The sequence below is a fragment of the Stenotrophomonas sp. YJH_SMC_57 genome (assembly GCF_059369755.1).
Window position 1 is genome coordinate 57,043 of sequence record NZ_JCAFSZ010000012.1, and the last position, 57,547, is coordinate 114,589.

The 57,547-nt window shown below is 67.0% G+C and carries 47 protein-coding genes (2 of these 47 running past the window's edge); 17 read left to right on the forward strand and 30 right to left on the reverse strand.

The features are described 5' to 3' along the window. The 5 genes from AC5P7U_RS16605 to AC5P7U_RS16625 form a co-directional block, all read left to right on the forward strand. Positions 1–88: the 3' portion of an NAD-dependent succinate-semialdehyde dehydrogenase gene (locus AC5P7U_RS16605; RefSeq protein WP_197564621.1), read on the forward strand. The gene continues 1,298 nt to the left of window position 1, outside the view; the window shows 88 of its 1,386 coding nt (coding positions 1,299–1,386); its start codon lies off the left edge, out of view; the stop codon is at positions 86–88. 63 nt (positions 89–151) lie between these two features. Further along, complete coding sequence (locus tag AC5P7U_RS16610; RefSeq protein ID WP_006441363.1) at positions 152–1,792, forward strand: acetolactate synthase large subunit; 1,641 nt, start codon at positions 152–154, stop codon at positions 1,790–1,792. A 286-nt stretch (positions 1,793–2,078) separates the two neighbouring features. Beyond that, a complete protein-coding gene (gene lysS / locus AC5P7U_RS16615; protein WP_197564620.1) occupies positions 2,079–3,590 on the forward strand; it encodes a lysine--tRNA ligase in 1,512 nt (503 codons plus the stop codon). A gap of 205 nt (positions 3,591–3,795) precedes the next feature. Further along, a complete protein-coding gene (gene rpfG, locus AC5P7U_RS16620; RefSeq protein WP_008267350.1) occupies positions 3,796–4,935 on the forward strand; it encodes a cyclic di-GMP phosphodiesterase response regulator RpfG in 1,140 nt (379 codons plus the stop codon). A gap of 1 nt (position 4,936) precedes the next feature. Further along, positions 4,937–7,660 carry a response regulator gene (locus AC5P7U_RS16625; protein ID WP_495221276.1) on the forward strand — a complete coding sequence of 908 codons (2,724 nt, stop codon included), beginning with the start codon at positions 4,937–4,939 and terminating at the stop codon, positions 7,658–7,660. 12 nt (positions 7,661–7,672) lie between these two features. Here the strand turns inward: AC5P7U_RS16625 and rpfF are convergent, their stop codons facing one another. The 5 genes from rpfF to betI all read right to left on the reverse strand — a co-directional run bounded on the left by rpfF (position 7,673) and on the right by betI (position 14,604). After that, positions 7,673–8,542 (reverse strand): diffusible signal factor synthase RpfF, encoded by an 870-nt coding sequence (gene rpfF / locus AC5P7U_RS16630; RefSeq protein WP_008265715.1) that lies wholly within the window; start codon positions 8,540–8,542, stop codon positions 7,673–7,675. 199 nt (positions 8,543–8,741) lie between these two features. Continuing rightward, a complete protein-coding gene (locus AC5P7U_RS16635; RefSeq protein ID WP_006441566.1) occupies positions 8,742–10,418 on the reverse strand; it encodes a long-chain fatty acid--CoA ligase in 1,677 nt (558 codons plus the stop codon). A 300-nt stretch (positions 10,419–10,718) separates the two neighbouring features. Next, positions 10,719–12,401 carry a choline dehydrogenase gene (gene betA / locus AC5P7U_RS16640; protein ID WP_197564619.1) on the reverse strand — a complete coding sequence of 561 codons (1,683 nt, stop codon included), beginning with the start codon at positions 12,399–12,401 and terminating at the stop codon, positions 10,719–10,721. A gap of 101 nt (positions 12,402–12,502) precedes the next feature. Beyond that, complete coding sequence (gene betB / locus AC5P7U_RS16645) at positions 12,503–13,975, reverse strand: betaine-aldehyde dehydrogenase (RefSeq protein ID WP_197564618.1); 1,473 nt, start codon at positions 13,973–13,975, stop codon at positions 12,503–12,505. Positions 13,976–14,013: 38 nt separating this feature from the next. Next, positions 14,014–14,604 carry a transcriptional regulator BetI gene (betI, locus tag AC5P7U_RS16650; RefSeq protein ID WP_049455864.1) on the reverse strand — a complete coding sequence of 197 codons (591 nt, stop codon included), beginning with the start codon at positions 14,602–14,604 and terminating at the stop codon, positions 14,014–14,016. 170 nt (positions 14,605–14,774) lie between these two features. On the opposite strand from betI, the gene AC5P7U_RS16655 reads away from it, so the two are divergent. Further along, positions 14,775–16,325, forward strand: a complete 1,551-nt coding sequence (locus AC5P7U_RS16655) for a BCCT family transporter (protein ID WP_006441902.1) — start codon at positions 14,775–14,777, stop codon at positions 16,323–16,325. 267 nt (positions 16,326–16,592) lie between these two features. Beyond that, positions 16,593–17,036 (forward strand): hypothetical protein, encoded by a 444-nt coding sequence (locus AC5P7U_RS16660; protein WP_414555042.1) that lies wholly within the window; start codon positions 16,593–16,595, stop codon positions 17,034–17,036. A 126-nt stretch (positions 17,037–17,162) separates the two neighbouring features. Here AC5P7U_RS16660 and acnA read toward each other — a convergent pair whose 3' ends face one another. Both acnA and AC5P7U_RS16670 read right to left on the reverse strand, forming a co-directional pair. Beyond that, positions 17,163–19,916 (reverse strand): aconitate hydratase AcnA, encoded by a 2,754-nt coding sequence (gene acnA, locus AC5P7U_RS16665; protein ID WP_197565021.1) that lies wholly within the window; start codon positions 19,914–19,916, stop codon positions 17,163–17,165. A 171-nt stretch (positions 19,917–20,087) separates the two neighbouring features. Beyond that, a complete protein-coding gene (locus AC5P7U_RS16670) occupies positions 20,088–20,990 on the reverse strand; it encodes a LysR family transcriptional regulator (protein WP_049455867.1) in 903 nt (300 codons plus the stop codon). A 109-nt stretch (positions 20,991–21,099) separates the two neighbouring features. On the opposite strand from AC5P7U_RS16670, the gene AC5P7U_RS16675 reads away from it, so the two are divergent. From AC5P7U_RS16675 to AC5P7U_RS16715, 9 genes are all read left to right on the forward strand, one after another. After that, positions 21,100–22,221, forward strand: coding sequence for a 4-oxalomesaconate tautomerase (locus tag AC5P7U_RS16675; protein WP_197565022.1), 1,122 nt, complete (start codon positions 21,100–21,102; stop codon positions 22,219–22,221). A gap of 76 nt (positions 22,222–22,297) precedes the next feature. Next, entirely contained in the window at positions 22,298–23,359 is a 1,062-nt protein-coding gene (locus tag AC5P7U_RS16680; RefSeq protein WP_006442367.1) for an ABC transporter substrate-binding protein, read from the forward strand. 14 nt (positions 23,360–23,373) lie between these two features. Continuing rightward, the gene (locus tag AC5P7U_RS16685; protein WP_006442369.1) at positions 23,374–24,207 is read left to right on the forward strand and encodes an ABC transporter ATP-binding protein; all 834 of its coding nucleotides are present in this window, start codon (positions 23,374–23,376) and stop codon (positions 24,205–24,207) included. Next, the gene (locus AC5P7U_RS16690; RefSeq protein ID WP_006442371.1) at positions 24,191–24,967 is read left to right on the forward strand and encodes an ABC transporter permease; all 777 of its coding nucleotides are present in this window, start codon (positions 24,191–24,193) and stop codon (positions 24,965–24,967) included. Before AC5P7U_RS16685 ends, AC5P7U_RS16690 begins: the two co-directional genes overlap by 17 nt. A gap of 134 nt (positions 24,968–25,101) precedes the next feature. Next, positions 25,102–26,526, forward strand: a complete 1,425-nt coding sequence (locus AC5P7U_RS16695) for an OprO/OprP family phosphate-selective porin (RefSeq protein WP_006442492.1) — start codon at positions 25,102–25,104, stop codon at positions 26,524–26,526. Between the two features lie 65 nt (positions 26,527–26,591). Beyond that, a complete protein-coding gene (locus AC5P7U_RS16700) occupies positions 26,592–26,816 on the forward strand; it encodes an AbrB/MazE/SpoVT family DNA-binding domain-containing protein (protein ID WP_006442494.1) in 225 nt (74 codons plus the stop codon). 6 nt (positions 26,817–26,822) lie between these two features. Further along, positions 26,823–27,221: a type II toxin-antitoxin system VapC family toxin gene (locus AC5P7U_RS16705; protein ID WP_049458027.1), complete on the forward strand. Its 399-nt coding sequence runs from the start codon at positions 26,823–26,825 to the stop codon at positions 27,219–27,221. 40 nt (positions 27,222–27,261) lie between these two features. Further along, on the forward strand, positions 27,262–29,853 hold the full coding sequence (acnB, locus tag AC5P7U_RS16710; RefSeq protein WP_414555043.1) for a bifunctional aconitate hydratase 2/2-methylisocitrate dehydratase: 2,592 nt from the start codon (positions 27,262–27,264) through the stop codon (positions 29,851–29,853). Between the two features lie 179 nt (positions 29,854–30,032). Further along, positions 30,033–30,395 (forward strand): energy transducer TonB, encoded by a 363-nt coding sequence (locus tag AC5P7U_RS16715; protein WP_414555044.1) that lies wholly within the window; start codon positions 30,033–30,035, stop codon positions 30,393–30,395. Between the two features lie 70 nt (positions 30,396–30,465). On the opposite strand, the gene AC5P7U_RS16720 is transcribed toward AC5P7U_RS16715, so the two are convergent. The 6 genes from AC5P7U_RS16720 to AC5P7U_RS16745 form a co-directional block, all read right to left on the reverse strand. Next, a complete protein-coding gene (locus AC5P7U_RS16720) occupies positions 30,466–32,463 on the reverse strand; it encodes a hypothetical protein (protein WP_495221278.1) in 1,998 nt (665 codons plus the stop codon). An 83-nt stretch (positions 32,464–32,546) separates the two neighbouring features. Next, a complete protein-coding gene (locus AC5P7U_RS16725) occupies positions 32,547–33,620 on the reverse strand; it encodes a protein-glutamate methylesterase/protein-glutamine glutaminase (RefSeq protein ID WP_008268640.1) in 1,074 nt (357 codons plus the stop codon). Beyond that, positions 33,617–34,213, reverse strand: coding sequence for a chemoreceptor glutamine deamidase CheD (gene cheD, locus AC5P7U_RS16730; RefSeq protein WP_008264676.1), 597 nt, complete (start codon positions 34,211–34,213; stop codon positions 33,617–33,619). Before cheD ends, AC5P7U_RS16725 begins: the two co-directional genes overlap by 4 nt. After that, positions 34,210–35,079 carry a CheR family methyltransferase gene (locus AC5P7U_RS16735; RefSeq protein WP_495221280.1) on the reverse strand — a complete coding sequence of 290 codons (870 nt, stop codon included), beginning with the start codon at positions 35,077–35,079 and terminating at the stop codon, positions 34,210–34,212. The genes cheD and AC5P7U_RS16735 overlap by 4 nt, the downstream gene beginning before the upstream one ends. Positions 35,080–35,116: 37 nt before the next feature. Further along, entirely contained in the window at positions 35,117–37,390 is a 2,274-nt protein-coding gene (locus tag AC5P7U_RS16740) for a methyl-accepting chemotaxis protein (RefSeq protein WP_312562170.1), read from the reverse strand. A gap of 127 nt (positions 37,391–37,517) precedes the next feature. Continuing rightward, positions 37,518–38,852 (reverse strand): aminotransferase-like domain-containing protein, encoded by a 1,335-nt coding sequence (locus AC5P7U_RS16745; RefSeq protein ID WP_006471884.1) that lies wholly within the window; start codon positions 38,850–38,852, stop codon positions 37,518–37,520. A gap of 88 nt (positions 38,853–38,940) precedes the next feature. Between AC5P7U_RS16745 and AC5P7U_RS16750 the strand changes: the two genes are divergently transcribed. Further along, the gene (locus AC5P7U_RS16750; RefSeq protein WP_197563901.1) at positions 38,941–39,972 is read left to right on the forward strand and encodes a hypothetical protein; all 1,032 of its coding nucleotides are present in this window, start codon (positions 38,941–38,943) and stop codon (positions 39,970–39,972) included. Between the two features lie 53 nt (positions 39,973–40,025). Here AC5P7U_RS16750 and AC5P7U_RS16755 read toward each other — a convergent pair whose 3' ends face one another. From AC5P7U_RS16755 to AC5P7U_RS16835, 17 genes are all read right to left on the reverse strand, one after another. Continuing rightward, positions 40,026–42,401 (reverse strand): methyl-accepting chemotaxis protein, encoded by a 2,376-nt coding sequence (locus AC5P7U_RS16755; RefSeq protein WP_197563900.1) that lies wholly within the window; start codon positions 42,399–42,401, stop codon positions 40,026–40,028. Positions 42,402–42,502: 101 nt separating this feature from the next. Then, a complete protein-coding gene (locus tag AC5P7U_RS16760; RefSeq protein WP_006442858.1) occupies positions 42,503–42,886 on the reverse strand; it encodes a hypothetical protein in 384 nt (127 codons plus the stop codon). A 136-nt stretch (positions 42,887–43,022) separates the two neighbouring features. Then, positions 43,023–43,514 (reverse strand): chemotaxis protein CheW, encoded by a 492-nt coding sequence (locus AC5P7U_RS16765; protein WP_006442860.1) that lies wholly within the window; start codon positions 43,512–43,514, stop codon positions 43,023–43,025. Between the two features lie 138 nt (positions 43,515–43,652). Further along, a complete protein-coding gene (locus AC5P7U_RS16770; RefSeq protein ID WP_006442864.1) occupies positions 43,653–44,426 on the reverse strand; it encodes a flagellar brake protein in 774 nt (257 codons plus the stop codon). A gap of 203 nt (positions 44,427–44,629) precedes the next feature. Further along, entirely contained in the window at positions 44,630–46,879 is a 2,250-nt protein-coding gene (locus AC5P7U_RS16775; RefSeq protein WP_414555046.1) for a methyl-accepting chemotaxis protein, read from the reverse strand. A gap of 339 nt (positions 46,880–47,218) precedes the next feature. After that, positions 47,219–49,216, reverse strand: coding sequence for a chemotaxis protein CheA (locus AC5P7U_RS16780; protein WP_308308315.1), 1,998 nt, complete (start codon positions 49,214–49,216; stop codon positions 47,219–47,221). A gap of 45 nt (positions 49,217–49,261) precedes the next feature. Beyond that, complete coding sequence (locus AC5P7U_RS16785; protein ID WP_005409521.1) at positions 49,262–49,627, reverse strand: response regulator; 366 nt, start codon at positions 49,625–49,627, stop codon at positions 49,262–49,264. After that, positions 49,624–49,932 (reverse strand): STAS domain-containing protein, encoded by a 309-nt coding sequence (locus AC5P7U_RS16790; protein ID WP_006442868.1) that lies wholly within the window; start codon positions 49,930–49,932, stop codon positions 49,624–49,626. Before AC5P7U_RS16790 ends, AC5P7U_RS16785 begins: the two co-directional genes overlap by 4 nt. Before the next feature lie 81 nt (positions 49,933–50,013). Next, a complete protein-coding gene (locus AC5P7U_RS16795) occupies positions 50,014–51,234 on the reverse strand; it encodes a chemotaxis protein CheW (RefSeq protein ID WP_414555047.1) in 1,221 nt (406 codons plus the stop codon). Further along, positions 51,231–52,013 carry a ParA family protein gene (locus AC5P7U_RS16800; RefSeq protein ID WP_071229213.1) on the reverse strand — a complete coding sequence of 261 codons (783 nt, stop codon included), beginning with the start codon at positions 52,011–52,013 and terminating at the stop codon, positions 51,231–51,233. The genes AC5P7U_RS16795 and AC5P7U_RS16800 overlap by 4 nt, the downstream gene beginning before the upstream one ends. Before the next feature lie 4 nt (positions 52,014–52,017). Continuing rightward, positions 52,018–53,034: a flagellar motor protein MotD gene (gene motD / locus AC5P7U_RS16805; protein ID WP_053512011.1), complete on the reverse strand. Its 1,017-nt coding sequence runs from the start codon at positions 53,032–53,034 to the stop codon at positions 52,018–52,020. A gap of 1 nt (position 53,035) precedes the next feature. Further along, positions 53,036–53,776, reverse strand: a complete 741-nt coding sequence (locus tag AC5P7U_RS16810; RefSeq protein ID WP_006442919.1) for a flagellar motor protein — start codon at positions 53,774–53,776, stop codon at positions 53,036–53,038. A 101-nt stretch (positions 53,777–53,877) separates the two neighbouring features. Continuing rightward, entirely contained in the window at positions 53,878–55,704 is a 1,827-nt protein-coding gene (locus AC5P7U_RS16815; protein WP_133934584.1) for a chemotaxis protein CheA, read from the reverse strand. Between the two features lie 2 nt (positions 55,705–55,706). Then, positions 55,707–56,312, reverse strand: a complete 606-nt coding sequence (locus AC5P7U_RS16820; protein WP_006442968.1) for a protein phosphatase CheZ — start codon at positions 56,310–56,312, stop codon at positions 55,707–55,709. Next, on the reverse strand, positions 56,312–56,704 hold the full coding sequence (gene cheY / locus AC5P7U_RS16825) for a chemotaxis response regulator CheY (RefSeq protein ID WP_006365466.1): 393 nt from the start codon (positions 56,702–56,704) through the stop codon (positions 56,312–56,314). Before cheY ends, AC5P7U_RS16820 begins: the two co-directional genes overlap by 1 nt. A gap of 57 nt (positions 56,705–56,761) precedes the next feature. Next, positions 56,762–57,505 carry an RNA polymerase sigma factor FliA gene (locus AC5P7U_RS16830; protein WP_006442969.1) on the reverse strand — a complete coding sequence of 248 codons (744 nt, stop codon included), beginning with the start codon at positions 57,503–57,505 and terminating at the stop codon, positions 56,762–56,764. Beyond that, positions 57,502–57,547: the 3' portion of a MinD/ParA family ATP-binding protein gene (locus tag AC5P7U_RS16835; RefSeq protein WP_008267550.1), read on the reverse strand. The gene runs 842 nt beyond the window's last position; 46 of the gene's 888 nt are visible here — the last part of the coding sequence; the start codon falls outside the window, past its right edge — the gene reads right to left on this strand; it ends in the stop codon at positions 57,502–57,504. The genes AC5P7U_RS16830 and AC5P7U_RS16835 overlap by 4 nt, the downstream gene beginning before the upstream one ends.

Here is a 57,547-nt window from a genome sequence, read left to right on the forward strand (position 1 = left end):
GAAGAAGAGCGGTTTCGGCCGCGAGCTCTCGCACTTCGGTATCCGTGAATTCGTCAACGCGCAGACGGTGTGGTTCGACAAGCCTTGACGCGCGGCTCTCATCCTTCCTGCAACGATCCACCATCAGTCCAGCGAAAAGGACGGCATTCCAATGTCCAAGGGTTCAGACCTGCTCGTCGCCGCGCTTGAGAACGAAGGCGTCGAGCGTATTTTCGGCATCCCCGGCGAAGAAAACCTCGACGTGGTCGAGTCGCTCCGCCATTCCAGCATCGAGCTGGTCGTCACCCGCCATGAGCAGGCGGCGGTGTTCATGGCGGCCACTTATGGGCGCCTGACCGGCAAGCCCGGCGTGTGCCTGGCCACGCTTGGCCCGGGCGCGCTCAACTTCACCACCGGCGCGGCGTATGCGTTGCTGGGTGCGTGGCCGGTGATCATGATCACCGGGCAGAAGGGCATCGTTGCCAGCAAGCAGGCGCGCTTCCAGATCGTGGATATCGTCAGCACGATGAAGCCGCTGACCAAGCAGGCGCGGCAGATCGTCTCGGCGCGCACCATCCCGACCATCGTCCGCGAGGCGTTCCGGGTGGCCCAGGAAGAGCGGCCGGGTCCGGTGCTGCTGGAACTGCCGGAAGACATCGCGGCCAACGAGGTCGAGGGCGTGGCATTGATTCCCCCGCACGCGGTGGAGCGCCCCATTGCCAGCCCGGAGGCGCTCGATCGTGCGGCGGAGATCATCCGTAACGCCAGGCGTCCGCTGCTGATGATCGCTTCGGCGGCGTCGCGGCCACAGTCCAGCGAAGCGCTGTCAGCGTTCGTGCTGCGGGCCGGCATTCCGTTCTTCACCACCCAGATGGGCAAGGGGGCGGTGGCCGGTGGCTCGGGCCTGTACATGGGCACCGCGGCGCTGACCGAGCGCGATTACGTGCACATGGCGATCGACCAGGCCGACGTGATCGTGACCATCGGCCACGAGGTCACCGAAAAGCCGCCGTTCGTGATGCGCCCGGGCGGCCCGACCGTGATCCATATCGGTTACTCGCAGGCGGCGGTGGAGCAGGTGTACTTCCCGCAGGTGGAAGTGATCGGTGATATCGGCCGCGCGCTGACCCAGCTGGCCGATCGCATCGAGGGTGCGGTGCCGAACGCCGATGCGCTGCTGCCGCTGCGCGCGACCATCCTGGAGCACATCGCTGACCGTGCCGAAGAGGAAGCGTTCACGCCGCAGCGGCTGGTGCACGACGTGCGCCAGGTGATGCCACCGGACGGCATCGTGGCGCTGGACAACGGCATGTACAAGATCTGGTTCGCCCGCAACTACCGCACCCAGGTGGCCAATACGCTGCTGCTGGACAACGCGCTGGCGACGATGGGCGCGGGCCTGCCGTCGGCGATCATGGCCTCGATCCTGTACCCGCAGCGGCGGGTGCTGGCGGTGTGCGGGGATGGCGGCTTCATGATGAACAGCCAGGAGCTGGAAACGGCGCGCCGGCTGGGCCTGAATCTGGTGGTGCTGATCCTCAACGACGGCGCTTACGGGATGATCCGCTGGAAACAGGCGGTGGATGGTTTCACCGATTACGGCATGACCTTCGGCAACCCGGATTTCGTCAAGTATGCCGAGGCCTATGGCTGCAGGGGTCACGAGGTGACGGCCATCGAGCAGTTCATCCCGACCTTGGAAGCGGCGTTCAATGAGGGCGGGGTGCACCTGGTGTCGGTGCCGATCGACTATTCGGAGAACGAGCGGGTGCTGGTGGACGAACTGCGCCAGGCGTTCCCCGGCAACGGCTGACGCCGGGCCCACGCGGCCAGGTAGGTGTCGACCTTGGTCGACACACGAAGCGCCAACCAAGGTTGGCGGCTACCGAGGCTTGTCGGCGCCAACCAAGGTTGGCGACTACCGAGGCTTGTCGGCGCCAACCAAGGTTGGCGACTGCCTGGGCTTGTCGGCGCCGACCTGGGCTGGCGGCTACCGGGACGGGGCCACCAGGGGCCGGGGGCAGGGCGGTTTTGGTATGCTGTGGAGCCGGCTGTGCCGGGCGCAGCATCCCCCCTCACTACACGATTCCCGCAGATCCATGAGCGAAGCTACCGATACCCCCCCCGTCGACGAAAACAAGTTGATCGCCGAGCGCCGTGAGAAACTCAAAGCGCTGCGTGGGCAGGGCATCGCGTACCCGAACGACTTCCGTCGCGAGGACTTTGCCGGACGACTGCAGGAAGAATTCGCCGATGCCGAACAGTGGACCGCCGAGGCCCTGGAAGGCAACGGCCGCCAGGTGAAGATGGCCGGCCGCCTGATGGCCAAGCGCATCATGGGCAAGGCCAGCTTTGCGCAGATCCAGGACGAGTCCGGCCGCATCCAGCTGTTCCTGCAGGGCACGGTCCTCGGTGATGCCTACACCGCCTTCAAGGGCTGGGACGTGGGTGACATCATCGCCGTCGAAGGCGGCCTGACCCGTACCAAGACTGGCGAGCTGTCGGTCAAGGCCGAATCGATCCGCCTGCTGACCAAGTCGCTGCGCCCGCTGCCGGACAAGTGGCATGGCCTGGCCGACGTCGAGCAGCGCTACCGCCAGCGCTACGTCGACCTGATCGTGACCCCGGAATCGCGCGCGGTCTTCATCAAGCGCTCGAAGATCATCCGCGCCATGCGCGCCTGGCTCGACAACCGCGACTTCCTGGAAGTCGAGACGCCGATGATGCATTACATCCCCGGCGGCGCAGCGGCCAAGCCGTTCACCACCCACCACAACGCGCTGGACCTGGACCTGTACCTGCGCGTGGCGCCCGAGCTGTACCTCAAGCGCCTGACCGTCGGTGGCCTGGAGCGCGTGTACGAGATCAACCGCAACTTCCGCAACGAAGGTGTCAGTACCCGGCACAACCCGGAGTTCACCATGATGGAACTGTACGAGGCCTATGCCACGTACAACGAGATCATGGACCTGACCGAAGGCGTGATCCGTGACGTCGCCGCGACCGTCAACGGTGGCACCGAGGTCGAGTGGGACGGCGCGAAGATCGACCTGGGCCCGGCGTTCCGCCGCTGGCGCATGGACGAGGCCGTGCGTCACCACAACCCGGAGATCTCCGCCGCCGACTGCACCGACCGCGATGCGCTGCTGCGCCATTGCGAGCGCCTGAAGATCAAGGTCAAGCCGTCCTATGGCTGGGGCAAGCTGCTGCTGGAGATCTTCGAAGCCACCGTCGAGCACACCCTGATCCAGCCGACCTTCATCACCGATCATCCGGTGGAGGTCTCGCCGCTGGCCCGCGCCAACGACAACGATCCGGGCTACACCGACCGCTTCGAGCTGTTCGTCAACGGCAAGGAGCTGGCCAACGGCTTCTCGGAATTGAACGATCCGGAAGACCAGGCCCAGCGCTTCCAGGCCCAGGTGGCTGCGAAGGAAGGTGGCGACGACGAGGCGATGCATTACGACGCCGACTACATCCGTGCGCTGGAGTACGGCATGGCCCCGACCGGCGGCCTCGGCATCGGCGTCGATCGCCTGGTGATGCTGCTCACCGGCAGCAGTTCGATTCGTGACGTGCTGCTGTTCCCGTACATGCGTCCGGAGCAGTAAGCCGTTTTTCTGACTCCTGATTGTGCGCGCCGTCGCGAAACGAGACGGCGCGATTGACGCGTCCCGCACTCGGCGTATCGTTAATGCACTACCTTGACGCCTGTTATGGCTTGATCGGCGCCAGGGGGATGGTGCATTGTGAAGCGTCCGCTTCACAATGTGATGACGATCATGAACCGGGACGTATGACACGGGAGTCAGGCCGATGCAGGGTGCGAGCGTTCGCAGCGGCAGAGTATCCTCGCCTGCTGATGATCCAGCATGGTCGAGAAGCCAGGCAGAGTACGCGTTGAACATCGTCATTGTTGACGACCAGACGTCCGCCCGGACGATGCTGCGTCATGTCATCGAGGACATCGCGCCGGAATTGAGCGTGTATGACTTCGGTGACCCGCTGACTGCATTGGCCTGGTGCGAGGCGCATCCGGTCGACCTGCTGCTGCTCGATTACCGCATGCCGGAGATGGACGGGCTGGAGTTCGCCCGTCGTTTCCGTCGCCTGCCCAAGCACCGCGACATTCCGGTCATCCTGATCACCGTGGTTGGCGACGAGCCGATCCGGCAGGCGGCGCTGGAAGCGGGTGTCATCGATTTCCTGGTCAAGCCGATCCGACCGCGCGAACTGCGTGCGCGCTGCTACAACCTGTTGCAGCTGCGCCAGCAGACCGAGAACGTGAAACAGCGTGCGTTGTCGCTGGAACAGCGGCTGCTGGCCAGCATGCACGAGGTCGAGGAACGCGAACGCGAAACCCTGTCGCGATTGGCTCGTGCGATCGAGTTCCGTGATGCCGGCACCAGTGCCTATCTGGAGCGCATGGCACGGGTCGCCGGGTTGATCGCTGAGCAGCTCGGCCTGCCCGAGGATGACGTCAAGCTGATCGAGATGGCGGCACCGCTGCATGACATGGGCAAGATCGCCATTCCCGATGCCGTGCTGCTCAAGCAGGGCAAGCTCAACGACGAGGAGCTGGCGATCATGCGCCGGCACCCGCGGATCGGCCATGAGCTGCTCAGCGGCAGCCAGAACCGCTTCATCCAGGTCGGTGCGTTGATCGCGCTGCGCCATCACGAGCGCTATGACGGCAGCGGTTACCCGGACGGCCTGGTGGGCGAGGCCATTCCGCTGGAGGCGCGGATCGTGGCCGTGGCCGACGTGTTCGATGCGCTGATTTCGCCCCGTCCGTACAAGGAAGCATGGACCATGGAAGCCACACTGGCTTATCTGTATGCCCAGCGTGGCCGGTTGTTCGACCCGCGCTGCGTGGATGCGCTGATGCGCGGCCACCCGCAGCTGATGGATATCTGCGCCCAGCACTCGACGGCATCGACGCGACCGGGTGGGTGACATGCAGGACCTGTTCGCACGCGTGAAGCGCCGGCTGGCGCAGCGTCCGGATTCGGAGCATGGCCAGGCGATCGTGCGGATGGTGCTGATCTCGCTGATCCTGGTCTATGTGCTGCTGTCGGGCGCCCGGCTGCATCGGCTGGAGCAGTATCAGGGCGTATTGGCGACCATACTGACCGGGCTCGGCCTGTCGCTGCTGCTGTTCGCGTGGCTGCTGTGGAAGCCGGGCCGCTCGGACCCGCGACGGGTAGCCGGGATGCTGGCCGACTACGGGTTGATCGCCGTCGGCATGATCCAGATGGGCGAGCCATTGGCCTGGGTGTATGCCGTGGTGATGTGGGTGACGGTCGGCAATGGGTTGCGTTTCGGCCCCCGCTACCTGGCCGCTGCCATCGTGTTGGCAATGGCCAGTTTCGGTGCCACCGTACTGATGACCCCTTACTGGCGGGCCAATCCAGGCCTGGCCCTTTCCCTGTGGCTGGGCCTGCTGGCGGTTCCGTTGTGCTGTTCTTCCCTGCTGCGCCGAAGGATGCGACATCCGACCATGGATACGACCCCCGCCGTCGCTGCCGGCTCGCGTTCGCTGCTGGCCCGCTTCAGGCAGCGCCTGTCCGGGCGCGAGGACAGCGAGCACGCACAGAACCTGATCCGCATCGTCATCACTGCGCTGTTCATCAGCTACCTGGGCTGGCGCTCACTCAGTGGTGGCGGTGAAGCGCTGACCACGACCTGGCTGATCCTGGCCTTCGAGCTGACCATCTCCGCCGGGCTGCTGGCGGCGATTCTGGTGCGTCCGGGCGTGTCGCATGTGCGGCGGGTGATCGGCATGCTGACCGACTACACCTGCATGGCCTGGATCATGACCATCCAGGGCGAGCCAGCGGCACCGTTGTACGCGGTGATGCTGTGGGTGACGATCGGCAACGGCATGCGCTACGGCAGTACCTATCTGCGCGTGGCCACCGCGATGGGCTGCCTGGCGTTCCTGTGCACGGTGATGCTGTCGCCGTACTGGCGGGGCCACGACTATCTGGGCTGGGGCCTGCTGCTGGGCCTGGGCGCGATCCCGCTGTACTTCGACTCGCTGCTGCACGCGCTGACCCGCGCCGTGGCCGAAGCACGCCAGGCCAACGAGGCCAAGAGCCGCTTCCTGGCCAACATGAGCCACGAGTTCCGCACGCCGTTGAATGGCCTGGCCGGCATGACCGAAGTGCTGGCCACCACGCGCCTGGACGATGAGCAGCGCGAATGCCTGAACACCATCCAGGCCTCGACCCGCAGCCTGTTGGCGCTGGTGGAAGAGGTGCTGGACATCTCCGCGATCGAGGCGGGCAAGGTGCGGGTGGAGTGGCACGAATTCGCGCTGGCCGACGTACTGCAGGCGATCAACCTGATCCTGACCCCGCAGACCCGCTCGAAATCGCTGGACTACCGCGTGCAGGTGGACGAGAACGTGCCGCCGCGCCTGCTGGGCGACGCCGGCCATCTGCAGCAGATCCTGCTGAACCTGATGGGCAACGCGGTCAAGTTCACCGACAGCGGCTACGTGCAACTGCACGTGTCCAGCCCTGATGCGCTGGGCAGCGAGCGGGTACGCCTGCGCTTCGAGATCGTCGATACCGGCATCGGTGTGCCGGTGGCCCTGCGCGGTCGCCTGTTCAATGCATTCGAGCAGGGCGATGTCGGCCTGGCCCGGCGCCATGAGGGCACCGGCCTGGGTACGGCCATTGCCAAGGGCCTGGTGGAGTCGATGGGCGGCCAGGTCGGCTACGCCCCGAACAGCCCGCGCGGCAGCGTGTTCTGGGTTGAAATCACGCTGGACGTTGCAGACCCCGTGGCGGCGCCGGTGGCGGCGTCCGAGGTGGCCGAAGCCGGCAACGTCATTGCGTTCTCCAATCCGTTCCTGCGCCATCGGGCACGGGTGCGCAGCCTGCGGGTGCTGGTGGCCGATGACCATGAGGCCAACCGGATGGTGCTGCAGCGCCTGCTCGAGAAGGCCGGCCACAAGGTCACCTGCGTCAATGGTGGCGCCGAAGTGCTCGACGCGCTTGAGCAGGCCAGTTACGACGCGGCGATCGTCGATCTGCACATGCCCGGCATGAGCGGCCTGGACCTGCTCAAGCAGCTGCGGGTGATGCAGGCCAGTGGCATGCCCTATGTGCCGGTGATGGTGCTCAGTGCCGATGTCACCCCCGAGTCGATCCTGCGCTGCGAACAGGCGGGCGCGCGCGCGTTCCTGGCCAAGCCGGTGGTCGCCACCCGGTTGCTGGAAGTACTGGCCGACGTTGCGGCCAATACCCGTGCCGAAACCGGTATCCAGTCGGTGCCCGCGTTGCCGGTCGGCGATGGCGTGCTCGACACCGCCGTGCTGGACGAGCTGGCTGCGCTGGGCATGGGCGATGGCTTCGAGCGCAAGTTCATCGACCAGTGCCTGGCGGACGTCGACGCCAGCATGGGCCAGCTGCAGGCCTGCGGTGAGCGCCAGGCTTGGGAAGACTTCCGCGAGCATGCCCACGCCTTGCGCGGTGTGGCGAGCAACCTGGGACTGGTCCAGGTTGCCGCCTCCAGTGGCGAGATCATGCGCATGGCGGACTGGCAGCTGAAGGGCGAGTGGAACACCCGGCTCGGCAACCTGTCGGCCGCCCTGCGCAACGGCAGGAATGCGCTGGCCGCGCGTAGTGCGGGGGCACCGCACCGCGACGACAGTGAGCGCAGCCCGTCCTGAACCGCCGGGCTGTCAGGCCGGGTCGCCATTGCGCCGGGCCTGCGCCCGCACCAGTCGATCCATCGTACGCAGGGACTTCTCGCCGAGCTGCATGGCGGTGTCGACCCAGATCTCGGTGATCCGCATCATTTCGTGCAGCGGCACCATGGTGGCGATCTCGTTGACTTCGCGCATCGCCGCCCAGGCGTGCGGAATCCGCTTGCTGTCCTTGATCACCTGTTCCACTGCGGCCACGCCTTCGCCGACCGGCACCACGATGTCGACCAGGCCCATCTCCTTGAGCTGGCGGGCCGTGTAGAGATTGCCCTCCAGCATGATCTTCTCGGCCAGGCGCGGGCTGATCCGCTGGCACAGGAAGGAGTAGGCGCCCATGCCGGGGAACAGGTCGAACAGCACCTCCGGCAGGCCCATCAGTACGCCTTCCTCGGCAACGATGGTGTGGCAGCTCAGCGCCGCTTCGAAGCCGCCACCGAGTGCATTGCCCTGGACCAGCGCGATGCTGTGGGCACGGGCGCCGAGACCGGCATGGAAGGCATGCACGCCGCGCACGCAGCGCTGCGCGTAGTCAAGCAGGCGGGCGCGATCCCCTTCGCGGATCAGGCGGCAGAACAGTTCGAGATCGCCGCCCAGGTTGAACACGTCGCTGTCCGAGGCCAGAACGACATGCGGTGACAGAACATGCGAGGCACTGAGGCGATCGCCCAGGTCGCGCTGGTAGTCGACGATGTCATCGACCAGACGTGACGCAAAGCATGGCCGGCCCGGCTGGTTGACCAGGTTGGCGTGCATGTGGATCCAGTAGACATCCCGCTCCGTCTCTTCGGTGATGCGCAGGGTAGGGTGCTGGGCAGGGCGGGTGATGATGGGGCGTACTGCAGACATGGGAGTTCTCCGTGTGACCGTCCGGCCAACCGCAGAGCGGACGGAGAAGAGTGAGGGGGCGAGCTGAACGTGCGGCGGCGATTGATTCTATGCACCTGTCGTGAACCGCTCGCAAGCGCTGGGCCGGCCATGTTCCGGCAATGAAAAGGCCCCGCCGTCGCCAGCGGGGCCCCTGTTCTGCCTGCTTGCCCGCAAACCCTTACTGGGCGGGCGTATCACGAAGCTCGCGACGGAGAATCTTGCCGACGTTGGTCTTCGGCAGCTCTTTTCGGAATTCTACGATTCTGGGGTGCTTGTAACCGGTCAGGTTTGCCCGCGCGTGCTCCTTGACCATTTCGGCGGTCAGGTTCGGGTCCTTCTTCACGATCACGACCTTCACCACTTCGCCGGATTTCTCGTCCGGAACGCCGACTGCGGCCACTTCCAGCACGCCCGGCATCATCGCGATGACGTCCTCGACCTCGTTCGGGTACACGTTGAAGCCGGACACCAGGATCATGTCCTTCTTGCGGTCGACGATGTAGAAGAAGCCGTGCTCGTCCATCTTCGCCATGTCGCCGGTGTGCAGCCAGCCGTCGGCGTCGATGGCCTTTTCGGTTTCATCCGGGCGCTGCCAGTAACCCTTCATCACCTGCGGGCCCTTGATGCACAGCTCACCGACTTCGCCCAGCGGCAGGATGTTGCCGTTGTCGTCCTTGATGCAGGCATCGGTGGACGGGATCGGCAGGCCGATCGAGCCGTTGTACTCGGGCAGGGTGAGCGGGTTGATGCAGGCCGCCGGCGAGGTTTCGGTCAGGCCGTAGGCCTCGACCAGGGTGACGCCGGTGGTCTTCTTCCAGCGCTCGGCCACCGCGCGCTGCACGGCCATGCCGCCGCCCAGGGTGAACTTGACCGAAGAGAAATCGATCTCGTCGAAGCCGGGGGTATTGAGCAGGCCGTTGAACAGCGTGTTGACGCCGGTGATGGCGGTGAAGCGGGTGCCCTTCAGCTCCTTGACGAAGCCCTTCATGTCACGCGGGTTGGTGATCAGGTGGTTGCAGCCACCGAACTTCATGAAGACCAGCCCGTTCGCGGTCAGCGCGAAGATGTGGTACAGCGGCAGGGCGGTGATGATGACTTCCTTGCCCGGCTCGATGCCAGAGGTGGACAGCCACGCCGACGCCTGCTGCATGTTGGCGATCAGGTTGCGGTTGGTCAGCATCGCGCCCTTGGCCACGCCGGTGGTGCCGCCGGTGTACTGCAGGAAAGCGATGTCGTCGTGGTCGATCTCGACCTTCGGAAGCGTGTGGCGGCTGCCCAGCTTGAGCGCCTGTCTGAAGCGGACCGCGCCCTTGACGTGGTAGTTGGGCACCATCTTCTTGATGTACTTCAGCACGAAGTTGACGATCGCACCCTTGGCGCCGAGCAGGTCGCCCAGGCCGGTGGTGATCACGTGCTTGACCGGCGTATCGGCGATGACCTGCTGGACGGTGTCGCCGAAGTTGTCGACCACCACCAGCGCACTGACGCCGGCGTCGACCAGCTGGTGCTTGAGTTCGCGCGCGGTGTACAGCGGGTTGACGTTGACCACGGTGAGGCCGGCACGCAGCACGCCGAAGGTGGCCACCGGGTACTGCAGGCAGTTGGGCATCATCAGGGCGACGCGGTCACCCTTCTTGAGCTTGAGCTCGCCCAGCAGGTAGGCGGCGAACTGGGTGACCAGCGCATCGGTCTCACCATAGGTGATGACCTTGCCGAAGCTGGAGTAGGCGGGACGGTCGCGGAATTTCGCGACGGAGGCGTCGAAGACCGAGGCGACCGAATGGAACTCGTTGACGTCGATTTCGGCGGGAACGCCTTTCGGATAGCTCTGCAGCCAGGGACGATCCAGACTCATATTCCCCCTCCAGGAATCGTGGTGTATTAGGTTCCGGCCCTGAGCGTATCGACAATGGCCGGTCATTGCAGCATACCCCGCCGTAGGGAAAACGCGAAGAGGGGTTCGCGGAGGCTGCAACGGCAGGTGCCGACCCTGGTCGGCACAGGATTCCGAAACGGCGATGGTTGGTGCCGACCCTGGTCGGCACAGGATTCGGAAACGGCAATGGTAGGTGCCGACCTTGGTCGGCACGGGATTCCGAGGGGGGGGGCTTGGATCAGTGCCCACCAAGGTGGGCACCTACCGGCCTGGGGCTCCTCAGCCCTGCTTGCGCACCGGTGCGCCGTTGGCCTTGTAGTACGGCGCGGTGCTGCGGGCGAGCGGGGTGCGGCCGCGGATCACGTCGGCCAGCTTCTCGGCCATCATGATGGTCGGCGCGTTGAGGTTGCCGGTCACCACCTGCGGCATGATCGAGGCATCGACGATGCGCAGGCCTTCCACGCCATGCACGCGGCCCTGGCCATCGACCACCGCCATCGGATCATCGGCGTGGCCCATCTTGTTCGAGCACGACGGGTGGTAGGCGGTTTCGGCGTGCTCGCGCACGAACGCATCGATCTGCGCGTCGGTCTGCAGCGCGCTGCCCGGCGAAATCTCGCGGCCGCTGTACGGTGCCAGCGCCGGCTGCGCGAAGATCTCGCGGGTGATGCGGATCGCCGCGCGGAATTCGCGCCAGTCCTGGTCGTGCGACATGTAGTTGAACAGGATGCTGGGATGTTCGCGTGGGTCCTTCGAGCGCACATGGATGCGGCCGCGGCTGGGCGAGCGCATCGAGCCGACGTGCATCTGGAAGCTGTGCGCCTTGATCGGGTTGGAGCCGTTGTAATTGATCGCCACCGGCAGGAAGTGGTACTGCAGGTTCGGCCAGTCGAACTCGGCGTCGCTGCGGATGAAGCCGCCGGCCTCGAACTGGTTGCTGGCGCCGATGCCGGTACCCAGGAACAGCCATTCGGCGCCGATCGCCGGCTGGTTGTACAGCTTCAGTGCCGGGGCCAGCGACACCGGCTTCTTGCACTCGTACTGCAGGTACATCTCAAGGTGGTCCTGCAGGTTGGCGCCGACGCCCGGCAGGTGGTGCACCAGGTCGATGTCGAGGCTGCGCAGCAGGTCGGCCGGGCCGACGCCCGAACGCTGCAGGATCTGCGGCGAGGCAATGGCGCCGCCGCACAGCAGCACTTCGCGGCGCGCGGTGGCACGCTGCGGCTGGTCGTTGTGCAGCCACTGCACGCCCACCGCACGCTTGCCCGAGAACAGGATGCGGTCGGTCAGTGCGTGGGTGACGATGGTCAGGTTCGGGCGCGGCTTGGCCAGGTCCAGGTAGCCGCGGGCGGTGCTGGAGCGACGGCCCTTCGGGGTCACCGTGCGGTCCATCGGGCCGAAGCCTTCCTGCTGGTAGCCGTTGAGGTCGTCGGTGCGCGGGTAGCCGGCCTGCACGCCGGCTTCGACCATCGCCGCGAACAGCTCGTTGTTGCCGGCCTTCGGCGTGGTCACGCGCAGTGGGCCGTCGCCACCGTGGTAGTCATTGGCGCCGATGTCGCGGGTTTCCGCCTTGCGGAAGTACGGCAGGCAGTCCAGGTAGGTCCAGTCTTCCAGGCCCGGCATGCTGGCCCAGTTGTCGTAGTCCATCGCGTTGCCGCGGATGTAGCACATGCCGTTGATCAGCGACGAGCCACCCAGGCCCTTGCCGCGGCCGCAGTCCATGCGGCGGTTGTTCATGAAGGGCTCGGGATCGGTCTTGTACGCCCAGTTGTAGCGCTTGCCCTGCAGCGGGAAGGCCAGCGCGGCCGGCATCTGGGTACGGAAGTCGAGCCGGTAGTCCGGGCCACCGGCTTCCAGCAGCAGCACGCTGACATCGGCATCTTCGGTGAGGCGGGTGGCCAGCACGTTGCCGGCCGAACCGGCGCCGATGATGATGTAGTCGTACTCGTTATGGGTGCTCATGGGTGTCTCCTGCAGGCCGGGGCGCGCTGCATGCAGGCGTCCCGGCGGAATGTCGGATCGGCACGGTGGCCGGACGATGGGGCGCGCTCAGGGCGCGCCGGTCAGAACACGCTGGCGTAGTCGCCCAGCTCGACCTGCACCGACTTGATGCGGGTGTAGTGGCCGAGGGTGGAGATACCGTTCTCGCGGCCGACGCCGGATTCCTTGTAGCCGCCGACCGGCATTTCGGCCGGCGATTCACCCCAGGTGTTGATCCAGCAGATGCCGGCTTCCAGGCGGTGGATGATGCGGTGGGCGCGACTGACGTCCTTGCTGACCACGCCGGCGGCGAGGCCGAAGGTGGTGTCGTTGGCACGGCGCACCACTTCGTCTTCGTCGTCGTAGGCGAGGATGCTCATCACCGGCCCGAAGATCTCTTCACGGACGATCGTCATGTCATCGCGGCAGTCGGAGAACACGGTCGGCAGCACGTAGGCACCGTTGGCCAGCGCACCTTCGGTGGCACGGCCACCGCCGGTCAGCAGGCGGGCGCCTTCGGCCTTGCCGCTTTCGATGTAGCGCAGCACGTTTTCCATGTGCGGGAAGCTGGTCAGCGGGCCGAAGTTGGTCCCGGCGGCCATCGGGTCGCCGATGCGGATGCGCTTGACGCGCTCGACAACGGCGGCTTCGAACGCGGCCAGCATGCTGCGCGGTACGAACACGCGGGTACCGTTGGTGCAGACCTGGCCGGAGCTGAAGAAGTTGGCCATCACCGCGATGTCGGCGGCGCGGTCGAGGTCGGCGTCATCGCAGATCACCAGCGGCGACTTGCCGCCCAGCTCCATGGTCACTTCCTTCAGCGACGAGGAGGCGGCACTGGCCATCACCTTCTTGCCGGTGGCGACGCCGCCGGTGAAGGAGATCTTCTCGATCACCGGGTGCTCGGTCAGCCACTGGCCGATCTCGCGGCCCGGGCCCTGCACGACGTTGAACACGCCGGCCGGCACGCCGGCTTCGGTGTAGATCTCGGCCAGCCGGATCGCGGTCAGCGGGGTCACTTCGGACGGCTTGAACACCATCGCGTTGCCGGCGGCCAGGGCCGGGGCCGACTTCCACATGGCGATCTGGATCGGGTAGTTCCACGCGCCGATGCCGGCGACCACGCCCAGCGGCTCGCGGCGGGTGTAGAAGAAGCTCGATTCGCGCAGCGGCAGCTGGATGCCTTCGATGGCGGTGGCCAGGCCGGCGTAGTACTCGACCACGTCGGCACCGGTGACGATGTCCACGGTGGTGGTCTCGGCCAGCGCCTTGCCGGTGTCCAGGGTTTCCAGGTGGGCCAGCTCATCATTGCGCTCGCGCAGGATCTCGACCGCACGGCGCAGGACGCGCGAACGCTCCATCGCGGTCATCGCGGCCCACACCTTCTGGCCTTCGGCCGCGCTCTGCACGGCGCGCTCGACGTCGGCCTGGCTGGCGACCTGCACTTCGGCGATCACCTCACCGGTGGCCGGATTCACCGACTTGAAGGTCTTGCCGCTGGTGGCATCGACGCGCTGGCCGTGGATGTACAGCTGTTGGACGGGCAGGGTGGTCATGGGGCGTACTCCTTGGAAGGGGGCGGGTGCTGAAGCGCTTATAGCGCGACAGCCTGCAACTGGAAGTCGATGTAGCCGTAAGCGATGCGCCGGGACTTCTCGGCATTGAACTGGCCGCCGACCAGGCTGCCGCGCAGCCACAGGCCGTCGATCATCGCGGCCAGGCCGCGGGCGGCCAGGCGGGCCTGCGGGTGGGGCAGCAGGCGGTTGAACTGGTGGCACAGGTTGGAGAACAGGCGCTGGTCGTTGGCGCGCTGCAGCCGGGCCAGTTCCGGCTGGTGCATGCTCGCGGCCCAGAAGGTGAGCCAGACGCGCATGGCGGTGCCGTTGATCTGGCTGTCATCGAAGTTGCCATCGACGATGGCGCGCAGCTGGTCGCGCGGGTCATCGCCGACATCGGCGCGGTAGCGCGCAACGGCGTCCTTCAGTTCGCGCAGGATCTGCCGCATTGCAGCATTGAGCAGGCCGTCCTTGTCGCCGAAGTAGTGGGCGACGATGCCGCTGGACAGCCCTGCCTTCTTCGCGATGGTGGCGACGGTTGCATCGGCCATGCCGATCTCGTCGATGGTCTGGAAAGTGGCCCGGATCAGCTGTTCGCGCCGTACCGGTTCCACGCCTTTCTTCGGCATTGTCTCTCCACGGATTGCGACCCGAAGGATCGGGCTGCCCGCCATTATGCTTTTTATTGATTGAACGTTCAATCAATAAACCCTAGGATGCGCTCGCGCCCCACGCCATGGGCCCGGTTTACCGGTCCGGCCCCGCCCATGTGCTCCCTCGGACTTGATGAGACGACCCCATGTCTTCCCTGGCTCATCCCAAGCGTTCGCCCCTGCGCTTGAACCGTTTTGTGTTCTTCAGTTCCTCGGTGTCGATCGGCATCCTCGGGCTGCTCACCGTTCTCTATCCCGAAGGCAGCGAGCACTGGCTGCAATGGGCGCAGGCCGAGGTGTCGGCGGCGTTCGGCTGGTGGTACATGCTGCTGATCGTGCTGTGCCTGGGCTTCGTGCTGTGGCTGGCGTTCTCGCCGTATGGCCGCATCCGCCTGGGCCACAACGAGGAATCGCCGGCCTTCGGCTACGTGCCCTGGGTGTCGATGCTGTTCTCGGCCGGCATCGGCATCGCGCTGCTGTACTACGGCGCCTACGAGCCGCTGGATCACTTCCTCAATCCGCCCGGCCAGCCCGGCGGTACCGTGGCCGCCGGTCGCGAGGCGATGGTGCTGACCTTCCTGCACTGGGGCCTGCACGGCTGGGCGCTGTACGCGCTGGTGGGCGTGGCGCTGGGCTATTTCGCCTACCGCCGTGACCTGCCGCTGGCGCTGCGCTCGGCGCTGTACCCGATCTTCGGTGAGCGCATCCATGGCCGCATCGGCGACATGGTCGATGGTTTCGGCATCCTTGCCACGCTGATCTCGATGGTGACCAACCTCGGCATCGGCGCGCTGGTGGTGCAGTCCGGCCTGGTCTACCTGTTCCACATTCCGGACACGCCGCAGGTGCTGGTGGCGATCGTGCTGGTGATGATGGTGGTGGCCACCATCGGCGTGGTGGCGGGTGTGGAGAAGGGCATCGCCTGGCTGTCCAACCTCAACGTGCGCCTGCTGTGCGGCCTGCTGCTGTTCGTGCTGGTCACCGGCCCGACCCTGCACCTGTTCGACGGCCTGATCCAGAACACCGGCGACTATCTGGGCGCGTTCGTGCGCAAGAGCTTCGACATGTACCTCAACGACCCGAAGGGTCGTGAATGGATGGGCTCGTGGACGCTGTTCTACTGGGCGTGGTGGATCGCCTGGGCACCGTTCGTGGGCCTTTTCGTGGCGCGCATCTCGCGTGGCCGCACCATCCGCGAAGTGATCATGGGCGTGCTGCTGATCCCGCTCGGCTTCACCCTGGCGTGGCTGTCGATCTTCGGCAATACCGCCATCGACCTGGTGCTCAACCACGGCCAGGCGGTGCTGGGCGAGGTGGCCCAGCACGATGCGGCGATGACGCTGTTCAAGCTGCTGGAATACCTGCCTGCCGCGCCTTACGTGGCCGGTGCCGCGGTGGTGATCGGCTTCGTGCTGTTCCTGACCCCGGTCGATTCGGGCACGCTGATGATCGCCAACCTGTGCACCCGTCGCGTCGACGATGGCGTGGAAGATGGCCACGACGCGCCGATCTGGCTGCGCGTGTTCTGGGCGGCCGGCATCACCGTGGCCAGTGTCGGCCTGCTGCTGGCCGGCAACTTCAGTGCGATGCAGACGGCGGTGGTGCTGTGCGGCCTGCCGTTCTCGTTCACCCTGGCGTTCTACATGTGGGGCCTGCTGAAGGCGCTGCGCACCGACCCGGACGCACCGCGCCGGTGACCGGGCATCTGGCACGCATCCCGACGTTGCCGGTGACGCAGTAGCGCCAGGCCATGCCTGGCTGCGAAGAAACCAGAGGGGCCGGATCCGCGAGGACCCGGCCCTTTTTGTCGGATGGCCGACCAGCAGTCGACGCTACCCAGGGTGAAGCGCCAGCTGCTGGACAGCTGGAGGCACCCGGCCGCATGGAATTTCGTAGCACTCTGAAAGACAGGCAGGGCCGTTCGCGGTAATCATCGTTCAACGATCCATTTCCGGAGTTGAGCAATGGTCCGAATCCTGAGCTGTGCGTTGATGGTCTCGCTTTCGATGAGTGCCCATGCGGTGCCGGGCGCGATGGTGCAATTGAATTTCCCGGTGATCGCGCTGGGTGAAACGGCAGAACTGAACCTGCAGCTGGCACCACATCCGGGTGGGCTGGTGACCTATTCGATCCACACCAATGTCCATGCCAGCGAGGAGAGCAGCGGCTACCGGGTGCTGGATGTGCGCTGCCCGCCGGGCTTCCTCTCCAACGTCTACCAGGGAAACGCCGGTGCGGTGTGCTATCGCATCGAGGATACGCCGCATCCCGCCGGTGAGATGTCGGTGACAGTGTTCAACGAGGATGCGCCGGATGGGCATCTTGAGTGGGAGGAAGGCCTGTGGTCGCTGGACACCACGGGCCCCGCAGTGAAAACGTCGTGGCACCTGTTCGGCGTGCGGCCCTGATCTGTGGGGTTGACGCGTGACCTGATGCGAGTGGGACCGTGTGCAGACGAAAAGGGCCGGATCCGTGAGGATCCGGCCCTTTTGCCGGGTCGTCGACCAGCAGCCGACGCTACCGGGAGCGGAGCGTTACTTGCTGGCCAGCTGGCGCAGCACGTACTGCAGCAGGCCACCATGACGGAAGTATTCGACCTCCTTCGGGGTCAGCAGCATCACCGAAACCTCAAAGGTCTTCTTCGTGCCATCAGCCTTGGTGGCGGTGACCGTGGCACGCTTGCTGGCACCGTCCTGCAGGCCGGTGATGTCGATCATTTCCGAGCCGTCCAGGCCCAGGCTCTGCGCGTTCTCGCCATTGCGGAACTGCAGCGGCAGCACGCCCATGCCGACCAGGTTGGAGCGGTGGATGCGCTCGAAGCTCTCGGCGATGACCGCTTTCACCCCCAGCAGCAGGGTGCCCTTGGCGGCCCAGTCGCGCGATGAACCGGTGCCGTATTCCTTGCCGGCCAGCACCACCAGCGGCACCTTGTCGGCCTTGTACTTCATGGCCGCATCGTAGATCGCCAGCTTCTCCGGCTGGCCACCGCCGGCCGGGTAGTACAGGGTGTTGCCACCTTCCTCGCCACCGAACATCAGGTTCTTGATGCGGATGTTGGCGAAGGTGCCGCGGACCATCACGTCATCGTTGCCGCGGCGGCTGCCGTAGCTGTTGAAGTCGGCCGGCTGCACGCCGCGTTCCTGCAGGAAGCGGCCTGCCGGCGAGTCCTTCTTGATGTTGCCGGCCGGGGAGATGTGGTCGGTGGTGATCGAGTCGCCGAACAGGCCCATCACGCGTGCGCCGTGCACGTCGTCGATGCTGCCGGTCTGCATGGTCATGCCATCGAAGTACGGCGGGTTCTTGATGTAGGTGGAGGCATCGCTCCACTCGTACAGGTTGCCGTCCGGCGAGGCGATGGTGTTCCAGCGGGTGTCACCCTTGAACACATCGGCATAGTTCTGCTTGAACATCTCCGGGCCGATGGTGGCGGCGATGACGTCGCCGATTTCCTTGTTGCTCGGCCAGATGTCGCGCAGGAACACCGGCTGGCCATCGCTGCCGGTACCCAGCGGCTGGGTGGTCAGGTCGATGTCGGTGGTGCCGGCGATGGCGTAGGCCACCACCAGCGGCGGGCTGGCCAGGTAGTTCATCTTCACTTCGGGATGCACGCGGCCCTCGAAGTTGCGGTTGCCCGACAGCACCGAGGTGACCACCAGATCGCCGGCGGCGATGCCGGCGCTGACTTCGGTCGGCAGCGGGCCGGAGTTGCCGATGCAGGTGGTGCAGCCGTAGCCGACCACGTAGAAGCCGATCTTCTCCAGCTCCTTCAGCACGCCGGCCTTTTCCAGGTAGTCGGTGACCACGCGCGAGCCTGGGCCGAGCGAGGTCTTCACCCAGGGCTGGCGGTTCAGGCCCTTGGCCGCCGCGTTGCGCGCCAGCAGGCCGGCGCCGATCATCACCGCCGGGTTGGAGGTGTTGGTGCACGAGGTGATGGCGGCGATGACCACTGCGCCGTCCTTCAGCCGTACCTTGCGGTTCTCGATCTCGATGTCGGCGAAGCCCTTGGCCAGCTGCTCGTTGCCGACCGCCGCACCGCCGCCTTCATTGACGAAGGAGGACACATCCTCGCTGCGCTTGTCGCGGTTGGCGGTCATGCCCACCAGCGCTTCGCGGTAGTTCTTCTGCACGTCTTCCAGCAGCACGCGGTCCTGCGGGCGCTTCGGGCCGGCCAGCGACGGCTTCACCGTGCCCATGTCCAGTTCCAGGGTGGTGCTGTACTGGGCATGCGGGCTGCCCGGCTCGTGCCACAGGCCCTGCGCCTTGGCGTAGGCCTCGACCAGGTTGATCTGCTCTTCGCTGCGGCCGGACAGGCGCAGGTAGTTCAGTGATTCGGCGTCGATCGGGAAAATGCCGCAGGTGGCGCCGTATTCCGGGGCCATGTTGCCGATGGTGGCGCGGTCGGCCAGCGGCAGGTGCTGCAGGCCGTCACCGTAGAACTCGACGAACTTGCCGACCACGCCCAGCTTGCGCAGCATCTGGGTGACGGTCAGCACCAGGTCGGTGGCGGTGGCGCCCTCGGGTAGCTTGCCGGTCAGCTTGAAGCCCACCACCTGCGGGATCAGCATCGACGACGGCTGGCCGAGCATGGCCGCCTCCGCTTCGATGCCGCCCACGCCCCAGCCGAGCACGCCGATGCCATTGATCATCGTGGTGTGGCTGTCGGTGCCGAATACGGTGTCCGGATAAGCGATGGCCGTGCCTTCCTTATCGGCGGTCATCACCACGCGGGCCAGGTTTTCCAGGTTCACCTGGTGGACGATGCCGGTATTGGGTGGCACCACCTTGAAGTTGTCGAAGGCCTTCTGGCCCCAGCGCAGGAAGCCGTAGCGTTCCTGGTTGCGCTGGAACTCGATCTTGCCGTTGAGGTCCAGCGCCTCGGGCTTGCCGAACACATCGACCTGCACCGAGTGGTCGATGACCAGTTCGGAGGGAATCTGCGGGTTGATCTGCTCGGGCGAGCCGCCAAGCTTGACCACCGCATCGCGCATCGCGGCCAGGTCGACCACGCAGGGCACGCCGGTGAAGTCCTGCAGGACCACGCGCGCCGGCATGAAGGCTATTTCGGTGTCCGGTTCGGCGCTGGGCTGCCAGCGTGCCACTGCTTCGATGTGGTCGGGGCCGACGGTGGCGCCGCCGTCCTCGTGCCGGAGCAGATTCTCCAGCAGGATCTTCATCGAGTAGGGCAGGTGGGAGATATCGAAGCGCTGGCCGAGCTTGGGAAGGCTGAAGTAGTCGTAGGTCTTGCCGCCGACGTCCAGCTGGCTGCGGGTGGAGAACGAATCGCTCATGCGGGGTGACTCCTCTTGCGGATGGCTTGCACTGGCCCGCCGTGGCAGGCCTGCTTGCGTTTGCCGATGGCGTTCCGGCCGCCGGATCCCCACCAGTATGGCCGAGCGGGGAGGGGCCAGAACGCCCTTGGCGCAGGACGCAAGGTTACATGGCTGTATGTAGTGCCGATGTCACGGTTTGCCGCGCCACTGGCTCATCAGCATCTGCAGGAAGCGCTCGGCGGTGGGTGAGAGCAGGGCGCCGCGACGGCGCACGATGCCGATGGTGCGCGACACCACCGGGTTGCCGATCGGGCGGGTCACCAGGATCGGGTGGTCGCCATCGGGGGTGGCCATCTTCGGCAGCACCGAGACACCGATGCCGGCTTCGACCATGCCCAGCGAGGTGGACAGGTGGGTCACCTCGTAGTGCCAGCTCAGTTTCAGGTTCTCGCGTGCCAGCGCACCGTCGAGCAGGGTGCGGTTGCCGCTGGTGCGATGCACGGTGATCAGCTGGTGCTGGGCCAGATCGGCCCATTCGACCTTGCGCTTGCGGGCCAGTGGATGGTCGCGGCGGCAGGCCAGCACGAACGGATCTTCGGCCAGCACGTCGAAATCAAGGTTGGGATCGTTGGCACCCATGAAGTTGATGCCGAATTCCACTTCGCCACGTTCCACCGCCTGCAGCCCTTCGGTGGCCGGGATATCCAGGATGCGGAAGCGCACGTTCGGGTGCGCCTCGTGGAAGCGCGCCATCACGCTGGGCAGGAAGTAGAACGCCGCCGTCGGCAGGCAGGCGATGGTCACCGTGGCGCCGCGGGTGTCTTCGCGCCCGCGCAGTGAAAACAGCGAGCCGTCGAATTCCTCCAGCATGCGCCGCACCAATGGCAACAGGTTCTCACCCACGGCGGTGGTGCTGACGCTGCGCGTGGTGCGCTCCAGCAGCGGTGAGCCGACGGCCTGTTCCAGTTTCTGGATGCGGCGGCTGAGCGCGGGCTGCGATACGTGCAGGCTTTCCGCGGCGCGATGGAAGCTGCGTGTCTCAGCAACCAGGAGGAACGCGCGAAGATCCAGAATCTCGCAATTGATGCTCATGGCGTATCAATCATCCAAAAATCAGCAATTCACAGATCAATTGGCGTCATGCCAGTATCGAATTACAGAGGGGGTATTCATCCCCTATACGCATCAATCTAGCACACGTATGTCCAATGATCTGCTCAGCATTCCCTGCGTACTCATGCGCGGTGGCACCTCCAAAGGCCCCTTCTTCCTGGCATCCGACCTGCCGGCGGACACTGCTCAGCGCGATCGCCTGCTGCTTGAAGTGATGGGGTCGGGCCACCCGCTGCAGATCGACGGCATCGGCGGGGGCAACGCGCTGACCAGCAAGGTGGCGATCATCGACCACTCCAGCCGCGCCGACGCCGACGTGGACTATCTGTTCGCCCAGGTGCGGGTGGAGCAGCAGGTGGTGGATACCTCGCCGAACTGCGGCAACATGCTGGCGGCCGTCGGGCCCTACGCCATCGAGCGCGGGCTGGTGCAGGCACAGGACCCGCAGACCCGGGTGCGCGTCTTCAACGTCAATACCGGCAAGCTGATCGTGGCCACGGTGGAAACGCCGGGTGGTGAGGTGGTCTACCGCGGTGATACGCGGATCGCTGGCGCGCCCGGCTCGGCCTCGCCGGTGCGGCTGTCCTTCCTGGATGCGGCCGGCGCCCGTACCGGCAAACTGCTCCCCAGCGGGCATGCCCAGGAAACCATCGACGGCGTGGCGGTAAGCCTGATCGACTGTGCGATGCCGATGATGCTGGTGCGCGCCGAGGATCTGGGCGTGCGCGGCGATGCCTCACCGGCCGAACTGAATGCGGATGCGAGCCTGCTTGCCCGTCTTGAAGCGCTGCGCATCGAAGCCGGCGCCCGCATGGGCATCGCCGATGCCGGCAACAAGGTCATTCCCAAGCCAGTGCTGCTTTCTGCACCGCAGCACGGCGGCCATTTGCAGGTGCGCTACTTCATGCCGCACCAGTGCCATACCGCGCTGGCAATCACTGGTGGGGTTGGTCTGGCCACGGCCGCGGTCACGCCGGGCACGCTGGCCAACACTTTCGTCGGATGCCTGGGCCTGCCCGGCAGCATTACCCTCGAACATCCGAGCGGGGTCCTGGACGTGGGCCTCAGCCGAAGCTCGGACGATGCGCCGGTGGTTGCCAGCGTGGTCCGTACCGCCCGCCGCCTGTTCGAAGGCCGCGTGTTCGCGACTTCGCCGGCAACCGCCGAGATCTGTTCCACCCAAGACCGCCAATGGACTTCAGCGGCATGACCTGAAACCGGTCGGGCCCGCGCGGCCGCGCGTGGACGGCCACCACAACGTAGATGCTTCACTCCTGGGAGGGATGATGTACAAGCAGATGTTCATGGCCGCGCTGTGCGCGGCAGGCCTGGCCATGGCCGGGTGCAGCAAGCAGGGAGCCGATGCACAGGGCGCCGCGGTCGGTGGCGGCGATAGCGCGCCGGTGCGGATCAGCGTGGGGTCGTACAACCTCAACAACCTGCCGTTCTTCATTGCCGATTCCAAGGGCTACTTCAAGGATGTCGGCCTCGAGGTGAAGACGGAGAACTTCGCTCAGGGCGGCTCGAAGGTGCTGCAGGCGCTGGTGGCCAACTCCACCGACGTGGCGGTGGGATTCTATGACCACACCATCCAGATGCAGGCCAAGCACAAGGACGTGGTGGGTTTCGTGCTGCTGTCGCGCAATTCCGGGCTGGTAATGGCTGGCCGCGATGACGCGACCTTCGACCCGGCCCGCCCGGAGACGATCAAGGGCCAGAAGGTCGGCATCACCGCGCCGGGCTCCTCGTCTGACTTCTTCGTTCGCCACTTCCTGGCCCAGCATGACATACCGGTGGACAGCATCTCGCTGATCGGCGTCGGCTCGGGTGCGGCAGCGGTGGCTGCACTGGAACAGGGCAAGATCGACCTGCTGGTGAACTACGACCCGGCCGCCACCCTGATCACCGAGCGCAAGGTCGGAAAGATCATCATTGATGCACGCAGTGACGAGGGCGCACGCCAGGTCTATGGCGGGCTCTACCCGACCTCGGTGATGTACGCCAACCGCAGCTTCCTGGAACAGCGCCCGCAGGCGGCCGAGAAGATCGCCCGCGCCGAGCAGATGGCCCTGAAGTTCATCGCCGACAACAGCGCCGAGGACATCGTCGCCGCGCTGCCGGACAGCTACGTCTCCGGTGACCGCGCTACCTACGCTCGTGCCGTGGAGAACGCCCGCGCGATCTTCACCACCGATGGCCACTTCACCGCGGCCGATCTGGAAACGCCGCTGAAGGTGCTGCGCGAGTTCAACAAGGATGTCGCCAACGCCGACATCGATCTGTCCAGGACCTACACCAATGCCTTCGTCGAGCGTGCCCACGCTGCGGCGCCGGCTGCCCAACCGTAAGCGGAGGTAACCCCATGGCCCTCAATGCCACCGTGCGCCAGCTCAACGGCGCGCCGCAGCTGGAGCCTGCACAGACCATGGTCGCCATCAACAAGGTGACCATGTCCTTCGGCGAGTTCACCGCCGTGCGTGATGTCGATATCCAGGTGGGCGACGGCGAGTTCCTCGCCATCGTCGGCCCCACCGGCTGCGGCAAGAGCACCATCCTCAATTCCGTGGCGGGGCTGCTCAAGCCTTCGTCCGGCGAAGTGGCCATCGACGGCCGCGCGGTCAGCGGCGTGCAGGAGTCGGTCGGCTACCTGTTCCAGCAGGATGCGCTGCTGCCGTGGAAGACCGCCTACCAGAACGTCGAGCTGGGCCTGCGCTTCCGCGGCGTGCCCGAGGCCGAGCGCAAGGCCAAGGCCAATGCGTGGCTGGCCAAGGTCGGCCTGGCCGGCTTCGAGCACCGCTATCCGCATCAGTTGTCCGGTGGCCAGCGCAAGCGCGTGCAGATGGCGCAGGCGCTGATCGTCGAACCGAAGGTGATCCTGATGGACGAGCCGTTCTCGGCGCTGGACATCCACACCCGCCACCTGATGCAGAACGAGCTGTTGCGCCTGTGGCAGGAGGATCGCCGCTCGGTGATCCTGATCACCCACGACCTGGAAGAAGCCATCGCCCTGGGTGACCGCGTGGTGGTGCTGTCTTCCGGCCCGGCCAGCCGCGTCGTGCGCAGCTTCGATGTGGACCTGGAACGGCCGCGCAATGTTGCCGAAATCAAGCTGGACGAACGTTTCACCGACCTGTACCGCGACATCTGGGCCTGCCTGCGCGGCGAAGTGGAGAAGAGCTATGCACGCCAAGACTGACAAGATCATCCAGCTGGCTCTGGTCATTGCCGTGTTCGGCGGCTGGGAAGGCGGCATCGCGCTGGGCGTGATCGATCCGTTTTTCTTCCCCTCACCGACGGCGATCGTGCAGCAGGCCTGGACCTGGCTGTCCGATACCTCGTTCTACCAGCACGTGTACATCACCCTGACCGAAACCGCGCTGGGCTACCTGATCGGTACCGGCCTGGGCGTGGCGGGCGGTGTCTGGCTCGGCCTGAGCCGTCGCTCGGCGCGCATCCTGGATCCCTTCATCAAAGGCTTCAACGCGATCCCGCGCGTGGTGCTGGCACCGATCTTCGTGCTCTGGCTGGGCCTGGGTCTGTGGTCGAAGGTGGCCCTGGCGGTGACCCTGGTGTTCTTCACCACGTTCTTCAACGCCATGCAGGGCGTCCGTGAAGTGAACCCTGTGGTGCTGGCCAACGCGCGCATCCTCGGTGCGGGCCGCAGTGATCTGCTGCGCCACGTGTACTTCCCCGCGGCCGCCAGTTGGATCCTGTCTTCGCTGCGCACGTCAGTGGGCTTTGCCGTGGTCGGCGCCATCATCGGCGAATACCTGGGTGCGTCTGCAGGCCTGGGCTACCTGATCGCGCAGGCCGAGGGCAACTTCAATGCGGTAGGTGTATTTGCCGGCATCATCATCCTGGCCGCCTTCGTGCTGGTCATCGATGCCCTACTCGACGTGGTCGAGAACAAGCTGATCACCTGGCGTCCCAACGCCCAGGCACAGGCCACCAGCTGACCGCGCTGCGCTGAGCCCGCATGCCGCGCCGCCGGGCCGAACCGGCGGCGCGCGCTGCCTCCCCCGATCTTCCCCCGCACCACCGCAACAGGCCAGCGCCAGGCCAGGGGGCCGGCTGGCCGGAGAGAGAACCCATGAACACGCACACCGTGCTGCCCCGCGCAGCGCTGTCGGTCGCGCTTGGCCTGCTGTTGGCCAGCGGCCATGCCGGGGCACAGTCCGCCCCGGCTCCGCTGAGCCAGGCCGAACTGTCGGCGCTGGTGCAGCAGCAGGCGCTGCAGATCCAGCAGCTCGAAGCGCGCCTGCGTGCCGTCGAAGGCGGGCAGGGCGCCGTCCCAACCCCGCCTGTGGCACCGGCGCCCGCGCTGGAAAGTCGGGTCGCCGCGCTGGAGTCGAGCCAGTCCAAGTCGCCCAAGGTGTCCTGGTCGAAGGGCGCGCCGGAATTCGGCAGCGCCGATGGCAAGGTGGCATTCCGCCCGCGCGGCCGCCTGTTTGTCGATGGCTCCAGCACCGACGGCTCGTCGGTGGCCGAGCGCAACATCTCCGGCACCGAGATCCGCTCGGTGCGCCTGGGAGCCGAGGGTCGCTACGGCATCCTCGGCTGGGCGGTGGAGGGCGACTTCGCCGACAATGCCGTGGCCTGGAAATCGGTCTACGCGACCGTGGACCACCGCCTGTTCGGCCTGCCGGCCGACCTGACCGTGGGCAACCGGCTGAACGACCGCGGCATCGACGGTTCCAGCAGCACCTCCAACACGCCGTTCCCGGACCGCAACGTGGTCGGCACGCTGATGCTGCCGCAGCGCGGCCTGTTCGGCGTCGGCCTGACCGAGCGCGTGTACGGCAAGCGTTGGCACGCCAGCCTGTCGGTGGCAGGCAACGATCTGAACAACGCCGGCAACGACAACGACAGCCAGACCTGGGCCACGCGTGTGCACTGGAACCCGGTGGCCGGCAAGGCCGCCACCGTGCACCTGGGGGCCTGGGCCTTCCATGAGGAGATCGCCGCCGGTGCCAGCGGCGTGCTGCGCAGCTCGGCCATCGCCGGGCACTTCAACGATCTGGTGAAGATCGCCCCGGGCGCCCTGACGGGTGCTGAGCGCAGCACGGCCTATGGCCTGGAAGCGGCCGGGTTCTTCGGCCCGGCGTGGGCCACCGGTGAATGGGGCACGCGCAACCTGCGCGGGGTCGACGCCAGCGGCCGCTACGACCTGGACCACCAGGCCTGGGCGATATCGGCGGGCTGGTTCCTGGTGGGCGCGCTTCCTGCCTATTCAGGCAAGGCCGGCACCTGGGGCAAGGTGAAGGTGGCCGACCCCGTGACCGACGGCGGCGCCGGGGCATGGGAACTGAAGGCGCGCTATGAGAACGTGGACTACGCCGAACTTCCCACCGGCGGCACCGGCCACGCGTGGACGGTGGGAGCGAACTGGTACCTGAACGACTACAGCCGGGTGATGTTCGAGGCAATCCGCTGGCAGGCCACCAACCGCAGTGGTAGCGGGCAGGGCCGGGACGAGGGCACCACCTTCAATACCCGGCTGCAGGTGGCGTTCTAAGTACGTGGCTGGCGGTATGGCCCCTTCGGTATGTATAATTCGTGCATACCGAAGAGGGCCTACCGATGGAAGCCACTGTTGCAGAACGCGGGCAGATCACCCTGCCCAAGGCGGTGCGTGATGCCCTCGGCCTGACCAAGGGCACGCTGCTGAAGGTCGAGCTGGATGGCAGCCGCATCATCCTGCGCAAGAGTGTTGACGATGCCATTTCACGGGCGCGCGGCAAGTTCGCGCTCGATGGCTTCGATTCGGCTGAAGCGGCCGTGCGCTCGGTGCGCGACGAGGAATAAGCCGTGATGATCGCCGTCGATTCCCCGGTGCTGGTCGAACTGCTCAGCAATGGCCCGCAGGCCGATGCGGTGGAAGCCATCCTGCGCCAGAGCCTGGTTGGCGGCCGCGTGGTGGTCTGCGGCGCGACCCTGGCCGAGGTCTGCGCCTCGCTGCGCGGCGGTGCCGAGGTGCTCGAAGCGCTGGAAGAAATGGGCGTGCACTTCAATGCGCTGGAGGCCAAATCGGCACTGCGCGCCGGCGAGATGCACCGCCGCCACCGCCAGCGCAGCGGCAGCCGCCGCAGCCTGGACGAATTCATGGTCGGCGCCCACGCACTGCTGCAGTGCGACGGCCTGATCACCTGGAACGATACGTTTTACCGCGACTACTTCAAGGGCCTGAAGCTGATCGTGCCGCAAGCCTGAGCCCATTTTTTTTCAACCTACGCATTACCCGGGAGTTGTCATGTTGGAAGCCTACCGCCACCACGTCGCCGAGCGCGCTGCGCTTGGCATCCCGCCGCTGCCGCTGAGCGCGCAGCAGACGGCCGATGTCATCGAACTGCTGAAGGACCCGCCGCAGGGCGAGGCCGAGTTCCTGCTCGACCTGCTGACCCACCGCGTGCCGGCCGGCGTTGATGACGCTGCCAAAGTCAAAGCCTCGTACCTGGCGGCGATCGCGCTGGGCAGCGAGCAGAATCCGCTGATCAGCCGTGAGCGCGCCACCGAACTGCTGGGCACCATGCTCGGCGGTTACAACGTTGCTCCGCTGGTGCAGCTGCTGGACGACGCCAGCGTCGGCACCATCGCCGCCAACGGCCTGAAGAAGACCCTGCTGGTGTTCGATGCCTTCCATGACGTGCAGGAAAAGGCCAAGGCGGGCAACGCCAACGCCCAGGCCGTGCTGCAGAGCTGGGCCGATGCCGAGTGGTTCACCGGCAACCCGGAAGTGCCGCAGAGCCTGACCGTCACTGTGTTCAAGGTGCCGGGCGAGACCAACACCGACGACCTGTCGCCGGCGCCGGACGCGACCACCCGCCCGGACATTCCGATGCACGCGCTGGCGATGCTGAAGAACAAGCGCGACGACGCGCCGTTCACCCCGGAAGAAGACGGCAAGCGCGGTCCGATCCAGCAGATCCTGTCGCTGAAGGACAAGGGCCACCTGGTCGCCTACGTCGGTGACGTGGTCGGTACCGGTTCCTCGCGCAAGTCGGCCACCAACAGCGTGCTGTGGTGGACCGGCGATGACATTCCGTTCATCCCGAACAAGCGTGCCGGCGGCGTCTGCCTGGGTTCGAAGATCGCCCCGATCTTCTACAACACCATGGAAGATGCCGGTGCGCTTCCGATCGAGCTGGACGTGTCGAAGATGGAGCACGGCGATGTGGTCGAGCTGCGTCCGTACGAAGGCAAGGCGCTGAAGAACGGCGAAGTGATCGCCGAATTCCAGGTCAAGAGCGAAGTGTTGTTCGACGAAGTGCGTGCCGGTGGCCGCATCCCGCTGATCATCGGCCGCGGCCTGACCGGCAAGGCGCGCGAAGCGCTGGGCCTGGCCCCGACCGACCTGTTCCGCCTGCCGGTGCAGCCGGTCGACACCGGCAAGGGCTTCTCGCTGGCACAGAAGATGGTCGGCCGCGCCTGTGGCCTGCCGGAAGGCCAGGGCATGCGCCCGGGCACCTACTGCGAACCGAAGATGACCTCGGTCGGCTCGCAGGACACCACCGGCCCGATGACCCGCGATGAGCTGAAGGACCTGGCCTGCCTGGGCTTCTCGGCCGACCTGGTGATGCAGTCGTTCTGCCACACCGCCGCCTATCCGAAGCCGGTGGACGTGAAGACCCACCACACCCTGCCGGAGTTCATCTCCACCCGTGGCGGCGTCTCGCTGCGCCCGGGCGACGGCGTGATCCACAGCTGGCTCAACCGCATGCTGCTGCCGGACACCGTCGGTACCGGTGGTGACTCGCACACCCGTTTCCCGGTGGGCATTTCGTTCCCGGCCGGTTCGGGCCTGGTCGCCTTCGCCGCTGCCACCGGCGTGATGCCGCTGGACATGCCGGAGTCGGTGCTGGTGCGCTTCAAGGGCAAGATGCAGCCGGGCGTGACCCTGCGTGACCTGGTCAACGCGATCCCGCTGTACGCGATCAAGTCGGGCCTGCTGACCGTGGCCAAGGCCGGCAAGAAGAACATCTTCTCCGGTCGCATCCTGGAAATCGAAGGCCTGCCGGAGCTGAAGGTCGAACAGGCGTTCGAGCTGTCCGACGCCTCGGCCGAACGTTCGGCCGCCGGTTGCTCGGTGCGCCTGAACAAGGAACCGATCATCGAGTACCTGACCAGCAACATCACCCTGCTGAAGTGGATGATTGCCGAGGGTTACCAGGATCCGCGTTCGCTGCAGCGCCGCATCGAGAAGATGGAAGCGTGGCTGGCCAACCCGGAGCTGCTGGAGCCGGATGCCGACGCCGAGTACGCCGCCGTCATCGAGATCGACCTGGCCGACATCCACGAGCCGATCGTGGCCTGCCCGAACGACCCGGACGACGTGAAGACCCTGTCCGAAGTGGCCGGTGCCAAGATCGACGAAGTGTTCATCGGTTCGTGCATGACCAACATCGGTCACTTCCGTGCGGCTGCCAAGCTGCTGGAAGGCAAGCGTGACCTGCCGACCCGCCTGTGGGTGGCCCCGCCGACCAAGATGGATGCCTCCGAGCTGACCAAGGAAGGCGTGTACGGCACCTTCGGCGCCACCGGCGCACGCATGGAAATGCCGGGCTGCTCGCTGTGCATGGGCAACCAGGCACAGATCCGTGAAGGTTCCACCGCGATGTCGACCTCGACCCGCAACTTCCCGAACCGCCTGGGCCGCAACACCAACGTGTACCTGGGTTCGGCCGAACTGGCCGCGATCTGCTCGCGTCTGGGCCGCATCCCGACCAAGGAAGAGTACATGGCCGATGTGGGCGTGATCGCCGCCAGCGGCGCGGAGATCTACCGCTACATGAACTTCGACCAGATCGAGGAATACCAGGACGTGGCCAAGACGGTCGCTGCCTGAGGGTAGTGCCGGCCGCTGGCCGGCATCCCCGTTGAAACGAAGAACCCCCGGTGAAAACCGGGGGTTTTTTGTGCGTGCAGCGTTAGACTTGCCGCCTCGCTTGTTGGAGTACACGGATGTTGCAGGATCGATTGAACAGCGGTCGCACGCGCGGTTGGCGCTGGGCTGGTAGTGCGGTGGTGCTGGCCACGCTGATGATGGGGCATGCCGCGATGGCGCAGCAGGCGGTGCAGCACGCCGCTGTCGAGCGGGCTCGGCCGGTTCACGAGCCGGCGTCGATCGTGATGGAGACCAAGCACAGCAATCCGCCGCGCTATCCGTCGCAGGCATTCCGTGATGAAAAAGAGGGGGAAGCGATCCTGATGGTGCAGGTCGCCGCCGACGGGCAGTGGGTTGGCGCGACCGTACTGCAGAGCAGCGGCTGGCCGGAGCTGGATGAAGCGGCGCAGGCAGCGACACGCAAGTGGCGCTACCTGCCGGCGAGCGAGGATGGCGTACCCGTGCCGGGCGAGATCCGCGTGCCGGTGTCGTTCAAGCTGTGATCATGCGGTAGTGATGCCGTTGCCCGGCACTGCCTGGCAACGGCGTTGCTCCTGCTGTGGTTCCGACGCCTTACTGTGCGGCACACGCTTTCGGGGCGTGCACGAGGTTGACGTGCAGGCTGCCATCGGCAGCCACCTGCTTGCTCTCCAGCACGCACATCTCGTTCTCGAGCCGCATCATCACTTCGTAGTCCTGACCCGCCTTCGGCACGAACTGGATCGACAGCGAGTCCGGTGCTGCTCCGCAGCGGAGGTGGGCAACGTTCTGGAACTGTGCGTCGAAGATCAACGGCTTGCCGGCCTCCACCGAATACTCCTGGAAGTTCGGGTTCGAGAACAGGACGCTTTTCATCGCACGCACAGTGTCGGTTTCCGGCATTCCGATGGAAATATTCTGCGGACTACCGCCCACCAGGCTGCCTACGGCCGCGCTGTTGCTGCGCGCGACCACGACTTTCCTTCGCGCGTCGCCGCGGCATTGGCCACCGATATGCATGGTGATGCTGCGGCCGTTGGCACCGAAGATGCGGATGCGGGAGCGATTGCCGTCGGGCAGGGCAGCGGCAACGGCGCTGGCAGGCGCTGCGGCGCGCTTCGCGGACGGAAACGCTTCTGGCAGACGCGCGACGAATCGTGCCACGCACTGCTCGGCCAGCTCGTCGGCCACGCTCCTCACTTCGGCATAGTCATCCGCCTGCCACTGTGGCAGCGCTGCCGACTGCGTGCCATCGGTGCAGTCAACGGTCATGGCCGATGCGCCCGGGGCCGGCAGCACCTCGATCGTGGTGCGGTGCTTGAGCTCGTAGGGGATCTGCGAGCCACTGAGCTGCCCGTAGACCAGCGCCCACTCGTGCGGGTCGGCCCGCACGGTCACGGGGGCGCTGGGAACCGCGTCGGGATAGGCATTGAAGTACTCGGAAAGACGCTGCTGCAGCAGTGCCGGCACCCGCGCCACTGCGGGGCTGGACACGCCTTCGACGGTGTCGCCGTGCAGGGTGTCCTTGGAGAAGCCACGCGCCTTGCGCGCACCGACCACGGCCAGGGCGAAGATGTTCATCTTGGCCAGCGTGGCCACGCCCATGTCCGATCGGGTCACCAGTCGCAGGTCTGCGTCGCCGGAACGCTTGCCCTTGGCATCGGTGCCGGTGCCATGGTCGATGTGGACCACCTTCATCCAGTCCGTGGACAGTACCGGTGCCGGATGGCCTGCGCCTGTGGCCGTTGCGGCCTCGTCCTGGGTCGCTGCCCCTGTTGGCACTGGATCGAGCGAGGCGGCACTGATCGCAGCGGCCAGCTGGACGCTTGGCGAAGGGAACACGGTGGGCAGCTGTTCCACGAGCCGGTCAACACAGCGCTGCGCGAACTGGCGTGCCGCGGCCCTGACCTGCGCGTAGTCATCTGCCTGCCAATCTTCCAGCGGCGCCGTCTGTACGGGATCGCTGCAGGTGATGCTCAGCCAGGGCGGGCTGATGGGAGACGACTGTGCAATGGTGAGGGTGGCCTCATGCTGCAGATCGTACGGAACCGCGTTGCCCGACAGCGACTGGTAGGTGAGCGACCACAGGCCGGCGTTTGCGCTGACGATCTGCGCGTGCTCGGGAAGCGCATCCGGATGTGCGATGAAGTACTCGGCCAAATGGCGGCGCAGCAGTGCGGGGATTTCGTCAACGGCTGGGCTGGACACTGATTCGATGACGGTGCCACGCAGGTTCTTCTTCGAGAAGCCATCGACACGGCCACCGCCGGCCTTGGCGGCGGCCGCCAATTGAACAAGCTTGAGCGTGACGACTTTGCCGGTGTCGCCGCGCGAGACCAGGCGCAGCTTCAGATCGACATCGCGGTGTCCAGGCAGGCCGGAAGGCGCGCCGGGCACCACCTGGACGCGCGTGCTCCAGTCATCGGGAGAGGGCGGAGCGGGCGCGCCGTCGACCGCTTGGGTGCGGGCTGCGTCGGTGGCAGGGGCAGCATCGTGTACCGGGACGGCAGCGGGTTCTTCTGCCGATGCCGGCGCAGACAGCATCAGGCCCAACGCGATGGCGGCAGGCAGGCAGTTCAGGCGTAGTGCCACAGTGGAGCTCCTTGGGGAAACGCGATGAAGAACGGCCGGGTCCCCTTGGCCGGCCGTTCGGGAAAGGTGTGTTGCGCGTGGGCTCAGCCGCGCGCCAGCGCCAGCAGCCGTTCGGCAATCCGCTCGAGAGGGACCTGCTCTTCGGCAGCGCCCAGCTTGAACGCGGCGCCGGGCATGCCCCAAACCACGCTGCTGGCCTCGTCCTGCACCAGCGTCGGTGCGCCGGCCTGGCGCATTTCCAGCAGGCCGCGTGCACCATCGTCGCCCATGCCGGTAAGGATGGCACCGATGGCGTTGCCACCGGCGCTCTGCGCCACCGAGCGGAACAGCACGTCCACCGCCGGCTTGTGCCGGTTCACCGCCGGGCCGTCGTCGACGCGGCAACGCCAGCGCGCACCGTCACGGATGATGCGCAGATGCTTGCCGCCCGGGGGCAGGTAGGCATGCCCGGGCAGCACCGCTTCGCCGTCGCTGGCTTCGCGCACGGCCATCGCCGAGTGGCGGTCCAGGCGCTCGGCGAACGCCGTGCTGAAACTGGCCGGCAGGTGCTGGGTCATCACCACGGCCGGCGCGTCTGCGGGCAGGCCTTCCAGCACCACGCGCAGGGCTTCGGTGCCACCGGCGGATGAGCCGATCGCGATCAGGCGGTCGGTGGTACGGAACTGCGGTGCGGCCGGGCGCATTGCCGGAGCGGCTTCGAGCGTGAGCTTTGGCGTGGCAGCGCGCACCAGCGGACGTACCCGCGAGCGCGCCGCCATCTTCACCTTGGCGATGATCTCATCGGCGTAGCCCTGCAGCCCACGGGCCACATCGAGCTTGGGCTTGGAGACGAAATCGACTGCGCCCAGTGACAATGCCTGCAGGGTGGTGTCGGCGCCGCGCTCGGTCAGCGAGGAGATCATCACCACCGGCAGTGGATGCAGGCGCATCAGGTTTTCCAGGAACGCCAGCCCGTCCATGCGCGGCATTTCCACGTCCAGCGTGATCACGTCCGGGGCCAGGCGCTTGATCTTCTCGCGCGCCAGCAGCGGGTCGGCGGCGGTGCCGACCACGTCGATGGCCGGATCGCTGGACAGGATCTCGGTGAGCATCTGCCGCACGACGGCAGAGTCGTCGACGATCAGGACCCGGCAGGGGGCGTTGCCGGTCAGGGTCATTCGAACAGCTCCACGCCACCAGTGACCGGAGCCTTGGACAGGCGGGCACGCACCGCCGATTCGGTCGCGGCCACTTCGGCTTCATGGGCGTGCGGCAGGCGCTGCACCACCACGCGGCCGGTATCGGCGAAGAACCAGATCTTGCGTGGATGGATGCCGCACAGGTCCTCGGCGATGATCGGGATGTGCTCGGCCTGCAGGTACTGGCGTACGAACTCGGCGTTGCGGGTGCCGACCGGGTTGCTGGTGAAGCCCTTGAGTACGTTGGCGCCGCCGAACACTTTGGCTTCGATGCGCTTGCGGTGCGCGCCGCGCTTGAGCATGTCGTTGATCAGCAGTTCCATCGCGTAGCTGCCGTAGCGCGCGGGGGCGCCATCACCGGCGTTGCCCTCGGGCAGCAGGAAGTGGTTCATGCCACCGATCTTCAGTACCGGGTCGCGCAGGCAGGCCGCCACGCAGGAACCGAGCGTGGTGGTCAGCGCGGTGGTGTCATCGACGACCAGGTACTGGGTGGGCAGCAGCTTGGCGGCGATGGTCTTGAAGCGCGCGTCCTGGTAGCGCATCACATCGTCGGTACGCAGCGAGGCATTCATGCGCCGGCCTTTGCCGCACGGCGGTACAGGGTGCGCCCGCAGGGCTGGATGAGGTCGGCCGCGTGCAGGTAGTTCTCCGAGTGGCCGGTGTACAGCAGGCCGTCGTCGGCCAGGTGCTGCACCAGGCGGCCGAGGATGGCGCGCTGGGTGGGCTTGTCGAAGTAGATCATCACGTTGCGGCAGAACAGTGCATCGAACGGGCCGCCGACGTCGTAGCGCGGGGCCAGCAGGTTCAGCGGGCGGAACTCGATCAGGTCGCGCAGCGCCGGCAGCACGCGGCACTGGCCTTCGTTGGGGCCGCTGCCGCGCTGGAAGTAGCGGCGGCGCAGGTCCGGATCGAGGTTGGCGACACGATCGATGCTGTAGACGCCGCGGCCTGCAGTGGTCAGTACCTGGGTGTCGACGTCGGTGGCGACGATGCGTACCGGCGGCTTCAGCGTGCCGAACGCTTCACAGGCGGTGATCGCCATCGAGTAGGGCTCTTCGCCGGTGGACGCGGCGCACGACCACAGCAGCAGCGGCGTGCGGCCGTTGCGCTGCTGCAGTTCCTCGCGCAGCTTGTCGAAGTGGTGTGGCTCGCGGAAGAACGAGGTCAGGTTGGTGGTCAGCGCATTGGTGAACGCCTGCCACTCATCGCCATCCTCCTGTTCCAGATGATCCAGGTACTGCTGGAAGCTGCGCATGCCGAGCGTGCGCAGGCGGCGCGACAGGCGGCCATAGACCATGTCGCGCTTTGCCGGCGCGAGGGCAATGCCCACGCGCTGGTAGATCAGGTCGCAGACGCGGCGGAAATCACGGTCGGCGAACTCGAATTCGCGGGGGCCGGTGACGATGGGAGTAGGACTTTGCACGGGGGACGTGTCCATCGGCGGGGGCGGCGGCCGAAGCCGCCGCGGGTGGGTCTCAGAATTCCTGCCAGTCGCTGTCGCTGGCGACGAAGGTGCTGGCGTTGCTGCTGCGGCGGACCGCCGCCGGCGCAGGCGCCGCCTGCGGGCGCGGCGCGCTGGCGGTGACGCGGGCCGGCTCGACGTGGGCGGCCACCGCCTTCATCGCGGCCGAGACCTGGTTGTCGAGGCGGAAGATCGCCACCGCGTCGGCCAGCTGGCCGGCCTGGTCTTCCATCGCGCGGGCGGCGGCGGTCGCTTCTTCCACCAGCGCGGCGTTCTGCTGGGTGGTCTCGTCCATCTGCACCACGGTCTGGTTGACCTGCTCGATGCCGGCCGACTGTTCCTGCGAGGCGGCGGAGATCTCGGCCATGATGTCGGTCACGCGCTGCACCGAGGCGACGATCTCGCCCATGGTGCTGCCGGCCTGGTGCACCAGGCTGGAGCCCTCGGCGACCTTGCCGACCGAATCGTCGATCAGGCCCTTGATTTCCTTGGCGGCGGCGGCCGAGCGCTGGGCGAGGGTGCGCACTTCGCTGGCGACCACGGCGAAGCCGCGGCCCTGTTCACCGGCACGCGCCGCTTCCACCGCAGCGTTCAGCGCCAGGATGTTGGTCTGGAACGCGATGCCGTCGATGACCGAGATGATCTCGGCGATCTTCTTCGACGAGGCTTCGATGGCCGACATGGTGGTCACCACCTGGCCGACCACTTCGCCACCCTGCGAGGCGACGCCCTGCGCGCCGATGGCCAGCTGGTTGGCCTGGCGGGCGTGTTCGGCGTTCTGGCGCACGGTGGAGGTCAGTTCCTCCATCGAGGCGGCGGTCTCTTCCAGGTTGGCGGCCTGCTGTTCGGTACGGCGCGACAGGTCGCCGTTGCCCGAGGCGATCTCGCCGGCGGCGAGGGTGATGCTGGAGGCGCTGGCCTGGATCTGGCCGACGATCTGGGTCAGCTGCGCGACGGTGGTGTTGGCGTCGTCGCGCATGCGCGCGAACACGCCCTGGTAGTCGCCGTGCATGCGTGCGGTCAGATCACCTTCGGCGATGGCCGACAGCAGCTGCGAGAGCTTGCCGAGGTTGTCATCGCTGACCGCCATCATCGCGTTGAGGTTTTCCAGCATCAGGCGGAAATCATGATCGAAGCGCTGGGCGTCGCCACGGCGGCTGAAATCGCCTGCGGCGGCGGCGCTGGCCAGCTGCTTGATCTCGGCGTTGATGCGGCCGAGATTGGTCTTGACCGTGTCGACGGTGGCGGTCATTGCCGCCTTCTCGCCCGGGTAGCGCGCGATGTCGTGGCTGAGATCGCCGACCGCATACTGCTGCACCACGTCGAGCACGTCGTGCAGGGTCTGCACATGGCCGCCGACCAGGGCGTTGGTCTCCTGCACCATCAGCCCGTACTCGCCGGGGAAGGCGCTGGCGTCGATGCGGTAGCTCAGTTCGCCGGCATCGTGGCGCCGCGCCATTTCGCGCTGGCCGCCGATCACCGCGTGCAGCTGCTGCTGCATGCCCGACATGGCGTGCAGCAGGCGGCCGGGTTCGTCGTGCGGCTGCGGGCCGATGTGGCTGTCCAGCTTGCCGCTGGCAATGCCTTCGGCGACGGCGGTGGCCTGCTTCAGCGGGCGCGCGATGCGGTTGCCGATGACCCAGCTCAGGGCCAGCACGATCAGCACCAGCACGCCGCCGGAGACTGCCATGATGGCGGTGAACACCAGTGCCTGCTTCTGCACGTCGTCCATGTAGACGCCGCTGCTGACCACCCAGTTCCAGGGCGCGAACAGGCCAGCGTAGGCCACCTTCCCGACGTCGCCCTTGCTGCCGGGCTTGGCCCAGCGGTAGTTGACGAAGCCGCCACCGGCCTTGGCCGCTTCGACCTGGTCGTAGTAGATGCGTACTCCATCGTCGGTGCGGAAGTCCTTCATGTCCTTGCCGACCAGGTCCTTGCGGAACGGGTGCATCAGCAGGCGGTAGCCGGTGTCGTAGATGTTGAAGTAGTACGTATCGTTCTCGGCGCGCATCGATTCCAGCGCCTGCAGCGCGGCGCCCTTGGCGGCCTCTTCGCTGAGCTCGCCGGTAGCGGCCAGGCGGTGGTAGTGCTGGAGGATGCCGTAGCTGAGTTCGACCTGGGTCTTCAGCGCGGTCTTGCGGGTCTCGGTGAGGTCCAGGTACTGCATGCGGGCAGCGATCACCGAGAGCGCGATCACGCCGAGCGCGATGAGCAGCGTCAGCAGGTTGAGCTTGCGCCGGACGGAGAGGTTGCTGAAGTAGTGTTGCCAGCGATGCAGGAGATTCATCGAGCAGGACCAGGTCGAAACGGGCGGGCGGCGCCGAGCCGGTCACAGCGGGACAAGCGGTGACACCCCCGTTATCGGCCGCGCGGGCCCAGGGTTGAGCCGCGCGCGAACGGCGGGCCGCGGCCGTTCAGCCAGCCAGCTGATCCAGGCGCAAGCGTACCTGCGCCAGGGCGCGTTCCAGGGTGGACGGATCGACCGTTCCCAGCGCGATGCGCAGCGCGTTGGGAACGTGGGTTCCGACCGCGAACGGCGCGGCGGTCGAAAGCACGATGCCCTGCTCATGCAGGTCCTGGCAGATCGCCTCGGCGCGGTCGCGCCCTTCCAGTGGCAGCCACAGCAGGTAGGAACCAGGGTGGCCGACCAGCGCGACACCTTCCAGCAGACGCCGTGCCAGTGCCTGCCGGTGCCGGGCGTCGGCGCGGCGGTGGCGTTCCATGCGGTCGACGGTTCCATCCATCAGCCAGCGGCGCACCAGCGCCGTCACCAGTGCCGGCGAGTTGACCGTGGTGGCGCGGATCGCGCGCTCGATTGCGCCCATCATGGCCGGCGGCGCACTGATGTAGCCGAATCGCAGGCCGGTGGCGAGGTTCTTGGACAGGCCGCCGATGTACACGGTGCGTTCCGGTGCCAGCGCCGCCACGGGTACCACGGCGGGCGCGGCCAGATAGGCGTAGGCCGCATCTTCCAGCACCAGCAGGCCATGCTGGCGGGCGATCGCGGCCAGCTCCTGGCGCTGCTGCAGCGTCAGGACGAAGCCCAGCGGGTTGTGCATGGTCGGCATGCAGTACACGGCCTTGACCCGGCGCTGGCTGCACAGCGTGCGCAGTGCCTGCAGGTCGGTGCCCTCCGGGCCGACCGGCACCGGGATCATCTCCATCCGCAGCATCGCCGCGATCTGCCTGAAACCAGGGTAGGTCAAGGCGTCCACGGCGATGGCATCGCCGGGGCACAGTGCGCCCAGCAGGGCGACGGTCAATCCGTGCTGGGCGCCCTGGACCAGGGCCACCCGTCCGGCATCGGTAGGTACCCCGCGCTGCACCAGGTAGTCGGCCACGAGCTGGCGCTCCTGGGGCCGACCCAGGGGCGGCTGGTACAGAAGCAGTGCTTCCAGGTCGCCCTGCTGCGAGAGGTGGCGCAGGGCCCGGCGAAGCTGCGTGTCCTGGCCGAACGCGGTGGGCATGTTGGCGTTGAGGTCGATGCCGCTGCCGAGACCGGCCAGCATGTCGCAGGCCATGCCCCGTGCGCCGAACGCCTGGCGCACATAGGTGCCGCGACCAATCTCACCGATGACCAGGCCCATCCGGGCCAGCTCGGCGTAGACGCGGCTGGCGGTGGCAAGCGCCAGATCATGGCGGCGGGCGAGCTCGCGATGGGTGGGCAGGCGGGTTCCAGGGCGCAGGTTCCCGCTCTGGATGTCCGATACGAGGCCATCGACTACCTGCTTGAACCGTGAGCGTGCCATCCGTGCGCCGAGTGTATCTAGGACAATTTGTTGATTGTACTGATGCCATTCCTAGACTTCGATCGCACCGCCGGACGGGCGGAAAGGAATGGAGCACATCTGTACGGCGATGGAAGGTCACATCGAATTATTGAACTATGCAGCGCATGCACTGGAAGAAATGAACGCGCTGATTCCCCGGATCAAGGGCAGCATGCCGGGCATCCGCCAGGCCCATGAAGCCATCGCCAGCTACCTGCATCGCAGCGTGAAGTTCCTGCTGCCCAATTGCGCGGAGATGATCGATCTGCGTGAGCTGCGCCAGGTGCACGTGGACATGGCGCGCCCGCCGTTCGAGGTGATGGCGCTGGAAGCGGCGTGGATCCTGCCTGACGGGTTGCCGGGCTACAAAGGGGCGGGCCATGCGGCGCCCCGGCGCATCGCGCTGTGCCTGAACATGAACAGCGAAGTCGCCGCGGCCTTTCCGGCCACGGAGTGCTTCCTGGACGAACCGGCCGGTGGCGTGGTGGTGATCCCGATCTACTGGCAGGCCGATGCGGCCGCGTGGAAAGTGCCACTGGGAGGGGTGTTCCTGCCGCACCAGAATCCGTTGAGCCTGTACCGGCCAGAAGAAGCCAGCCTGCCCACGCGCCTGGTCAATGCCCCGGTGGAAGCGATGGCGTCCGGGAAACCCTTGCAGCAGTTCCGGGTTGCGCCGTTCGCGCTGCTGCCGGAATGGCACGCCTGGGCGGTGGAGCAGCAGGGCAGTGCGGCGGTGAAGGCGCAGATCGTGCAGGACTGTCGCGACGAGGTGGCCATGCTGTTGCAGACCTGCTGCGTGCTCAACTGCGCCAATGTCGCGTCGGTGGAGCGGCCGGCATCGGTGGCGCTGAACAAGCGGCGGTTGCGCAGAGGCAAGCAGCCGTTCTTCAGCTACCGGGTGTTCGAGGTGGATGGCGCCACGGCCGCGCCGGACGGCACCGGGCCGGGCGGGGGGGCGGCGGGGCCGCGCACCCACGTGCGCCGGGGTCACATCCGGCGATTGAAGGAAAAGCTGGTGTGGGTGCGCGCCGCCATCGTCAACGCAGGCAGCCCCGATGGCCTGCTGCACAAGAGTTACAGGCTCCGCCAGCCGCAGTGACGGCTGCGCCGGAAAGGAGGGCCGGTGCTGCGACCGGCCCTCCAGGCGTGGCATCAGAACTCCTGCCAGTCTCCGTCGGCCAGCTCGGTCGCCATCGGGCGCCCGCCTGCGGTGCGGCGGGCCGGCGGTGCGACCGGGGCCGGAGCTGCCGGGGCGGCGGCACGCGGCGCCGGGGCGGTGACGCGTGGGGCGGTCACTGCCTCGGCTTCGTCGACCACGAAGATCGACACGGCTTCGCTGAGGTGGCCGGCCTGTTCTTCCATGGCGCGGGCGGCGGCGGTGGCTTCTTCCACCAGCGCGGCGTTCTGCTGGGTGGTTTCGTCCATCTGCACCACGGTCTGGTTGACCTGCTCGATGCCGGCCGACTGTTCCTGCGAGGCGGCCGAGATCTCGGCCATGATGTCGGTCACGCGCTGCACCGAGGCGACGATTTCGCCCATGGTGGCGCCGGCCTTGTGCACCAGCGCCGAGCCGTCGTTGACCTTGCCGACCGAATCGTCGATCAGGCCCTTGATTTCCTTGGCGGCAGCGGCCGAGCGCTGGGCGAGGGTACGCACTTCGCTGGCGACCACGGCGAAGCCACGGCCCTGTTCACCGGCACGGGCCGCTTCCACCGCGGCGTTCAGCGCCAGGATGTTGGTCTGGAAGGCGATGCCGTCGATGACGCTGATGATCTCGGCGATCTTCTTCGACGAGGCCTGGATGGCGGACATGGTGGTGACCACCTGGCCGACCACTTCGCCACCCTGCGAGGCGACGCCATGCGCGCCGATGGCGAGCTGGTTGGCCTGGCGGGCGTGTTCGGCGTTCTGGCGCACGGTGGAGGTCAGTTCCTCCATCGAGGCGGCGGTTTCTTCCAGGTTGGCGGCCTGCTGTTCGGTACGGCGCGACAGGTCGCTGTTGCCGGAGGCGATTTCGCCGGCGGCCGAATTGATCGCGCGGCTGGACTGCTTGATGCGAGTAACGATCTCGCTCAGCTGTGCGGCGGTTGCGTTGGCATCGTCGCGCATGCGGGCGAACACGCCCTGGTAGTCGCCGTGCATGCGCACGGTCAGGTCACCCTGCGACAGCGCGGCGAGCAGGCCGGAGATCTGTTCGATGCTGCCGGCGTTGGCGTCGAGCAGGCCGTTGATCTGCTGGGCCAGCTGCAGGAAGAAGCCTTCCTTGTCGCTGGCGTCGATGCGGCCGGACAGGTCGCCGGCGGCGGCCTGGGCGATCACGCGGGCCACTTCGGCCTCGACCAGCGCTTCCTGGGTGCGGTCACGCCATTCCACCACGTAGCCGACGGTGTCGCCGCCTTCATTGCGGATGGTCGAGACCACCTGCGCAAACTGGGCATCGCCGTACTGCATCGGGCGACGGGCGACGCCGTGCGCCTTCAGGTTGCCGAGCAGGGTCTGGTCCATCTCGCCACGGTGTTCCAGCACGGTAACCGGCTTGCCGATCAGCGAGGCCTGGGCGTCGAAGTCCGGCAGGTCGCGGCGCACTTCGTCCTGGTACTGGCTCAGGGTCTGCTGCAGGGCGCGATTGCTGTAGACGATGGTGTTGCTGGTGTCGGTCAGGTACACGCCGGTCGAGCTGTAGTCCAGCGCGGTGCGGATGCGCAGGTTCTCGCGTGCGACGGCCTGGTCGGTTTCGATGCGCTCACGCAGGTCGCGCTGCATGCGCTGCATGGCCTGCATCAGCTCGCCGACTTCGTCCTGGCGGCTGACATCGATGTGGCCATCGAGCTTGCCGCCGGCCACGTCGTTGGCCACCGAGACGGCGCCACGCACGCTGCCGACCAGGGCGCGGGCGAACAGCCAGACCAGCACCAGGCCGAGCGCGGCGCCGCCCAGCAGGGCGATCACGGTCAGCACGGACGAGGCGGCGTAGGTGGATTCGGCCTCTTCGCGCGAGGCGCGGGCGAGGCGGTTGTCTTCGGCGATCAGTGCTTCCAGCGCCGAAGCGGCCTTGCGGTGCTTGGTGCGGGTCTCGCCGACGAAGGTATCGATGGCGTCGTCCGGCAGGTCCAGTTCCAGCATCTCGGTGACGCTGTCATAGGAGGCCAGGGCGTCCTTCCATTCCTTGGCGAAGGTGTCGAACAGCTTCTTCTGCTGCGCATTGTCGACCAGCGCCGGGTAGCCCTTGATCGACTTGTCCATGTTCCCGCGCAGCTCGACGGCCTGCTTGCGCGCGTCGGACTTGACGTCATCGCTGGCGCGGATCAGCTGCTGGTAGGCGGCGTTGCGGTACTCGCCCAGCATGCCGCGCATCTCGCCGGCCATGCGGATGCTTTCCATGCGCGAACCGGCCAACTCGGTGGTGACGTTGTTCAGCGAATGCAGGCCGCGATAGGCGACGATGCCCTGCAGCAGCATCACCAGCAGGAGGACGCCGAAGGTCAGCAGCAGCTTCGGCATCAGTTTCAGGTTGTTGATCCACGGCATGGGCGTTGCGAGCTCCTAAGGCAGACGCGCCCGGGCATCGGGCCCGGTTGCAGCAGAAACCACGCCGGCGCCAGGTCCGGCGTGGTTCGACGGACAGCGGATTACTTGATGTTGGCCAGCTTCAGGCCAGCCGGCGAGCTGACTTCGATTTCCGCACGCGAGGCGTCGCGCTGGATCTTGCCGATCACGCACACGGTCTTGCCTTCCAGGGTTTCCAGCGGGAAGGAGAACTTGCCGCGGTTCTCGCCGGCGATGCGGGCCGAGAAGGTGTGGCGCGGGAAGGCGCCGCCCATGTACAGGAAGGTCGGCTGGCCTTCGGAACCTTCTGCGTAGCGGGCCTTTTCGACCTTGCCACAGACCATGCCGTCCTTGCCGACCGAGCGCGGTGCCAGTTCCGGCGGGATCATGTCGGCCGACTGCGCGAACGCGGAGGAGGCGGTGGTGGCCAGGACAGCGGCCGAGACGAACGCAAGCAGGGACTTCATCGAGGTGTATCTCCGGGGATGGTGATGGTCGTTCCGGTTCTGCGCGCTCCTGCGCGACCGGCTTCTGTCCCCCTATCGGCACCGCCAGGGGGAACTGAAGGGTTGTGTGACCAGAACGTGAAGCAGGTCCGCTGGATCAGGCGGCGGCGTCTTCGGCAACGGCGGCCTGGCCCATGTCGGCGCTGTCGAGCAGGGTCTCGATGTCCAGCAGGATCAGCATGCGGTCATCGTGGGTACCGATGCCGGAGATGAAGCGGGTATCGACGGCGGCGCCGAACTCCGGGGTCGGGCGGATCTGCTCGGCGGACAACGGAATCACGTCCGAGACGCTGTCCACCACGATGCCGACCACGCGGTCTTCCACGTTCAGCACGATCATCACGGTGAAGGCGTCGTAGCGGGCGTTGTCCAGGCGCAGCTTCAGGCGCAGGTCGATGACCGGGACGATGGTGCCGCGCAGGTTGATCACGCCCTTGATGTAGTCCGGGGCATCCGGCACGCGGGTTACCGCGTCATAGCCGCGGATTTCCTGCACCTTGAGGATGTCCACGCCGTAGTGCTCGGCACCGAGGGTGAAGCTGAGGAATTCGCCACCGGCGCTGGCGGCGGAGCTGGTCTTGTCGTTCATCGAGGGGTCCTGGTTCTGCCGGAAGTCCCGGTGTCAGGCTCGATATCGGCCCCTCGCTGGGGGACTTTAGCTGTGGTGCCCGGGGCATCCACGCATGGCGTGGATCCACCGGGGAGCGGTAGTGCCGGCCGGATTGCCTCACATCTCGCCGTTGCGGCGGGCCTTGCGCTGGCGGTCGATACGGAAGATGTAGCGCTGGATGGCGCTGTCGGCGCCGCGCGGCAGGGTGTCGAAGCGCATGCCCACGCGCTTGACCTCGATGCCGTTGGGCTGGCGCTGCGGCAGCAGGTTGCAGACCACCAGTTCGATGTCCAGGTCCGGGCCATCGGGCAGTGACAGCTGCGCCGGATAGCGCTTCTGCAGGCCGAACACCGCGCAGTCGTTGGGCACGACCACAGCCAGGCCGCCGCCGCTGATGTCCACCACCCGCATCGACAACGCTTCGGCGCGGGCTTCGCCGGGCGGCAGCAGCAGCTGCGGCGAGTCGGTAACCGGCGTCTCCAGCCGGTACAGCTCGCGTCGCTGCAGGTGCACCAGCTCGTCCGGCAAGGGCGCACGGAACGCAACGTGGCCGTCGTTGTCCACGCGCTGCAGTTCATGCAGGCGGAACCGCACCAGCACACGTTCAAGCTGGGCGAAGCACAGCAGGTGGTCGGCCTGCTCGGCGGCGCGGTTGGACGCTTCCTGCGGGCTGCCATCGAGCAGCAGGTAGTCTTCGTCCTCGTCAAGATCAAGCAGCGCCGTCGGGAACGAGCGGTCGCGGCCGTCGATATGCGCATTGATCAGCGATCGCTGGTCGATCAGCGAGCGCAGCAACTGGCGCAGCTGGCGCGGGTTGCGGACCAGGAAACGTTCGTCAGCGGCATCGGCCGCGTGGACATCATGCACTGCAGTGTCGTTGCCGTCGGACATGGAATCTACGGTCAGGGGCGGGCGCCAGCACGCGTTGGCGCGAGGCTCGATGGGGATATCGGCCTCTGCATCGGATTATGAAGTGAGAATTACATCACTTTCCATGCGTGAGGGGTCAGATCCCTTTGCCGGAGGAAAGGAACCTGACCCCGATGTGCCACGCAGGTAGATCCATGCCATGCGTGGATGCTTTCCGCGTGGGGTCAGAACTCCTGCCAGTCGCCGTCGACGGCCAGTGCCGGCTGGGCGCTCGAGCCGCGCAGCGTGCGTGCAGGTGCCGGCCTGTGGGCGGGGGCAGCGGCCGCTACCTGGCGCGGCAGCGGTGCGGTGGTCAGGCGCGGCGCGGTGCCCGGGGTCGCCTGCGATGCCAGCCGGAAGCGGGCCACGGCTTCCCCCAGCTGCACGGCCTGGTCTTCCATGGCGCGGGCGGCGGCGGTGGCCTCTTCCACCAGCGCGGCGTTCTGCTGGGTGGTTTCGTCCATCTGCACCACGGTCTGGTTGACCTGTTCGATGCCGGCCGACTGTTCCTGCGAGGCGGCCGAGATCTCGGCCATGATGTCGGTCACGCGCTGCACCGAGGCGACGATTTCGCCCATGGTGCTGCCGGCCTGGTGCACCAGGCTGGAGCCTTCGGCGACCTTGCCGACCGAATCGTCGATCAGGCCCTTGATCTCCTTGGCGGCGGCGGCCGAGCGCTGGGCGAGGGTGCGCACTTCGCTGGCGACCACGGCGAAGCCGCGGCCCTGTTCACCGGCACGCGCCGCTTCCACCGCGGCGTTCAGCGCCAGGATGTTGGTCTGGAACGCGATGCCGTCGATGACCGAGATGATCTCGGCAATCTTCTTCGACGAGGCTTCGATGGCCGACATGGTGGTGACCACCTGGCCGACCACCTCGCCACCCTGCGAGGCGACGCCATGTGCGCCGATGGCGAGCTGGTTGGCCTGGCGGGCATGTTCGGCGTTCTGGCGCACGGTGGAGGTCAGTTCCTCCATCGAGGCGGCGGTTTCTTCCAGGTTGGCGGCCTGCTGCTCGGTACGGCGCGACAGGTCACTGTTGCCCGAGGCGATCTCACCGGCGGCCAGGGTGATGCTGGAGGCGCTGGCCTGGATCTGGCCGACGATCTGGGTCAGCTGGGCGACGGTGGTGTTGGCGTCGTCGCGCATGCGGGCGAACACGCCGTTGAACTGCCCGTCCATGCGTGCGGTCAGGTCGCCGGCGGCGATCGACTGCAGCAGCTGCGACAGCTGGCCGAGGTTGCCGTCGGCCACCTGCATCATGGTGTTGAGGTGCTCGATCATCAGCTTGAAGTCGTGCTGGAAACGCTGGGCGTCGCCGCGCTGGCTGAAGTCACCGGCGGCGGCGGCCTCGGCCAGCTGCTGGATCTGCGTGTTGATCGCCAGCAGGCTGGCCTTGGCCGCGTCCATCGATTCGTGCAGGATCGCGCGGCTGCCGGGCAGGCGGCGCGCATCCGGGGCCAGATTGCCGATGGCGTACTGGTTGAGCACGTCGATGGCATCGCGGATCGCGTCCAGGTGTTCGAAGATCACCGTGTTGATGCCGCCGGCCAGCTGGCCGTAGACACCCGGGAAGTCTTCCGGGATGCGGTGGCTGATGTCCGGGCCAGCATGCATCTGCGCCATCAGCTGGGTCTGCTCGCTGAAGCGGCGCAGCATGGCGGTCATCTCGGCGGTGGCGGCCAGCATCTTGCCGGCCTCATCCTTGCTGGTGGCCTGGGTGCTGACGCTGAGGTCGCCGCGGGCGACGGCCTGGATCGCGTGCACGGCCTTGCCGAGCGGGCCGGTGACGGCGCGAGAGATCACCGTGGCCAGCGCGGCCGCGACCAGCGACAGCAGCACGATGCAGCCGATGATGGCGATCATGCTGGTGCGGTGGGTGGCGTTGGCGGCAGCGATCTTGGCGTCCATCAGGCCGGCGATGTGGGTGCCGAGCGTCTTCATCGCCGCGAACAGTTCACGGCGCGCCGGGCGCGACTGCTCGTCGGAGATCTGCTGCGCGAGCGCGCCGTCACCTGCAGCTACGGCGTCGCGCATCGCCTTGTTGGCGGCGAAGTAGCGCTCCAGCTGCACGTTGGCGGCCTGGTAAAGCTCGCGTTCCCTGGCCAGCGCCGGCAACGCCGCGTACGCGGCCAGTTCCTCGTGCACGGTCCTGGCGGTGTCGTCCATGCGCTTGTTGTAGTCGGTCACCTTGTCCGGCTGGTCGAGCATGCTCAGCAACGCCAGCTCGTAGGTGCGGAATTCACCCAGCTGCGAGCGGGCTTCGCCCAGGTGCTGGACCGACGGAATATCGTTGCCGGCCATCTCGCCCAGCTGCGTGTTGGCCTCGCTCAGGCGCAACAGTGCGAAGGCGCCGAGGACCAGGGTCATCAACGTGGTGAGGGTGAACCCCACGGCCAGCTTGCGGGCGATGGGCAGATCTTGGAACCACTTCATGCAGGGTGCTCCAGGTGGGCAGGGTGCCGCGCAGGTGCGTCGGCCGGGGGTGGTTGCAGAGCGAACGGGAGTGCCCGGTGGGGTTCGGTGACGGCCGTCAATGCGAAATAACGGCGCGGTCCGCGCGGACTTTATGGACGCAGATCACATTCGGTTGCGTAGGGGGGGCGGGCGCGAAAGTGCTGCCGTGACGGGGCTTTCGCTTGCGTGGCGTAGCTGCATGCGAAAGCGCGGCGCCGACGGAGTTCACAGAAGGGATCTGACCCCGGGTGGAATGGGGCGCGCAAACAAAAACCGCCGCCCCGAAGGGCGGCGGTTCTGGACAGCCTGCAATGGGAATCAGGCGGCCTGTGGCATCCGCAGCGAGCGCACCAGGCCGCCGATATCGACGATCAGGGCGACGCGGCCGTCGCCGAGGATGGTGGCACCGGACACCCCGCCGATGCGGCGGTAGTTGTTCTCGATGTTCTTCACCACCACCTGCTGCTGGCCGACCAGCTCGTCCACTTCCAGCGCGATCTTCTGGCCATCGCCCTCGACCACCACCACCAGCGATTCGCTGCCCGGCGCACGGTTGCCGTAGCCGTAGTACTCGCTGAGCGACAGGATCGGCAGGTACTCGCCGCGCACGCGCAGCACGCGGCCTTCGCCGGCCATGCTGCGGATGTCCTCGGCCTGCGGCTGCAGGGCTTCCAGCACATAGGCCAGTGGCAGGATCAGGGTTTCACCGGCCACCGCCACGGTCATGCCATCGAGGATGGCCAGGGTCAGTGGCAGGCGGATCAGCGTGCGCGTACCACTGCCCAGGCTGCTCTCGATCTGCACTTCGCCGCCCAGCGCCTGGATGTTGCGGCGGACCACGTCCATGCCGACGCCACGGCCGGACAGATCGGTCACCGCATCGGCGGTGGAGAAGCCGGGCTGGAAGATCAGGTCCCAGACCTGCGAATCGGTCGGGTTGTCCGGCACGGCCAGGCCACGCTCGTGCGCCTTGGACAGGATCTTGGCGCGGTCCAGGCCGCGACCATCGTCGCTGACTTCGATGACGATGTGGCCGCCCTGGTGCGAGGCGGCCAGGGTGATCGTGCCGGTTTCGTCCTTGCCCGCACCGCGGCGCACATCGGGCATTTCCAGGCCGTGGTCGATCGAGTTGCGTACCAGGTGCACCAGCGGATCGGCGATCTTCTCGATCAGGCCCTTGTCCAGCTCGGTGCCTTCGCCGACGGTGCGCAGGCGCACCTGCTTGCCGAGGCGGCTGGACAGATCGCGGACCAGGCGCGGGAAGCGGCGGAACACCGCGTCGACCGGCAGCATGCGCACGCCGATCACCGCTTCCTGCAGGTCGCGGGTGTTGCGCTCAAGCTGGTCCAGGCCGGCGAACAGGCTCTCGGCAAGAACCGGGTCCAGCGCGTGCGAGACCTGCTTGAGCATGGCCTGGGTGATGACCAGTTCGCCGACCAGGTTGATCAGTGCATCGACCTTGTCGACGCTGACCCGGATCGAGGTTTCGGCTTCCTGGGGTGCGCCGCCGCTGGCCGCGGGCGCGGGTGCGGCAGGTGCCGCAGGAGCCGGTGTGGAAGGGGCTGTTGCGGACGGGGCCTGGGTGGCCAGGCTCGGCGGCGCCGCCGGACGGATGTCCAGTTCGCAGTCGTCCAGCACCCAGGCGAAGGTGTCTTCGATCTTGCTGCGCGGCACCTTGCCGACCAGGCCCAGGTCCCACGCCAGGTGGGCCTCGAGCGGGTCAAGCTGGGCGAAGCCGGGCAGGCGCTCGATGCGCGCGGCGACCTGCAGCGACCCGAGGTGTTCCAGTTCGCGGATGATGCGCAGCGGATCGTTGCCGCTCATGAACAGCGACGGTGCCGGGGTGAAGCCGATCTGCCAGGCTTCCGGCGTGTCGTCCACCTTGGCGGCCGCGGCGGCCGCGGCGGCCGGGGCGCTTGGCGCGGCCTGGCCGGAGAGCACCGCTTCCAGGCGTGCCTTCACCGCGGCGACGGCCGCGGGATCGGCGGCCTGGCCGTGTTCGGCTTCGCGCAACAGGGCGCGCAGCACGTCCACCGAGGACAGCATGGCGTCGACGGCGTGGCCTTCCAGTGCCCGCTTGCCGGCACGCAGCTCATCGAGCAGCGTTTCCAGCACGTGGGTCAGGCCGGCGATCGCATCGAAGCCGAAGGTGCCAGCGCCGCCCTTGATCGAGTGGGCGGCGCGGAACACCGAATTGATGATCTCCGCGTCCTGCTGCCCCGATTCCAGGGCCAGCAGGCCAGCCTCCATCGCGTCGAGGCCTTCGCGGCTCTCCTCGAAGAAGGTGGCGTGGAAGCGTTGCAGGTCCATGCTCATGGCAGTGGTGGTCCGGAAGCGAAGAAGGGGAGCGGTGCCGGGCGATCAGCCCAGCACTTTCTGCACGGTGGCGACCAGCTGTTCCGGATTGAATGGCTTGACCAGCCAGCCAGTGGCACCGGCGGCCTTGCCTTCGGACTTCTTGTCGGCGGCCGACTCGGTGGTCAGCATCAGCAGCGGGGTGAACTTGTAGTCCGGCAGCTGGCGCAGTTCGCGGATCAGCGCGATGCCGTCCATGTTAGGCATGTTGACGTCGGTGACCACCGCATTGAAGCGCTGGCCCTTGGCGCGACCGAGCGCGACCGCGCCGTCTTCAGCTTCTTCGACGGCAAAACCGGCCGAGGTGAGGGCGAAGGAAACCATCTGGCGCATCGACGCCGAATCGTCCACCACCAAGATACGTGCGCTCATGCAGCGTTCTCCACAGATTTCAGGTTGTCATGGGTTGCGTCCAGGCCCAGGGCCTGGGTGACGCCCAGCAGGCGCGCGGCGTCACGGAAGGTTGCGGAGCAACCGTGGAAGCCGGTGCCCAGGCCTGCCTCGCGGCGGGCCTGCACGAACGCACACAGCACCTGTATGGCGGCGGTGTGGATGCGGGCGACCTGGCTTGCATCCAGGGTCAGCTCGCCGGCCTGCGCCACCAGCGGGGCGAGGCGGTTCTTGAGCTCGGTGCTGCTCTCGATGCCGAGATCCCCACCCAGTTCGACAGTGCTCATCGTTGCTCCGGACAAACGGTTCCGTGATCCATAACGGCACCCCGGCGGGGTTCTTTAGAAGAATCGGCGCGATGCGCCGACTCAGCTCAACAGTTGCGTGGCGTCGAGCAGGATCATCGGGCGCTGGCTGACCCGGGCCACGCCGCGGAACAGATCGTTGGAGATCTGGCAGATGCGCGCGGTATCGGGTGGCTCGATCTGCGAATCGGTGAGGTTGGCGACATCTTCCACGGCCGACACGCGCAGGCCGATGGTCTCGCCGTCTTCCTCCAGCACCACGATGCGGGTCTGCGCGTCGTCCTCGGCGGCGGCGGCACCGAGGTGCAGGCCGAGGTCCATCACCGGCACTACCTGGCCACGCAGGTTCATGATGCCGAGCATGGCCGGTGCGGTGCCGCGCAATGGCAGCAGCGGCACCGGCAGTACCACTTCCTGCACCTTCAGCAGCTCCAGCGCATAGGCCTGGGTGCCGCAGCGCAGGCGCAGCCAGCGCGAGGTGCGCTCGCCGGCGCGGCGGTTCTGCGGGTGCGGGCTGCTGGCCGGGTGGTGCGCCTGCGCCTGCAGTTCCTGCCAGCTGCTGGGGCGGCTGGCTGCGGGGGCGTCCACGGCGACCCGCGGTGGCGGTACGGCTGCGGCGCGTGCGGTGGGTGCGGCGGCTGCTCGCGGTGCTGCCGGTGGTACCGGCGCCGCAACCACGGCCGGCGGCGGCGTGGCGACGTCTTCGCCGCCCGCGGCAGCTTCGAACGCCGCCTGCAGGCCCGGGCTGTCGGTATGGGCGAGTTGATGGCTGTCAGCCGTATCGGTCTCGTAGATCACCTCGTCCGGGAGGTCGTCCCAGGTGGGTTCCGGGCCGGGGCTTGCGGTGACCGGCGCCGGGGCCGTCTCGTGCAGCAGCTCGTCTGGCAGGTCATCCCAGGTCGGTTCGCCTTCGGCGACGGCAGGTGTTGCGGCGGCCTCGAATGCGGCCTCGAGCGCGGCGTCGTCCGCGGCCGGGGCAGCGCCCACGGTGTCGGTTTCGTAGATCACTTCGGCCGGCAGGTCGTCCCAGGTCGGCTCGCGCTCGATCGTTGCCGCCGCCTCGAACGCGGCCTCGAGCGTGGCGTCGTCCGCGGCCGGGGCAGCGGCCACGGTGTCGGTTTCGTAGATCACTTCAGCCGGCAGGTCGTCCCAGGTCGGCTCGCGCTCGGCGGCCGCTTCGCTCGGCGGGGCGCTGGCGGGCGGCGGCGCAGCGGGTGGCGCTGCGACAATCGCTTCGCCCAGCAGTTCGTCCAGGTAGTCGTCCAGTACGCCGGTGCTGTTCATGCGGCCTGCTCCAGGGCGCGAGCGTCCTCGCCGAGAATCCAGTTCAGGGCGCGGCGATACGCGGCCAGGCCGCGGCCCGGGTAGTCCTCACCGACGCTGGGCAGGGTGAGGCCGGCGGCATTGCTGATGCGGGTGTCGATCGGAATCGCGTCTTCCCATACGCGCGCGCCGTGACGGTCCTGCATGGTGCGCAGCGATTCGTTGCCGGCGCGGGTGCGGCGATCAAACAGAGTGGGCAGGATCGAGATCGGCAGCGGGCGGCGGCGCGAGCGCTCGACCATCTCGCCGGTGCGGACCATGCCATCCAGGCCGTGCAGGGCCAGCGGCTCGGCCTGGGTCGGGATGATCAGGCGGTCGGCGGCGGCCAAGGCATTGATCATCAGCAGGCCGAGGGTCGGCGCGCAGTCCAGCAGGATGTAGTCGTGCTGGCCCTGGTGGCGTGCCAGTGCATTCTGCAGGGCCAGGCCGAGGCCGGGCTGGTTGGCGCTGCGGCGCTCCAGCGTGGCCAGTGCCGACTGCGCGCAGACGTAGTCCAGGCCGTGGATGCTGCTGGCATGGCAGAGGCTGGACAGGTCGGCCGGTGGTGCGCCGAACAGTTCCAGCACGCCGGCCGGCGGCGGATCCACCGGCACGCCGAAGGCGCGGCTGAGCGAGGCATGCGGATCGAGGTCGATCAGCAGCACGCGGTGGCCGAGCGCGGCCAGGCCGCGGCCGAGGGCGAGGGTGGTGGTGGTCTTGCCGACTCCGCCCTTCTGGTTGGCGACTGCCCAGATGCGCATCGGTTTACTCCTTCATTGCCGGGGGAACGGCGGCGCCGACGCGGCTGCCAGCCGGCACCGGCGGCAACTTCACCGGTGCGATGGGGGAGGTGGGGGCGCTAGCCGGAGTTGCGGCGGCTTGTTCGGTGGCGCTGGTGTCGACGGCGCCGGTGGCAGCGTTCAGGCGCTGCCCGAGCGGATCGACCGAGTGCGAGGTGTCGGCCAGGATGATGACCATCACCCGGCGGTTGCGGTTGCGGCCCTGCGCGCTGTCGTTCTCTTCGCGCGGGCGGAACTGGCCGTAGCCGACCATCGCCAGCCGTGACGGCTGCACGCCCTGGTCGGCGAACAGGTGCACCACGCTGGCCGCGCGCCCGGCCGACAGTTCCCAGTTGGAGGGGAAGGTGGCGGTGGCGATCGGCACGTTGTCGGTGTGGCCTTCCACGCGCACGCTGTTGGGCACATCGCGCAGCACGTCGGCCAGGCTGGCCAGGGTCTGCCGTGCGTGCACGTCCAGCGCGGCCGAACCGGTGGGGAACAGGATGTCACTGTTGATCTCGACCTCGATCCACAGTTCGGTGCGGCGCACGCTGATCATGCCGCGGTCGATCAGCGGCGCCAGCGCGGCGGTGAGGCGGTCGGCGATGCTGTTGAGCTGGCGCTCGGCGCGCGCGATCTGTTCCTGGTTGTGCACCGATACCGGCATGCGCATCTGCGAGGCCATCGACGGCAGCAGCGTCGGGTCATGCGACGGGGCCGGTGCGGACGGACCGATCTTGGTGCCGGACTTGATCACCGACGGGCTGTCCCAGCCGCCACCCTGCACCTGCTTGTTGCCGACCTGCACCGGGTTGATGGTGCGCGGCGCACCACCGAAGGCGTCGGTGAGCGCGTCGGCCATGATCCGGTACTTGCCCTCGTTGACCGAGGAAATGGCATACATGACCACGAAGAAGGCGAGCAGCAGCGTCATCAGGTCGGCATAGGGGATCGCCCATGCTTCATGGTTGGCGTGCTCTTCGTGGTGCTTGCGGCGGGCCATGTCAGTGCAGGAAGCCGGAGAGGTTGGTTTCGATGTTGCGCGGGTTCTCGCCCTGTGCAATCGAGATCAGGCCTTCGATGACCATTTCGCGGTCGCGGGTGTTGTGCGAGATCACACTCTTGAGCTTGGCGGCAATCGGCAGGAACAACAGGTTGGCCGAGGCGATGCCGTAGATGGTGGCGGTGAACGCGGCGGCGATGCCGTGGCCGAGTTTGCTCGGGTCGGCCAGGTTCTTCATCACCGCGATCAGGCCCAGCACGGCGCCGATGATGCCGAGCGTCGGCGCATAGATGCCCATCGCCTCGAACACCTTGGCGCCGGCCTGGTCCTGGTGTTCCTGGCTGCCCAGTTCGATTTCCAGCATGTGCCGCATCGACTCCGGTTCGACGCCGTCCACCAGCAGCTGCAGGCCCTTGCGCAGGAACGGGTCCTGCTGTGCTTCCACCTGCGACTCCAGGCCCAGCAGGCCCTGGCGGCGGGCGATGTTGCTCCACTCGACGATCTGCTGGATCAGCTCACGGCGGTCGCTGTGCGGCGGGCGCACGACCCAGCGCACGATCTTGAACGCGTGCTTGAATACCGCCGGTGAGGTGTGCAGCAGGATCGCGGCGATGGTGCCGACGATGACGATCACGAACGCCGCAGGCGACCACAACGACGCCAGGCCGGCGCCCTTGAGGATGCTGCCACCGACCAGCGAGGCCAGGGCGAGAAAGAGTCCAATGAGGCTGAGTCTATCCATGGTTCCGGTATCGGCGTGTATGAATGGGACTTGAGACACCGGGAGATCGCGTACAGACGGTAGTCACAGTTTTCGGGCCACCGGGCAGGGCCCGGCGGGATTCATCGCAGGCCATCCACATCCAGGATCAGCGCCATGCGACCATCGCCGATCAAGGTTGCACCGGCGTAACCGCGCAGGCCCCGCAGGGCTTTGGGCAGCGGCTTGATCACCACTTCCTCGCGCCCGCGCACCTGGTCCACGACCAGGCCGAAGCGGGCCTCGCCGGCCTGCAGCACCACGATGGTCAGCAGGGTCGACGCGGCTGGCGTCACATCCAGCCACTGGCGCAGATCGACCAGCGGCAGGGTATGCGAGCGCCGGTCGAGCACGGCACGCCCATCGAACCAGCCCAGCGAGGTGCGCGGTGCGTGCAGCACTTCCATCACGCGCGCCAGCGGCAGCGCGTAGACGTCCTCGCCGGCCTGCACCAGCAGGGTAGGAAGAATGGCCAGGGTCAGCGGCACGCGGATCAGGAAGCGGCTGCCGCGGCCCAGTTCCGACTGGATCTGGATCTGGCCGCTCAGTTCGCGGATGCGCGACTGCACCACGTCCATGCCGACGCCACGGCCGGAGATATCGGTGACCTGTTGCTTGGTCGAGAAGCCGGGCAGGAACACCAGGTGCAGGCATTCCTCGCTGCTCAGGCGGGCCGCGGCTTCCGGGTCGATCAGGCCCTTCTCGCGTGCCTTCGCACGCAGCTTTTCCGGGTCGATGCCGGCGCCATCGTCCTGCACCTCGATGCTGACATAGTCGCCTTCCTGCTGGGCCGACAGCCGCACATGGCCCATCCGCGGCTTGCCCTGCGCCTCGCGCAGGTCGGGCATTTCCACGCCATGGTCGATGGCGTTGCGGACCAGGTGCACCAGCGGGTCGGCCAAGGCCTCGACCAGGTTGCGGTCGAGCTCGGTCTCGGCGCCGATCAGCTCAAGGTCCACTTCCTTCTTCAGCGAGCGGGCGACGTCGCGGGCCACCTTGGGGAAACGCGAGAACACCTTGCCGACCGGCTGCATGCGGGTACGCATCACCGCCGACTGCAGGCGCGCGGTGGCGATGTCCAGGGTGGAGACCGCGCGGTCCAGCTCTTCGTCGCGCAGGCGTGCGCGCAGCGTCTTCAACCGGTTGCGTGACAGCACCAGTTCGCCGATCAGGTTGACGATCGCATCCAGGCGCTTGGTGTCCACGCGCACGGTGTGCTCGGCCTCGGCCAGCGGCTTGGCGGCCGGCTTCGCGGGCGGCGTGGGCGCCGCCGGGCGGGGTGCCGGCGGCGGAGCAACCGGCGCGGCGGCGACCGCTTTGCTGCCGGGGGCCGCACCGCCGTGCAGCTGGTCAAGCAGGGCTTCGAACTCGTCTTCGCTGATCAGGCCGTCGTCGGCCTTCTTCGCTGGCGCAACCGCAGTGGGCGCGTTGCCGCCGTGCAGCTGGTCGAGCAGGGCCTCGAATTCGTCTTCGGTGATCAGGTCGCCGCCGCCGGCAGCGGGTGCCGAGGCGGTGGGGGCCACGGTTCCGCCGCCGTGCATGTCGAATTGTGCGATCAGCTCCGGCGGGGCGTAGCCCGGTTCCGTGCCGGAAGACACTGCATCGAGCATCGATTGCAGGTAGTCCAGCGATTGCTGGGCCGCGTCGAAGTGATGGGCCTGCAACACGGCCTGGCCAGCGCGCGCGATGCCAAGCGCTTCTTCGGCGGCGTGGCACAGCTCGACCATGGCGGTGACGCCGAGGAAGCCGGCACCACCCTTGAGCGTGTGGTAACCGCGGAACACCGCATTGAGCTGCTCGCTGTCCTGCGGTGCCTGCTCCAGCGACACCAGCTGTTCGCCCAGGCGGTCCAGGATTTCCTGTGCCTCGATGATGAAATCGGCAGTGATGTCGTCGGATACCGCGCTCATGCTTACAGCCCCAGATCCGACAACAGGTCGTCGGCGTCGTTCTGCGAGACCGCGTGGCGGTCCAGTCCCTTCAGTGCCGGCCCGGCCAGTTCCGGGTCGGTGCGATGCTGTTCCGGCGGCAGGCCGAGCGCGCCGAAGCCTTCGTGCACGCGGCGGACGATGCCGACCACGCGACGGATGATCTGCCCGGTCAGGTCCTGGTAGCTCTGGGTCAGGGCGATCTCGGTGAGGTTGTGGCGGATGCGCTCAAGCTGCGCATCCTGGCCCGGCTGCAGGCCTTCGGCGCGCAGTTGTTCGGTCAGACTGCGGCATTCCTCAGCCAGGTCCAGGGTGCGGTGCGTGGCCTGTTCGGTCATTGCCACCACGTGGTCCAGGCGCGCGCAGGCGTCATCCAGCTCACCGGCTTCGCTGGGTACGGTCGGCAGTTCACCCAGCGCCTGTCCCAGTTCGCGGGCCAGCCGCGAAAGGCCGCTCATCATCGGCTGCGTGCGCAGCGCGACCAGTCCGTCGATACGCTGCCGCCAGGCGGCCTCGTCACCGGACTCCAGTGCGTCCAGGGCTTCCTGCAGGCGCAGGGCGAGGGCGTTCTTGTCGACCGTTGTGTCCATCAGGCGCTGGCCGCCAGGCGTTCGAAGATCTTGCCCAGCTTTTCTTCCAGGGTCTGCGCGGTGAACGGCTTGATGATGTAGCCGTTCACGCCGCTCTGGGCGGCTTCGATGATCTGCTCGCGCTTGGCTTCGGCGGTGACCATCAGCACCGGCAGGGTCTTCAGCTTGGCATCGGCACGGATCGCCTTGAGCAGCTCGATGCCGGTCATCACCGGCATGTTCCAGTCGGTGACCACGAAATCGAACGGCTGGCTCTGCAGCAGCGACAGCGCAGCATGCCCGTCCTCGGCTTCGGCGGTATTGGTGAAGCCCAGATCGCCCAGCAGGTTCTTGACGATTCGACGCATGGTCGAAAAGTCGTCGACGATCAGGATGCGCATGTTCTTGTTCAAAGCAGAGTTCCTTTGTTGTTCATTCCGGGCGGCCGGGGGCAGCCGCCTCGGGGATGTTCATTCTTCCAGGCCGGCGTCCGCCGCCTCGAAAATCTTCAGCCGGCCACGCAGGCGCAGCACGGCCTGGCCGTGGATCTGGCAGACCCGCGACTCGCTGACGCCGAGCACCGCACCGATCTCCTTCAGGTTCAGTTCCTGCTCGTAGTACAGCGAGAGCACCAACTGTTCGCGCTCGGGCAGGTGGCCGATGGCCTTGCCCAGTTCGCGGCCGAACTCGCCGCGCTCCAGCACCTGCTGTGGGGTCGGGCCGCCCTGCGCGACGGTGTCCAGCTCGCCCTGGTCCTCGATGCGCGACTCCAGGCTCAGCACCTGGCCGCGTGCGGCGTCTTCCATCAGCCGCAGGTATTCGGGCAGCGGCATGTCCATCGCGGCAGCCACTTCGGTGGCGCTGGCGGCACGGCCACTGCTCTGCTCGAGACGGCGGATGGTGGCGGCGGCGTCGCGGGCGCGGCGGTGCACCGAGCGCGGCACCCAGTCGCCCCGCCGGATCTCATCGATCATCGAACCGCGGATGCGGATCGAGGCATAGGTCTCGAACGAGGCACCCTGGTCGGCGTCGTAACTGCGCGAGGCCTCGATCAGGCCCATCATGCCGGCCTGGATCAGGTCGTCGACTTCGACGCTGGCCGGCAGGCGCGCGGCCAGGTGGTGGGCGATGCGCCGCACCAGGTCCGAGTGCTGGGCGATCACCTCGTTGGCGGCCGAGCGCTGGACCTCCCGGTACTGGGCTGCGCCTTTCATGCGGCCACCCCGCGTTGCTTGAGGATGCGCTCAAGGAAGAAC

What these genes read in the sequence shown, in the direction of transcription:
- motD (WP_053512011.1), bottom strand. Translation starts at nt 53,034, where the DNA reads ATGGCCCGCCGCAAGCACCACGAAGAGCACGCCAACCATGAAGCATGG.
- AC5P7U_RS16675 (WP_197565022.1), top strand. Translation starts at nt 21,100, where the DNA reads ATGTCCAATGATCTGCTCAGCATTCCCTGCGTACTCATGCGCGGTGGC.
- AC5P7U_RS16810 (WP_006442919.1), bottom strand. Translation starts at nt 53,776, where the DNA reads ATGGATAGACTCAGCCTCATTGGACTCTTTCTCGCCCTGGCCTCGCTG.
- AC5P7U_RS16750 (WP_197563901.1), top strand. Translation starts at nt 38,941, where the DNA reads ATGGAGCACATCTGTACGGCGATGGAAGGTCACATCGAATTATTGAAC.
- AC5P7U_RS16760 (WP_006442858.1), bottom strand. Translation starts at nt 42,886, where the DNA reads ATGAAGTCCCTGCTTGCGTTCGTCTCGGCCGCTGTCCTGGCCACCACC.
- lysS (WP_197564620.1), top strand. Translation starts at nt 2,079, where the DNA reads ATGAGCGAAGCTACCGATACCCCCCCCGTCGACGAAAACAAGTTGATC.
- cheD (WP_008264676.1), bottom strand. Translation starts at nt 34,213, where the DNA reads ATGAATGCCTCGCTGCGTACCGACGATGTGATGCGCTACCAGGACGCG.
- betI (WP_049455864.1), bottom strand. Translation starts at nt 14,604, where the DNA reads ATGCCGAAGAAAGGCGTGGAACCGGTACGGCGCGAACAGCTGATCCGG.
- betA (WP_197564619.1), bottom strand. Translation starts at nt 12,401, where the DNA reads ATGAGCACCCATAACGAGTACGACTACATCATCATCGGCGCCGGTTCG.
- AC5P7U_RS16790 (WP_006442868.1), bottom strand. Translation starts at nt 49,932, where the DNA reads ATGAGCACTGTCGAACTGGGTGGGGATCTCGGCATCGAGAGCAGCACC.
- AC5P7U_RS16775 (WP_414555046.1), bottom strand. Translation starts at nt 46,879, where the DNA reads ATGAAGTGGTTCCAAGATCTGCCCATCGCCCGCAAGCTGGCCGTGGGG.
- AC5P7U_RS16745 (WP_006471884.1), bottom strand. Translation starts at nt 38,852, where the DNA reads ATGGCACGCTCACGGTTCAAGCAGGTAGTCGATGGCCTCGTATCGGAC.
- AC5P7U_RS16735 (WP_495221280.1), bottom strand. Translation starts at nt 35,079, where the DNA reads ATGGACACGTCCCCCGTGCAAAGTCCTACTCCCATCGTCACCGGCCCC.
- AC5P7U_RS16625 (WP_495221276.1), top strand. Translation starts at nt 4,937, where the DNA reads ATGCAGGACCTGTTCGCACGCGTGAAGCGCCGGCTGGCGCAGCGTCCG.
- AC5P7U_RS16695 (WP_006442492.1), top strand. Translation starts at nt 25,102, where the DNA reads ATGAACACGCACACCGTGCTGCCCCGCGCAGCGCTGTCGGTCGCGCTT.
- AC5P7U_RS16740 (WP_312562170.1), bottom strand. Translation starts at nt 37,390, where the DNA reads ATGAATCTCCTGCATCGCTGGCAACACTACTTCAGCAACCTCTCCGTC.
- acnB (WP_414555043.1), top strand. Translation starts at nt 27,262, where the DNA reads ATGTTGGAAGCCTACCGCCACCACGTCGCCGAGCGCGCTGCGCTTGGC.
- AC5P7U_RS16655 (WP_006441902.1), top strand. Translation starts at nt 14,775, where the DNA reads ATGTCTTCCCTGGCTCATCCCAAGCGTTCGCCCCTGCGCTTGAACCGT.
- AC5P7U_RS16725 (WP_008268640.1), bottom strand. Translation starts at nt 33,620, where the DNA reads ATGACCCTGACCGGCAACGCCCCCTGCCGGGTCCTGATCGTCGACGAC.
- AC5P7U_RS16785 (WP_005409521.1), bottom strand. Translation starts at nt 49,627, where the DNA reads ATGAGCGCACGTATCTTGGTGGTGGACGATTCGGCGTCGATGCGCCAG.
- AC5P7U_RS16830 (WP_006442969.1), bottom strand. Translation starts at nt 57,505, where the DNA reads ATGAAAGGCGCAGCCCAGTACCGGGAGGTCCAGCGCTCGGCCGCCAAC.
- AC5P7U_RS16815 (WP_133934584.1), bottom strand. Translation starts at nt 55,704, where the DNA reads ATGAGCGCGGTATCCGACGACATCACTGCCGATTTCATCATCGAGGCA.
- betB (WP_197564618.1), bottom strand. Translation starts at nt 13,975, where the DNA reads ATGACCACCCTGCCCGTCCAACAGCTGTACATCCACGGCCAGCGCGTC.
- AC5P7U_RS16700 (WP_006442494.1), top strand. Translation starts at nt 26,592, where the DNA reads ATGGAAGCCACTGTTGCAGAACGCGGGCAGATCACCCTGCCCAAGGCG.
- AC5P7U_RS16795 (WP_414555047.1), bottom strand. Translation starts at nt 51,234, where the DNA reads ATGAACAGCACCGGCGTACTGGACGACTACCTGGACGAACTGCTGGGC.
- acnA (WP_197565021.1), bottom strand. Translation starts at nt 19,916, where the DNA reads ATGAGCGATTCGTTCTCCACCCGCAGCCAGCTGGACGTCGGCGGCAAG.
- AC5P7U_RS16705 (WP_049458027.1), top strand. Translation starts at nt 26,823, where the DNA reads ATGATCGCCGTCGATTCCCCGGTGCTGGTCGAACTGCTCAGCAATGGC.
- AC5P7U_RS16800 (WP_071229213.1), bottom strand. Translation starts at nt 52,013, where the DNA reads ATGCGCATCTGGGCAGTCGCCAACCAGAAGGGCGGAGTCGGCAAGACC.
- AC5P7U_RS16635 (WP_006441566.1), bottom strand. Translation starts at nt 10,418, where the DNA reads ATGAGTCTGGATCGTCCCTGGCTGCAGAGCTATCCGAAAGGCGTTCCC.
- AC5P7U_RS16765 (WP_006442860.1), bottom strand. Translation starts at nt 43,514, where the DNA reads ATGAACGACAAGACCAGCTCCGCCGCCAGCGCCGGTGGCGAATTCCTC.
- AC5P7U_RS16770 (WP_006442864.1), bottom strand. Translation starts at nt 44,426, where the DNA reads ATGTCCGACGGCAACGACACTGCAGTGCATGATGTCCACGCGGCCGAT.
- AC5P7U_RS16780 (WP_308308315.1), bottom strand. Translation starts at nt 49,216, where the DNA reads ATGAGCATGGACCTGCAACGCTTCCACGCCACCTTCTTCGAGGAGAGC.
- rpfF (WP_008265715.1), bottom strand. Translation starts at nt 8,542, where the DNA reads ATGTCTGCAGTACGCCCCATCATCACCCGCCCTGCCCAGCACCCTACC.
- AC5P7U_RS16610 (WP_006441363.1), top strand. Translation starts at nt 152, where the DNA reads ATGTCCAAGGGTTCAGACCTGCTCGTCGCCGCGCTTGAGAACGAAGGC.
- AC5P7U_RS16685 (WP_006442369.1), top strand. Translation starts at nt 23,374, where the DNA reads ATGGCCCTCAATGCCACCGTGCGCCAGCTCAACGGCGCGCCGCAGCTG.
- AC5P7U_RS16755 (WP_197563900.1), bottom strand. Translation starts at nt 42,401, where the DNA reads ATGCCGTGGATCAACAACCTGAAACTGATGCCGAAGCTGCTGCTGACC.
- AC5P7U_RS16670 (WP_049455867.1), bottom strand. Translation starts at nt 20,990, where the DNA reads ATGAGCATCAATTGCGAGATTCTGGATCTTCGCGCGTTCCTCCTGGTT.
- rpfG (WP_008267350.1), top strand. Translation starts at nt 3,796, where the DNA reads ATGCAGGGTGCGAGCGTTCGCAGCGGCAGAGTATCCTCGCCTGCTGAT.
- AC5P7U_RS16820 (WP_006442968.1), bottom strand. Translation starts at nt 56,312, where the DNA reads ATGGACACAACGGTCGACAAGAACGCCCTCGCCCTGCGCCTGCAGGAA.
- AC5P7U_RS16690 (WP_006442371.1), top strand. Translation starts at nt 24,191, where the DNA reads ATGCACGCCAAGACTGACAAGATCATCCAGCTGGCTCTGGTCATTGCC.
- AC5P7U_RS16680 (WP_006442367.1), top strand. Translation starts at nt 22,298, where the DNA reads ATGTACAAGCAGATGTTCATGGCCGCGCTGTGCGCGGCAGGCCTGGCC.
- AC5P7U_RS16660 (WP_414555042.1), top strand. Translation starts at nt 16,593, where the DNA reads ATGGTCCGAATCCTGAGCTGTGCGTTGATGGTCTCGCTTTCGATGAGT.